This window comes from Pseudoflavonifractor phocaeensis (assembly GCF_021531375.1).
Lineage (GTDB): Bacteria > Bacillota > Clostridia > Oscillospirales > Oscillospiraceae > Lawsonibacter > Lawsonibacter phocaeensis_B.
In genome coordinates this window covers 57,289-110,420 of record NZ_JADYTU010000004.1, presented here as the reverse complement: position 1 = coordinate 110,420, position 53,132 = coordinate 57,289, and the positions used below count along the sequence as shown (strand labels likewise).

Genomic DNA, 53,132 nt, shown 5'->3' with positions numbered 1-53,132 from the left:
GCCAAAAGGGGGAGGGATAAGCCCCCGCCCTACCAAGCCCTCACCCTACATGAAACGATAAACTAAAATTTATGTTTAGACTATATGTTTCAAATGACGTACTTTCCCGCAGGTTTTCCAGTCGGCCCAACACCGCCGGAGGCACCCCCGCATAGGATGCCCTGGAGGTGTTGCTCTGTGGGTCTGATGGCGGATGTTTTGCTGACTGCGATATGTGTGCTGGGGCTGGCTTTTCTGGCCTGGTGGCTGCTGGGGCGGATGTTCCGGCCCATTGCCGAGCCCTGCTGCCGGGCGCTGATCCCGGGGCGGGGCGGGGGAGAGGAACTGGAGCAGGCGGTGCACTCTCTGATCTGGCTGCGGGGACTGGGACTGTTGAACTGTCCCATCGTCATCGCCGACGTGGACCTGACCCCTCAGGGCCGGGAGATCGCCCTGCGTTTGGCGGCCCGCTGGCCCGGCGTGGTGGTTTGGCCCGCGGACCATCTGACCGAATACATATCCCAACCTTAGAGAGAAGGAGGCGGCCCCATGGAAGAGACAATGGATTCCCAGCTGATCGAAGGGATCGTCTCCGCCATTATTTATCAAAACGAGGAAAACGGCTATACCATTCTCCGCATGGACGTGAAGGAAGAAGAGATGACGGTGGTGGGCGCTATGCCCGGCGTCTCCCCCGGGGAATACCTGTCTGTCCGGGGACGCTGGGTGCGCCATGCCACCTACGGGCCCCAGTTCAAGGCGGAGACGGTGGAGCGCCGCCTGCCCCAGGGCCTGAAGGAGATCTACCACTATCTGGCCTCGGGAGCGGTGAAGGGAGTGGGCAAGGCCACCGCCCGGCTGCTCATCGAGGAGTTTGGAGAGGAGACCCTCAGCGTCATTGAGGAAACCCCGGAAAAGCTGACTAGGATCAAAGGGATCTCACCCAAACGGGCCCGGCAGATCGGGGACGTGTTCCGCCGGCAGATGGGGATGCGCCGCCTGATGGAATTTCTGACGGAGTACGCACTGCCCCTGGAGCTGGCCATGCCCCTGTGGCGGGCCTATGGCGACGTGGCGCTGGAGGTGCTGCGCGCCAACCCCTACCTGCTGGTGGGGGAGGAGTTCGGGGTGGACTTCTCTCTGGCGGACGGACTGGCGCTCTCTCTGGGCGTGGGGGCGGAGGACCCCCAGCGGCTGGAGGCCGGGCTCCTGTTTGAACTGGCCCACAATCTGAACAACGGACATACCTTTTTGCCCCGCCGGAAGCTGGTGGAGGCCACGGGCGTTTTGCTGGAGGTGCCGGGGGAGCAGCTGGAGGAATGTCTGGAGGCGTTGGCCGTCCGGGGCGAGGTGGAATGCGAGGCGGTGGCCGGACAGGAGGCGGTGTATCTGCCCCCCCTGTACGAGGCGGAGACCTTCGTGGCCCAGCGGGTCAGCGAGATGAGCCGGGAGGAGCTGACGCCGCCCCAGGGGCTGGACAGCCTGATCCGGCACATCCAGCGGGAGCAGGGGATCACCTATGCCCCCCAGCAGCGGCAGGCGGTGGAACTGGCCGCCAGCCGGCAGGTCATGCTGCTCACCGGCGGGCCGGGTACCGGTAAAACCACCTGCCTGCGGGGGGTGCTCGCCTTGTTCGAGGCGATGGGCCTGGAGACCGCCCTGGCCGCCCCCACCGGCCGGGCGGCCAAGCGGCTGGGGGAGCTGTGCGGCACCGAGGCGTCCACTATCCATCGCCTTCTGGAGACCGGCTTCGATCCCCACAGCGGCAAGCTGGTCTTTACCCACGACGCCTATGACCCTCTGCCCGCCGACGCGGTCATCGTGGACGAGACCTCCATGGTGGACGTGGTTCTGATGGCCGCTCTGCTGGGCGCCATGCGGGGAGACTGCCGCCTGGTGCTGGTGGGGGACCCGGACCAGCTGCCCTCGGTGGGGCCGGGAAACCTGTTCGCCGACCTGATCCGCAGCAAGGTGGTGCCCACCGTCCGGCTGACCGAGATCTTCCGCCAGGCCGCCCAGAGCGCCATCGTCCGCAATGCCCACCTGGTCAACCACGGGGAGCTGCCCGATCTGCGGGAAAACGATAATGACTTCTTCTTCCTGGGCCGGCGGGACAGCCAGAGTACTCTGGATACCATCGTGGACCTGTGCCGCCGGCGGCTGCCTGAGCGCATGGGCATTCCCGCCGACCAAATTCAGGTCCTGTCTCCCACCCGGCGGAGGGGCACGGGGACCAGGGCCCTGAACCAGGCCCTCCAACAGGCCCTGAACCCGCCTCTGAAGGGGAAGGGGGAGCGGCGTTTCGGGGACTGGGTCTTTCGGGCCGGGGACCGGGTCATGCAGGTGAAGAATAACTACGACATCCTCTGGCGGGAGGAGGGAGGCGTCCGCTCCGGCATGGGGATGTTCAACGGGGACATCGGGGTGATCCGCTCTATCGACGGGGAGACCGTCACCGTGGATTTTGACGGCAAGGTGGTGGAGTATTCCCCGGACATGCTGGGAGAGCTGGAACCCGCCTTTGCCGTGACGGTACATAAGGCCCAGGGCAGCGAGTACCGTGCGGTGATCCTGGCCGCTCTGGAGGGTGCCCCTATGCTGATGACCCGGGGGGTGCTGTATACCGCGATCACCCGGGCCAAGGAGTTGTTTATCGTGGTGGGGGATCAGGGTGCGGTGGCCCGGATGGTGGCCAACGACCGCCAGGACAGGCGCTATTCCGGACTGCGCTCCCGGATGGCGGAGGGCCTGTGAGCCAAAGGAACAAAAAATGGAAAAGCAGCCGAAACAGGGGAAGATCCCCGGTTTCGGCTGCTTTGTTGCTGGAGGGGGAATGGCCGGTCAGGCGGCCGCGTGGGTCCGCTCCTTTTGAAGCTCTTTCTTCATGATGGGCCTCCACTCCCGGAAGGCGAAGTAGAGGGAGAACCCCAGTGTAAAGGGGACCATTCGAAGGCAGTTGTAAAACTCGCTTTTCGCTTCCTCATAGGCTTTGCTGTGCATCTGTAACTCCTCCTGGTTTAAAAGGTTTTGCACCATCATTATACGGGAGGAGGGGCGAAACAGGGCGCTAATAAAACAGCCCGTTTTGTTCCGGTTTTGTTAAGAAAACTTTCTGGAGTGGGAGAAAAGGAACGGGGAAAACAGGTGAAAAAATCAAAAGATATGAGAGATTTTGAAATAAATTGGCTCCGCTTTTTCAAAAAAGCGGAGCCGCAAAACTGTTAAGAACCTGTTGCTCAAGCCTGGGCCAAAAGTTGGGCGGCCAGAGCCGGATCCACGTTGCCGCCGGACAGGACGAAAGCCACCTTCTGCCCCTTCCGAACGGGCAGAGTGCCCGCCAGAGCGGCGGCCACGGGCAGGGCGCCGGAGGGCTCCACCGTCAGTTTGGCCTTGGTCATCAGCAGGATCATGGCCTGTTGAATAAAGGAATCCTCCACGGTGCACAGCCGGTCCACCCGGGCCTGGATCATCTCAAAGTTGTCGGGGTTGGCGTGGTCGGTGCGGGTGCCGTCGGCAATGGTGTCCACCTTGTCCAGGGCCACGGGACAGCCGGCGGCGCGGCTCTTCGAGTATCGGGGGGCACCCGCGGGTTCCACACCGATGGTCTGTACCGCTTCTTTCAGACCCTTGACCGCGGTAGCCACGCCGGAGATCAGACCTCCGCCGCCGATGGGGCAGGCCACCGCCTCCACCTGGGGCAGATCCTCCAGAATCTCCAGAGCGATGGTCCCCTGGCCGGCGGCTACATAGGGATCGGCGTAAGGGTGGACGTTGACCATCCCCGCCTCCTCCACCAACTGCTGGGCCCGGGCCTCCCGCTGGGAGGACAGGGTGCCGACCAGTTCCACCTGGCCGCCGAAGGATTTGACGCCTGCCAGCTTCACCGGGTTGGCGTTGGTGGGCATGACAATGACGGCCTTGGTATCCAGCAGCTGGGCGGCGCAGGCCACGCCCTGGGCGTGGTTGCCGGAGGAGGCGCAGACCAGCCCGCGACGGAGCTCCTCCTGCGTCAGGGACAGGGCTTTGTTCATGGCACCCCGGATCTTAAAGGCACCCATGACCTGGAAGCCTTCGAATTTCAAATAAACTTCACATCCCAGGGCCTCGTCCAGAGCCGGGACCCGCAGCAGCGGGGTGCGGACGATGTAAGGGGCGATGCGGGCCTGGGCCTGCTGGATATCCTGAAGTGAGAGCATGGTGATCCATCCTTTCCTGTTTGGAAGATTAGTTCCATTTAACCACGGATCAGGTGGCTTGGCAAGAGGGGATGGACAGAAAGACGGTCACCGGGGCAGAATGCGGAGATTCAGGTCGGCCTTGCCCTGGATGCCGGCCACCTGGCCCGCGTCGGTATACTGCCACATTTGAAAATCATAGTAGAAGTCGGGGGACTGGGTGTACTGGGCGAGCCAGAAAGGATATTGGGCCACCCCTTCCAGATTGTAGAGGAGATAGGCGATGTACTGGTTGAAGTAGATCATGGGCTGATACCCAGCCTCCTCCACCAAATTGCAGAAGGCGTTGGCCATGGCGGTGAGGGTGGCGCTGTCCACCCCGTCTGTGCGGGCGGGAGCGCTGGAGATGTTTTCCCAGTCGAAGACCACAGGTCCGGTAATGTCACAGCCCTCCAGTAGGTCCAGGACGAACCGGGCCTCCTCCTCCGCCTCCTCCGGGGAGACAGCCTGGGAGAAGAAATACACTCCCACCTCTAGGCCCACCCGGGAAGCACCCTGGACGTTGGCCCGGAATTGGGCGTCCTCAAAGATAGTGCCGCTGTCCAGCCCGTAATACCGGCCACCGGCCCGGATCATGGCAAAGTCGATGCCGTCAGCTGCCACCGCCTGCCAGTCGATCTCCCCCTGGTAAGAGGAGACATCCACGCCAAGGGAAGTCGCCACGCCGTCGGCGGTATAGGTCATCCGGTCATCCGCCAGCACGAATTTTTCTGAGCGGTAGGAGTTTACCGGAACTCCCTTCAAAATGTCCAGGGTGTGGGAGCCAAAGTGGATGTGACTGGCATACTCCTGAATCTGCCAGACCACGGCGCTCACCTCCGCCCGGGTCATGGAGTCCTCCGGGCGAAAGAACAGCTCTTCGCCTTCCCGGAAGCCGGCGATCAGCCCCTTCTCATACAAGGCGGTAACATAGCCGTCGTCCAGGTCCCGGAAGGGGGATCCCGCTTCCGAAGGGGCCAGGCCCAGGGCTTGGGCGGCCAGACGGGCAATGAACAGGCGGGCAACCGGCCCGGTCAGCTCAGGGAGCTGCTCCGGAGTGATCCAGCCGCGCTCCGAGGCATAAGCGGCATAGCCGCTGGCGTAATGTTCTCCAGGAACAGGCTCCTGATCGCCGCTGCCCGCCGCTTTCAGGATCATGATGATAGAGTCCCCTGCACGGGTGGTGTCGTTGGGGCCGAAGCGGCCGTCGGGGTAGCCGTTGACTACGCCCTGGCTGTTCAGGGAAGCTACGAAGGGATAGAACCAGTCCCCCTGGGCCGTGTCGGAGAAGGGACAGGTCCAGCCCTGGGGCACCGCGGGCTGGCCGGCGGCCAGAGCGGGCTGGAGCAGGAGCAGGGCCGACAGGGACAGCCCGGCAAGCCGCGGAAGGGTGCGTCGGATGGAAGTGTGCATGGAAAATTCCTCTCTTTCTGAATGGAATGGCTGAGGCAAGAAGGTAGTTTGACAAAGCATAGGGGATTTGTTATAGTGGATTTAAGGCGGTGTCGGCGAGAGCCGGAGAGAACGCCGGGAATGGAGGCTGAATCAGGATGTATTTTTATCTTCCGATCATTACCGTGGTCTGTTCCAGCGTTATCTATCATGTCTGCGCCAAATCCACATCGCCCAAGATCAACGCCTTCGCCTCCCTGGCCGTCACCTACCTCATCGGAGCGGTGGTGTCGGCCGCGCTCTACTACCTGACCAGCCCCACCAAGCGGTTGGCCGAGGAGCTGTCCCGGGTCAACTGGGCTACGTTGGTGCTGGGCCTGGCCATCGTGGGCCTGGAGGCGGGGAATATCTTTATGTACAAGGTGGGCTGGGACATCAGCCTGGGTCCCCTGGTGACCAGCAGCACGCTGGCCGTCACCCTGCTGGCGGTGGGCGTCCTGTTCTATCGGGAGGAGCTCTCTTTGACCAAGGTGGTGGGGATCGTCTTGTGTGTGGCGGGCCTGATCCTGGTCAATAAAAAGTAGGCCGGGACACAGAGCGATTATAGCAATAGGCTCAGAACGGAGTCAACGGCTAAAATGTGAATTTTTCGAGGTCACGCCCTCTGCGTCCGCCTGGGGCCGACCGGGAAGGAGAACCTGTCATGCATATCCCCGCCTGCGAGACCAGCCTGCTGGAGTTGGCGGATTTCGACCGCGCTCTGGAGGAGTCCGCCCGTCCAAATCCTGATTATGACATTACAAAATGGATTTATGTACCAAACCATTACTCTGAGTATCGTTATATCCTGGGGACCCGAGGGGAGAAGCCGCTGATCTGCGTGGGGATCAACCCCTCCACCGCCGCCCCCGACGATCTGGACAACACCTTGAAATCGGTGGAGCGGGTGGCCCTCCACAATGGCTATGACAGCTTTCTCATGTTCAATGTCTACGCCCAGCGGGCCACCGATCCGGACGACATGGAGCGCACCTATAACCGGCAGCTCCACGCCCAGAATATGAAGGCCTTTGACTATGCCCTGTCCCTGGACCGGGCGGGAGCCCCGGCGGTGTGGGCCGCCTGGGGGACCATCATCGAAAAGCGGGACTACCTGCCCGGCTGTGTCCGGGATATGATCGCCGTGGGCAAGGCCCGGGGGGCCCGGTGGTATTCGGCTGGAAAAAAGTCCAAGAAGGGACACCCCCATCACCCCCTGTACCTGCGGAAGGACAGCCTTCTGGAGGAATTCGACGTAGAGGGTTATCTCAACCACATTTTATAAATTGTAAGGAGGAGTTCCAATGATCTTGACCACTACGCCCAGCATTGAGGGTAAGAAGATCGTGGCTTACCACGGCGTCGTGTTCGGCGAGGTGATCGCCGGTGTGGATTTTGTGAAGGATATCGTGGCCGGATTCAGCAACTTTTTCGGCGGCCGCTCCGGGACCTATGAGGAAGAATTGATGAATGCCCGTGAGACCGCCCTCCGGGAGCTGGAGCAGCGGGCCCGGGATATGGGGGCCAACGCCGTGGTGGGCATCGACGTGGACTATGAGGTGCTGGGCTCTGACAACGGTATGCTGATGGTCACCGCCAGCGGAACCGCCGTGGTGGTGGAATAAGTGGTAAGTGGACAGAAAGGTCCGCCGGGAGGCGGGCCTTTTGTTTTGCCGGGGAATGTGGTACAATGATTTTACTTGTGAGCCGCCGTATTCCCTGGCGGCAGTGAAAAGGTGAGTCTATGATCCAAATTGGTAATCTGCCCCTGCCTGTCGGCGGGGATCTGGAACAACTGAGGAAGCGGGCGGCCCGCGCTCTGGGGGTCCGCCCCTCGGCGCTGGGAGAGCTGAACATCGTCCGCCAGTCCATCGACGCCCGGAACAAGCACGACGTCCACTATGTTTACACGGTGGAGGTGTCCATGCCTGAGGAGGAGCGGCTGGCGCGGAACGCTCCGGGGCGGAACGTGACGCTGACACAGCGCCGTCCCTATGTCTTCCCGGAGGTGAAGCGCCGGTCGGCGCTGGCTCCGGTGGTGGTGGGCATGGGACCTGCGGGCCTGTTTGCCGCCCTGTTCCTGGCCCGGAACGGCCTGCCCTGCGTGGTGCTGGAGCGGGGCCGGGATGTGGACGCCCGGACGGCGGATGTGGAGCGGTTCTGGAAAACGGGACTGCTGGACCCCTCCTCCAACGTCCAGTTCGGCGAAGGGGGCGCGGGCACCTTCTCCGATGGAAAGCTGACCACCGGGACCCACGACCTCCGGATCAGCGCGGTGCTGGACACGCTGGTGGCGGCGGGCGCCCCCGCCGACGTCCGGTATTCCCACAAGCCCCACATTGGCACCGACGTGCTGCGGCAGGTGGTGAAGACCATGCGGCAGGAGTTGATATCCCTGGGCTGCGACGTTCGGTTTGGGCACCGGCTGTCCGGTCTGCGGACGGAGAACGGCCAGATCACCGCTCTCAGGGTGGAGTGTCCCCAGGGGGACTATGAACTGCCCTGCGACGCTCTGGTGCTGGCGCCCGGCCACTCGGCCCGGGACACCTTTGCCATGCTCCGTGACGCGGGAGTGCCCATGGAAAAGAAGCAGTTTGCCATCGGGGTGCGCATCGAGCACAGCCAGCAGACCGTCAGCCAGCAGCAGTACGGTCCCGCCTGGGAGCAGCTGCCCCCTTCGGACTATAAGCTGGCCTGCCACCTGCCCAGCGGACGGTCGGCCTTCACCTTCTGCGTCTGCCCCGGCGGCCAGGTGGTGGCCGCCGCCTCGGAGCAGGGAGCCGTGGTGACCAACGGCATGAGCCTTCGGGCCCGGGACGGGAAGAACATCAACGGGGGACTGCTGGTGGGCGTGGGGCCCCAGGACTTCCCGGAGGAGGACGTCCTGGCCGGCGTCCGGTTCCAGGAGCGTTGGGAACTGGCCGCCTTCCAACTGGGGGGGGGAGACTTCATGGCCCCGGCCCAGCGGGTGGAAGACTTTTTGGCCCGCCGGCCTTCGGAGGGACCGGGAGCCATTTTGCCCACCTACCGGCCGGGGGTGACCTGGACGGAGATGGAAGCCTGTCTGCCCGGCTATGTCACCGAGACGCTGCGGCAGGCTATCCCTCTGCTGGATCGAAAGCTCCACGGCTTTGCCGGCCCCGACGGGGTGCTAACGGGGGTGGAGACCCGGTCCTCCTCCCCGGTGCGTATCCTCCGGGACGAGGGGCTCCAGTCCGCTCTGCGGGGCCTGTACCCCTGCGGCGAGGGGGCGGGATACGCCGGAGGGATCGTGTCCGCCGCCGTGGACGGCATCCGGGTGGCCGAGGCGGTGGCTGCTGGAAGATAAACTGGGCGGGGGAGCCGCCAGAGTAAAACAAGGCGCTGTCCCATCGGGACAGCGCCTTGTTGTTTCTGAGTCTTATTGGACGTGGGTGTGGTTGTTGATGTGGTTCATGCAGTAGCAGTAGTAGCCGATGCACTTGGAGCAGTAGCGGAATTCCATGTTGGGGTCGTCGGCGTCGGTAATACCGCAGACGGCGCATTTGTGGAGGTAGCCCTTCCGCTGCTGGACCTCTTTCTGGGCTTTTTTAAAATTGATGGTCTGGGGATCCACCTTGTGGGCGGCCCGGTCACGGCCCCGGCGGAGAATGGACATCAGGTCATCCCAGAAGAAAATAAAGTAGTTCAGGATGGCCACCAAAGGCATGAAAGCGGCCAGCACATAGCCCGAGGTCAGGTAGAAGGCGAAATCGTAGGCGAAGAAGAAAACATCCAGCCAGGCCATCCACTTGACTTTCAGGGGGATGATGCCGTATAGATAGACCCGCATGTCCGGATAGAGGGTGGCGAAGGAGAAGAACATGGACATGTTGATGTAGTACATATTCACCGACGTCCGGGTCACCAGGCCATAGACCGCGTTCAGCAGGATGCCCAGGAGATAGAATACGGTGAACCGGGTGGTACCCCAGTGCTGTTCCAGTGTGGTGCCGATCCAGTAGTAGAAGAAGGTGGTGAGCAGAAACATAAAGAAGAAGGAGAGCTGGAGGGGTCCTGCCGTCCCGGCGCCCCCGATGGCGGGGACCAGGACAAAGGTGAAGAGACGCCAGATCTGACCGGAAAGGATGTCGCTGAAGTTAAAGTACAGAAGCTGGGTCACAAGGCCGTTGGTAAACATGTCCAGGATATAGACCGCCAGATTACTGATGGCTACATACTTCATCAGCCCGGGAAGTCCAAAGTTGGGGTGGTTATAGCAAAAGCGGTCCAGCCAGCGGGAAACTGCCTTCATGGACAGCCCTCCTTCATTACAAATCATCAAGCAGAACACATTGTACCCGTTTTTCCGTGGATTGTCTACGTCCAAACTGTAAACAATTTTGTCGAGGGCCTGAAAGCGGCTTTTTTTCGGGCGAAAACTGTGATAAAATAACAAGTACAGGACCGGAGGGCAAGGAGAAGGTCTATGGGCAAGAAACGCTATGAATTTGACGCCGTGATCCAAAAGGTGCCCGACGTAGACGGGGCTTATGTGGAGTTCCCCTATGACGTCCGGACGGAGTTCGGAAAGGGCAGGGTGAAGGTCCATGCCCAATTCGACGGCGAGCCCTACGACGGCAGCCTGGTCCGGATGGGAACTCCGGGACACATCCTGGGTCTGCGAAAGGATATCCGCGCGAGGATCGGCAAACAGCCCGGAGACACCGTCCATGTGGTGCTGACGGAGCGGGAATAGCGGTCCGGCGCGCGAAAACAGAGATACAGCGGAGGAGAAGCGTATGAGCATTGTGAAGGATATGGCCCTGGCCCCCTCGGGCCGTCAGAAGATCCGGTGGGTGCGGGATTTTATGCCCGCCCTCAGCGGCATTGAGGAGCGGTTCCGGAGAGAGAAGCCCTTTGAAGGGCTGACCATCGCCGTCTCCGTCCATCTGGAGGCCAAGACAGCCAACCTGGGTCTGGTCCTCCGGGAAGGGGGCGCCGACGTCCATCTGACGGGCTGCAACCCCCTGTCAACCCAGGACGACGTGGCCGCCGCCATGGCCGAACTGGGGGTGGACACCTACGGAGTCCACGGAGTCACCCCCCAGGGGTACGAGGATCTGCTGGTGGAGACTTTGAAGTGCCGTCCCCACCTGATCGTGGACGACGGCGGTGATCTGATCGCGCTGCTGGGAGGCAAGTGCGCCCAGTACGGCGACCGCCTTTTCGGCGGCTGCGAGGAGACCACCACCGGCATCCACCGCCTTTACGCCCGGGAGCGGGCGGGCATCCTGCCCTGTCCCATGATGGCGGTGAACGACGCCAAGGCCAAGCACTACTACGACAACAAGTACGGCACCGGCCAGTCCTCCTGGGACGCCATCATGCACACCACCAACCTGATGGTGGCGGGCAAGACGGTGGTAGTGGCCGGTTACGGCTGGTGCGGTAAGGGCATCGCCATGCGGGCCAAGGGCATGGGGGCCAACGTCATTGTCACCGAGGTGGACCCCTTCAAAGCCCTGGAGGCCACCATGGAGAATTTCCGGGTCATGCCCATGGATGAGGCGGCCAAATACGGCGATATCTTTGTCACCGCCACCGGCTGCAAGGACGTCATCGTGGAGCGTCACTTCCGGGTGATGAAGGACAACGCCATCCTGTGCAACTCCGGCCACTTTGACTGCGAGGTGGATGTGGCCGCTCTGGCCGCCATGGCTGCGGAGCGGTTCCCCCGCCGGGCCAACATCGAGGGCTTCCGTCTGGCCGACGGCCGCACCCTCAATGTGCTGGCCGAGGGCCGTCTGGTCAACCTGGCCGCCGGCAACGGCCACCCGGCGGAGATCATGGACATGTCCTTCGCTGTCCAGGCCCTGTCCCTGGAATGGCTGGCCAGACACCGGGAGGGGCTGGAGAAAAAGGTCTACAACGTCCCCGACGAGATCGACGACCAGATCGGCCGGGTGAAGCTGGCGGCCATGGGGCTGGCCATCGACACCCTGACCGAGGAGCAGAAACAGTATCTGGCAGGCTGGGAGGCGTAAAGAGCCGGCACCCAGCGGACGCCCGGGCGCAGAATGGAGTTTGTGAGGACGCAATGCACAACGAATTGACGCAGATCGACATTCAAAAGATGAAAGAGGAGCTGGACTACCGCCGGATCACCCTCCGGCCCCAGCTGCTGGAGGAGGTGAAGGTGGCACGGTCCTTTGGGGACCTGAGCGAGAACTTCGAGTACAAGGCAGCCAAGCGGGAGAAGAACAAAAACGAGAGCCGCATCCGCTTCCTGGAGAACATGATAAAGACGGCCGTAGTCATTGAGGACCGGTCCGCGGCAGATACCGTGGGCCTGTATGACAAGGTGACGGTGTATCTGGAAGAGGATGACGAGGAGGAGACCTGGCAGATCGTCACCACCGTCCGGCAGGACGTGCTCCGGGGCCTCATCAGCAAGGAGGCACCCATGGGTTCCGCCCTGCTGGGCAAGAAGGTGGGGGACCGCTTTTATGTCCAGGTGAACAAGGACTACGGCTATTATGCCCAGGTCCGTGCCATTGAGAAGGGACAGGATGACGGGTCGGTAGCCCTGAACCGCTTTTGATTGGCCTCGGACGAGCCAAGGGAGTGTTAAGGTCAAGATAAGCCAATTTTAGGCCGATTTATGCTGAGACGTGCGCCGATTGCTGTGCTAAGATAGGCGGCGTAAGAAAACGGCCGTGTCCGTGGCCGGACAAGCGGAGGCTGAGCGACCAGTCAGAGGTCGAAGAAACTTAACTTTTGATGGAAAGAGGAACATTATGGCTATTGAGAAGATTTTTGTAGTAGGCGCCGGTCTGATGGGCAGCGGCATTGCCCAGACCGCTATTTGCAACGGTTATACCGTTACCCTGAACGATCAGCGTCAGGAGGCGCTGGAGCGCGGCAAGGCGGGCATCGTGAAGATGCTCAAGCGCGACGTGGAAAAGGGCCGCATGACTGAGGAAGAGTGCGAGGCGGCTCTGGCCCGCCTGAGCCTGGACAGCAGCATGAACGGCGCTCAGAATGCCGATCTGGTCATCGAGGCTATTTATGAGAATCTGGAAGCCAAGCAGGCGGTGTTTAAGAGACTGGAAGAGGTCTGCCCCGCTTCCACCATTTTCGCCTCCAACACTTCCTCCATTTCCTTGACTGCGCTGGCTGCCGCTACCAAGCGTCCTGACCGCGTGGTCGGCATGCACTTCTTCTCTCCCGTGCCCAAGATGCGGCTGTGCGAGGTCATCTTCGGCCTGCTCACCGCTCAGGATGTTCTGGAGCAGATCAAGGAAGTTGGCGAGAGAATGGGCAAGACCCTGATCCTGTCCGACGATAAGCCCGGCTTCATCGTCAACCGCGCCCTGCTGCCCATGCTGAACGAGGCCTGCGTCATCGTCGGTTCCAATATCGGTACCGTTGAGGATATCGACAACGGCATGAAGCTGGGCTGCAACCACCCCATGGGTCCCCTGGAGCTGGCTGACATGGTGGGTCTGGACATCCTGCTTAACGTGATGATGGTCCTGGACAAGGAATATGGCGCCAAGTATCATCCTTCCATGATCCTGCGCAAGATGGTCACCGCCGGTTTCCTGGGCCGCAAGAGCGGCGCCGGCTTCTATCTGTATGAGGACGGCAAGAAGATGGGCGTCAACCCCGTCCTGACCCAGGTCCACAGCCTGGAGGAGCAGCACTAAATCTCCCTGTACATCTGTCCGCGGCCGGAGCAACTTCCGGCCGCGGCTTTTTTAGGGGAAAATCAGTTGACAAACGGGAAAAAACTGATATACTTACTTAGTACAATTGAATCGCCTTATCAAGAGTGGTTGAGGGACCGGCCCTATGAAACCACGGCAACCTGCCCCGTGCAAGGTGCCAAATCCGGCGGTAGTGTATCGCAAGATGAGGGTGTAACAAGCTCCTGAACGCTCCGCCTACCGCGGAGCGTTTTTTACAGCCTCCCAGCCAAAGAAAGGAAGGAACGACTATGGCAAAACGACTTTTTACTTCTGAATCCGTCACCGAGGGGCATCCCGACAAGATCTGCGACCAGATCTCCGACGCGGTGCTGGACGCCATCATCGCCCGGGACCCCCAGGCCCGGGTGGCCTGTGAGACCACCGTCACCACCGGTCTGGTCCATGTGATGGGTGAGATCACCACCTCCTGCTATGTGGATATCCCCAAGATCGCCCGGGATGTGGTCCGGGACATCGGCTATGACCGGGCCAAGTTCGGCTTTGACTGCGACACCTGCGCCGTCATTACCTCCATCGACGAACAGTCTCCCGACATTGCCCTGGGCGTGGACAAGTGCCTGGAGGCAAAGGAGGGCGCGCAGGACGACGGGCTGGACAACGGTGCCGGCGACCAGGGCATGATGTTCGGCTACGCCTGTGATGAGACGCCGGAGCTGATGCCTCTGCCCATCTCCCTGGCCCACAAGCTGGCTTTGCAGCTGACCCGGGTCCGCAAGGAGGGCAAGGTGGACTATCTGCGGCCCGACGGCAAGACCCAGGTGACCATCGAGTACAACGAGGACAATACCCCCAAGCGTATTGACGCGGTGGTGGTGTCCACCCAGCATGGCCCCGAGGCGGAGCTGGACCAGATCCGGAAGGATATGATCGACCTGGTCATCAAGCCCATCCTGCCGGCGGAGCTGCTGGACGGAGACACCAAGATCTATGTCAACCCCACCGGCCGCTTTGTGGTGGGCGGGCCCCAGGGCGATTCCGGCCTCACCGGCCGCAAGATCATTGTGGACACATATGGCGGCAGCGCTCCCCACGGCGGCGGCGCCTTCTCCGGCAAGGACCCCACCAAGGTGGACCGTTCCGCTGCCTATGCCGCCCGCTGGGTTGCCAAAAATGTTGTAGCCGCCGGTCTGGCCAAGCGCTGCCAGGTCCAGCTGGCCTACGCCATCGGCGTGGCCCAGCCTGTTTCCGTGCGGGTGGATACCTTTGGTACCGGAACTGTGCCTGACGGAAAACTGGAGGAGGCGGTGGAGAAGACCTTTGATCTGCGCCCCGCCGCCATCATCCGGGACCTGGACCTGCGCCGCCCCATCTACCGCCAGCTGGCCGCCTATGGCCACTTCGGCCGGGACGACCTGGACCTGACCTGGGAGAAAACTGACCGGGTGGATCAACTGAAGGCCAACCTGTAACAGGCTAAACGAAATAAGCTGAACATGCGCGCGGAGAAGTTCCGCGCGCATTTTTTGTCTGTTTGGCCTGGCTTGACTGCCTTACGCAAAAAGTTTTTTCTGCCGATGGATTGGGGCTGGACAAAGCAGGGGAGGCGGGAGTAAAATGAGACGAAATTATTTCGATTCCGGCATCCCGGAATGATATATAAGGAGAGTTTGGAACGGATGAAGGAAAAGGAAATTTTAAACCGGGTAGACCATACTTTGCTGACCCCCACTGCCACCTGGGAACAGGTCAAGGCGGTCTGTGAGGAGGGGAAAGCGTTTTCCACTGCTTCTGTGTGTATCCCGCCCCGCTATGTAAAGAAGGCGGCGGACTATCTGGGAAACAGCCTGAAGATCTGCACTGTGATCGGCTTCCCCAACGGCTACTCCACGCCGGAGGTCAAGGTGTTCGAGACGGAGGACGCCGTTCGAAACGGCGCGGACGAGATCGATATGGTCATCAATCTGGGTATGGCCAAGGCCGGCGACTGGGAGGGCGTTCTCCAGGAGATCAAGGCGGTGAAGGAGTCCTGCGGCGGCCGGATCCTGAAGGTCATCGTGGAAGCCTGTCAGCTGACCCAGGAGGAGAAGATCGCCGCCTGCCGGGTGGTCTCCATGTCCGGGGCGGACTTTATCAAGACCTCCACCGGTTTTTCCGCCGGCGGAGCCACGGTGGAGGACGTGAAGCTGTTCCGGGAGCACATCAGCCCCGATCTGCGGATCAAGGCTGCGGGCGGCATCCGCACCTTTGAGCAGGCCAGAGCCTTGCTGGAGGCGGGCGCCGACCGCATCGGGGCCAGCGCCCTGGTCGCCTTGGCGAAGGAGCAGAATCTCTGAGCAGTCGAAAAAGGTCCCCGTTCCGAAAGGAACGGGGACCTTTTGTCATGTTGGTCGCGGGGATCAGCCCTGGACGAACTTCATACCGATGCTGGTGGTGGCCTCGTAACCAGCCTCGGCGGCTTCCAGCCAGGCGCTGTAGTCCTGGTTGCGGAGGCTGGTCTTGGCGGTCGACTTCCAAACGGGGTCGCCGGAGCCGGCGTAATACATGATGTGCCAGCCGTAGCTGCTCTCCACCAGACCGGTGTCGCCCACCTGACGGGCGGGGTCAACGGCCCAGTCACGGAAGGACTGCACATAGTTGGAGTCGGGGGTGATGTTGGAGATCAGACCGCCGTCAGCGGCGGAGCCGCTGTCGGCGCTGTTCTCCTGGGCCAGGGCGGCGAAGGAGTCCTCGGTAGCCGCGCCGGCCTTCCACTGGGCCAGCAGCTCCTCGGCCTGGGCCTTGGCGGCGGCGATCTGCTCCTCGGTGGCCTCGGTGGCGCCCTCATCCTTTTCGGGGGTAATCAGGATGTGGCGGACATTGTTGGTGGGAGTCTCGTCCAGAGCGCGGCCCTCAAAGCGGACCACATAGTAGTTATAAGCGGTGCCGGAGTCGTACTCGCTCAGAGTTACGTCGTTTTCGCGGCGGGCGCCGTCATAGATCCACTCGGTATAGGCGCTGTTGACACTGGAACCTACCTGGTTGTCAGAAATCTGGCTGGAATACAGCTGGTCGGCGTACTCCTCGGCCAGAGCGGCGGGGTCCTCGCCGGCCTCAAGCTTGCTCTGGATCTCCTCGGCCACCGCCTTGGTCTGGGCCTTGGCCTCCTCCAGCGCGGCGGTCTTCTCCTCCTCGCTCATCTCCGTGTCGGAAGTGCCGACCTTGGCCTGAAGCACGAACTGGGACAGGGTAAAGGTGTCCAGGGAGTCCTTGTTCTCCTGATAATAGCTCTGGAGATCGGCGGCACTGTAGTCCAGGGCGTCGAGATAGCTGTTGGCGTAATCGCTGGCCAGAGTCTGGCGCTCCAGCAGGGTCACCAGCTTCTCATAGGTCATGTAGGGGCCGTAATTGGTCTGGATGAAACCCTTCTGGTCATCCATGGCATCCAGAAGGGAGATCTGGCTGTCCAGGTAGGAGCGGGCCTCCTCGGACATGGTGTAGCCCTCAGCCTCAGCCTTGTCGGCCAGAGACAGGTCGGACTTCAGAGCCTCCACGGCAGGGGTCAGCAGATAATCCTTCATGGAGACGCTGCTCATGCCGTACTGGGTGTACTGGTTGACCAGGTTGTTATAGTAATACTGCACGTCGGCGGCGGTATACTTGACGCCGTGGATGGTGACGGCGGTAGCGCTGCGCTGGATCAGACCGGCGTTCCAAACCAGCAGGAAGGCGACCAGCACCACGCAGAGAACGCCGATCACCCGGTACAAAATGGTGCTGCGGCGGGCCTCGGCGGCCTCTTGCTGTCTTTTCTGTTCCCGGGCAGAGGGAGCCTGATCGGCCACGTCCTGACGGGTCTTCTTTTCTCTGGATGCACTCACAGTTTGTTCAGTCCTCTCATGTTGATCAACAGGCTCTGCCCCGGCGGAGCCTGGGTCCGGCGTGGCCGTTCCAATGGAAACGGTCCGCCGCAGGCCGCCGCGCATCAGGAGATGCGGGAAAACAGCCGTACTTGGGTATTATACTAAAAACTTGCCCGCCTTGCAAGGGGCGAGAAGAGAAGAAAAACCGTGTTTTACAGATTGTTCATGAAACCCGGAGAAAAAAAGACCGCGGCTGTTTCCAGCCGCGGTCCAGTTCCAGTGTTTTTTCTATGGTCAAGCAACTTCAAAACGAAAAATTTTGAAGCCTGCGGTGTGTTGCACCGCAGGAGGCCGCAAAGCCGCCCTTGCTCAGCCTGCATAGTCAAAGAACCGTGCTTTGCGTGACGGCAGATTTGACCTGCCGCCGGAAAGGAACGAATTCTCTTCCGGTCCTTCGACTATATAACCCCGCTCTGGCCGTGTGGGCCCGTTTAAAACCTGCACGTAATGGCAGGTGGGTTGCCTCCACGGCGCTTTTCTGCTTCCAACTTCCAGCCGACCTCAAAGGGGGCCGGGAGGCCTGCAGGCCACGCCGTGAGGGGGCGTCCCGTTTAAAAGATGTGGGTTTAAAAGAACCCATCACGCACCGAGCAGGAGAGAAGGCGAAGGAATCATTCCTCCTCGTCTTCAAAAAAACGTTCCATAAAGAGGTTGTAAATCTCGTCCAGCTCCTCATCGGTATCGGGAGTGGAGAGGAGCTCCTCGCCGTTCTCCTCGATGACCTTCATAATGACCAGGCCGTATTCCTCGTCGTCGGCGTCTACATCCACCGGCTCGCCGGTCTCCTCGTTCTCAGCCACGGCGGGGAACATGGCGTAATAGGTGATCCCGTTGTGCTCCAGGGTGTCCACCAGTTCCAACTCAAACTCGTTGCCGTCCTCATCGGTGACGGAGATAAAATCGGGGCCGAACTCTTCGCTCATGTTGGAAATACCTCCAAGCTTTTTGTGAGTCTATTTTACCCTGCATGCGGGAAAAATGCAAGGGGAACAAACTGTAAATTTTCACCGCCCAGAGGATGGGTTCAGCTTTGTGGTGGACAAATGGAAAGAATCTGATATAATAGCCATAGTATAGCCATGATCCGGCCCGATTTCGGTCCTTTTATTTTTTCACGGAGAAGAGGCGGCCGGCGGAGGGAAGGGGAGTGGCCCGGTGGGGTGGCCAGCGGAAGAAGCTGGCGGACCGCGCCCGTGAGACGGAAAATCGAGACCGTCGAAAGTCAGCCGAAGGGCTGCTTTTGACTGGAGGTAACAACGTGTCAGACCAAAATAATCACAACTCTCTGTACGAAAACAGCGAATACCCTTCCCGGCGTCAGGCGCCCCGGAGGTCGGAGCGCTCCGGCCGCTCCCGGAAAAAGCGCAGACGGGGCGGCGTGGCCGGCAGTATTTTCAAGGTGCTGGGCACCCTGCTGCTCATCGGCCTGTGTACCGGGGCGATTCTCTGCTGCTTTGCGGCGGTGTACATCAAAACAGTCATCGTTCCCATCGCGGACCTGAGCCTGGACGACTTTGAGCTGGGCGAGAACAGCGTCATGTACTACACGGACAAGACCACCGGGCAGGACAAAGAGCTGGTCACCCTGCTGAACACCACCAGCTCCATCTGGGTGGACTATGACGAGATCCCCAAGGATCTGATCAACGCCGCGGTGGCCATTGAGGACCAGCGGTTCTGGACCCACCCCGGCGTGGACTGGCGGCGGACGGGCCGTGCGGTACTGTCCATGTTCACCGGCGGCGAGATCTCAGGCGGTTCCACCATCACCCAGCAGCTCATCAAGAACCTGACCGATTACAACGAGACCACCGTGAAGCGCAAGGTCATCGAGATCGTCCGCGCCCTCCGGTTCACCCAGAACAACTCCAAGGAGGACACCATCACCTGGTACCTCAACGTCATCCCGCTGGGCAGCGGCTGCGAGGGGGTGGGCTCCGCCGCCTATGAATACTTCGGCAAGTCTGTGTCCGAGCTGTCTCTTGCCGAGTGTGCCAGCCTCATCGCCATCACCAACAACCCCTCCAAGTATGGCCCCTATTCCCCCGCCCGGGTGCCCACAAAGGAAACCGGCGAGCTGTGGACCGCCAAGCAGTGGAACAAGTGGCGGCAGGAGAACGTACTGGCCAAGATGCTGGAACTGGGGATGATCTCCCAGGAGGAGCATGACGCCGCCGTGGCCGAGGAGTTGGTCTTTGACCGGGGCGAGAATGAGGCGGCCACCCAGGAGATCTACTCCTGGTATGAGGAGACTGTCATCTCCGATGTGACCAGGGACCTTCAGGAGAAGTATCAGCTGTCCGACAGCCGCGTGAGCCAGCTGCTTCGCAGCGGCGGCCTGCGAATCTACACCTGTCTGGACCCGGATATCCAAGCCATTGTGGAGAAGATCTACACCAACCGGGAGAACCTGAACTATACCTCCAGCGACGGACAGCTGATGCAGTCCTCCATCACGATTATCGACAACGCAACCGGCGACGTGGTGGCCATCGCGGGCCAGTTCGGGGAGAAAACGGGCAACCTGTGGACCAACTACGCCAATACCGCCAAGCGGCAGCCGGGTTCTTCCCTCAAGCCCCTGTCGGTCTACTCCCCTGCCCTGGAGATGGGGCTGATCTCTCCCATTACCATCATCGACGACTACCCCTATAACGACAGCAACGGCACCGGCTGGCCCATCAACTCGGGCGCTGCCCGGTACAAGGGCCTGACCACCGTCCGCCAGGGTCTGACCCACTCGGTGAACACCATCGCCGTCCGCATCCTGGCCGACAAGGTGACTCCCCAGGCCAGCTTCAACTTTGTCCAGGACAAATACAAAATTGATCTGGTGGAAGCCAGACAGGTGGGCAACCAGGTCAAGAGCGATATCGACGTGGCGCCTCTGGCCATGGGCGGCCTTACAGACGGCGTCTGCACCCGGGACATGGCCGAGGCCTACGCCACCTTCCCCAACAACGGCGTCTACACCTATTCCCGCACCTATACCAAGGTGCTGGACAGCAACGGCAATGTGATCCTGGAGAACGAGAGCGTCAAGGAGCCCGTCATCAAGGACACCACCGCCTATTATATGAACTCCATGCTGACCAACGTGGTCACCAGCGGTACTGCCGCCGGCCACGGCCTGAGCGGTATGACCGCCGCCGGTAAGACCGGTACAACCAGCGAGAACTATGACCGCTGGTTCGTGGGCTATACCCCCTACTACACCGCCGCCGTCTGGACGGGCTATCCTGTCAACGCCAAGATGAGGACCAGCGGCAACCCGGCCCTGAACCTGTGGGAAAAGGTGATGGAGGAGGTCCATGCGGGGCTGGAGAACAAGAAGTTCCCCGTCTCCAGCGGACTGAGCAGCGTGCAGTACTGTCTGGACAGCGGACTGCGGGCCACGGAATACTGCGCCCTGGACCCCCGCGGCAGTAGGGTGAGCAGCGACAGCGTGTTCCAGGGCGACGCCTCCGGCGAGGTCTGCACCATCCACACCGCCCAGAGCGTGGTCAAGGTGTGCCTGGACTGCCCCATCCTCAAGGAGGACGGCAGCGAGACCGGCATGTACCACATTGCCGGTCCCTACTGCCCGGAGGAGAGCCAGAAGGAGATGTGCCTGCCCGACTATGTGCGGGAGCGGATCGGCACCGCCGTGGCCCAGGACGAGCTGTACCGAAAGAGTGTGGTGGAGAGCTACGGCCCTTGTACCATTCATACAGAGTCCGTCGTGGAGCCGCCTCCGACAGTGGAGCCCGGTGGCCCCGACTCCTCCGGCCATCCCACCGATCCGGAGGATCCGGACCATGGAGACCAGTCCGTGCCGGACGGCTCAGGAAATGGCTCCGGGAGCGCCGGTACGGGAACGGGAGAAGAGGCGCCCGGCTCCCAGGATATCTGGTAGAGCAGCCCATCGTATTCAGCGCCGCGGCTATGCGCCGCGGCGCTGTTTTGTCGCCATTACAGGGCACAAAAGGAGAAAACTGTGTAAAATGACGGCGGGATGCCGGTGGAGACAGACAAATTCCGACATTCTGCTAAAAGGATTTCCGTTGCAACCAGCGGGAAATTGTGCTAAAATAGGCCACATCGCAAGAACAAATGCCCGTACAACATGGACACGCAGCCATGTGGAGAGGAGGAGTTGCCGTGAGCGCACCGGCAAAATACTTTATTGTAGAGGCGGAGGCCATGCCGGAGATTTTTCGGAAGGTGGCGGAGGCCAAGCGTCTGCTGGAGACGGGAGAAGAGACTACCGTGAACAGCGCGGCCAGGGCGGTTGGGATCAGCCGCAGTGCCTTTTATAAATATAAGGACTCGGTGCGTCCTTTCAACGATATGCTCCATGGAAGGATCGTCACCTTCCAAATTCTGCTGAAGGATGAGCCGGGGATCCTGTCCTCCACCCTCAATGTATTCGCGGGAACGGGGGTCAATATCCTGACCATCAACCAGAGCATCCCAGTAAACGGCTGCGCGGTGGTCACCATGACGGCGGAAACCTCGGCTCTGCGGGGTTCTCTGGAGGAAGTGCTCCGGGATGTGACAGTCACTTCCGGCGTCCTTAAATGCGAAATCCTGGCCGGGTGATCAGAGATATGAGAGAACGGATGGGGAGCGGACTCCCCCGCCCCTCATACCTTTTGTCTTTTATTTGAAGCGAGAGGAGAAATAACATGGTAAACGTAGCAATTTTGGGATTTGGCACCGTGGGTTCCGGCGTGGCCGAGGTGCTGACCAAGAACGGCGGCCTCATCGACCAGCGGGTGGATGACCTGGTCCGTCTGAAGTATATTCTGGACGTGCGGGATTTCCCTGACAGCCCCTATCAGGAGCGCTTTGTCAAGGACTTTGCTGTGATTGAGAATGATCCCGAGGTGGACATTGTGGTTGAGACCATCGGCGGCGCCAAGATCGCCCTGGATTTCACCACCCGGGCCCTGAAGGCGGGCAAGAGTGTCGTTACCTCCAACAAGGAACTGGTGGCCACCCACGGCTATGACCTGCTCCAACTGGCCCATGAGCACGGCGTCAGCTACCTGTTCGAGGCCAGTGTGGGCGGCGGTATCCCCATTCTGCGGCCCCTGACCTCCTGCCTGGCGGCCAACGAGCTCAACCAGGTCACCGGCATCCTCAACGGCACCACCAACTATATCCTGACCCGGATGATCCGGGCCGGCCTCACCTTTGAGCAGGCTCTGAAGGAGGCCCAGGACAACGGCTACGCCGAGAAGGACCCCACCGCCGACGTGGACGGCCACGACGCCTGCCGGAAGATCTGTATTCTGGCCGCCCTGGCCTTCGGGGAGCATGTCTACCCCGACCAGGTGCCAACCGAGGGCATCCGCGGCGTCACCCTGGAGGACGTGGCCTACGCCGATTCCAGAGGCTATAAGATCAAGCTGCTGGGCCGGGCCATCCGTCAGCCCCAGGGTAAGGTCTGCGCGTTTGTCGCTCCCCATCTGGTGCCCGCCGACAATCCCCTGGCCGGAGTGGAGGACGTGTTCAACGCCATTGCCGTCAACGGCAACGCCATCGGCGACGTGATGTTCTATGGCCGGGGGGCCGGCAAGCTGCCTACCGCCTCCGCCGTGGTGGCCGACGTCATTGACATTGCCAAGGACCTGAAGAAGGACCGCCGCAACAGTTGGGGTCCCGGCTCCAAGGAACTGGTGGTCTCCTCCGACATCATCACCTCCCGGTGGTATGTCCGGGCCCAGGTCCCCATGGATCAGGCCCGTCTGGCCTGCGGCGAGATCCAGCCCCTGGCCCGCAGCGGCGCTCCCGCCGGCGAGGTGGCCTTCCTGACCGCCTCCATGACCGAGCCTCAGGTCCGGGATAAGCTGAAGGGAATGGAAGTGGACTCCCTGTTCCGGGTGCTGGACTGACCCGTTTGCCTCCCGGGAGGAGGCGGCATAGGATGGAGGGGGAGAAGACTCCCTTTCAAATCCGAACTTGATTTGACCTTTAGGGGGAAACACATACATGTCACTCATCGTACAAAAATTCGGCGGCACCTCCGTCGCCGACGCGGACCGCCTGCGCAATGTGGCCCGCATCATCACCGAGACCTATAAGAAGGGAAACAGCGTGGTCGCGGTGCTGTCCGCCCAGGGCGATACCACCGACGACCTGATCGAGAAGGCCAAGGAGATCAACCCCAGGGCCTCCAAGCGGGAAATGGATATGCTCCTGTCCACCGGCGAGCAGATCTCCATCTCTCTGTGCGCCATGTGCATCGAGAGCATGGGCTTCCAGGCCATCTCCCTCACCGGCTGGCAGGCCGGGATGCTGACCAACTCCTCTTACAGCTCCGCCCGGATCAAGCGCATCCGCACCGAGCGCATTCAGAAGGAGCTGGACAAGAACAAGATCGTGCTGGTAGCCGGCTTCCAGGGCATCAATAAGTATGACGACATCACCACCCTGGGCCGGGGCGGTTCCGACACCTCCGCGGTGGCGCTGGCCGCCGCCCTCCACGCCGACCTGTGCCAGATCTATACCGACGTGGACGGCGTCTACACCGCCGATCCCCGCTATGTCAAGGGTGCCCGCAAGCTGGAAGAGATCACCTTTGACGAGATGCTGGAGCTGGCCAGCCTGGGCGCCCAGGTGCTCCACAACCGTTCGGTGGAAATGGCAAAGCGTTACAATGTGAATATGGAGGTCCTTTCCAGCTTCAGTGGGAATCCCGGTACCAAAGTCAAGGAGGTTGTCAAAACCATGGAAAAAACTCATGTCAGCGGCGTAGCCAAGGATAAAAATGTGGCCCGCCTGGCCCTGGTGGGTCTGGCCGACCAGCCCGGCATCGCCTTTAAGATTTTCTCTCTGCTGGCCAAGTACAATATCAACGTGGATATCATCCTGCAGTCCATCGGCCGTGATGAGAGCAAGGATATCAGCTTCACCGTGGCACGGGGCGACGCCGAAGAGGCCAAGCGGATCATGGAGGAGAACAAGGAAGCCATCGGCTTCCAGCGTGTGGAGCTGAATGACCGCATCGCCAAGATCTCCATCGTGGGCGCCGGCATGGCCAATAACGCCGGCGTGGCCTGTAAGATGTTCGAAGCCCTGTTCTCTGCTGGGATCAACATCAACATGATCTCCACCAGCGAGATCAAAGTGTCCGTCCTGGTGGACGAGCGGGAGGCCGAGCGGGCTGTCCAGGCGGTCCACGACCGGTTCTTCAGCGAATTTGGCAGCAACGCCTGATCCGTTTTTGCGCACAGATATGAAACAGGCCGGGACCCTTTTGGGCCCCGGCCTTGATTTGTCTTGGAACGGTGTTCAGAAAGCGGGACGGGAAAAGATGGGAACTGTTCGGCCCGACGGAGGAAGAAACCGGATTCAACGTTTTGGGTGTTGCAAAAGTATCTGTAATCTGGTACAATGTAATCCTATACGGATCGCAGAATCGGAAGGTAATTCTGCCGGAGCTCCAAAGAAAACGGCAGCAAGGAGAATGACGCACATGGATAAAAACCAGAGAGAAGCACGCCGGCGCCAGGAAGATCAGGCCCTCAACCGGGGACTGATGTGGGTGGGAGGAGCCATCGTCCTGGAATTCCTGCTGCTGCTCGTCAATCGTTATTATATCACCTTTAAGATTTCAGAAGTGGGCACGGCCGAATTGATCTGGAACGGGTTGAAGCTCCTGCGGATCGCGGGGGTCGTCCTGGGCGTGGCCGCTTTGGTCTGGGCCGGATTCCGGTTCCGGAAGGGCGGAAAGAACGGACTGTGTGTAGTCCTGGCCCTGGTCTGCGGGGCGCTGGCCACTTGCGCCCATATTATTCTGGTGTTCCAGAAGCCCGGTGTTCAGATGCTGTTTCTGATGGTCCCGGCTTGGGCTGGGCTGGCACTGGTCTATTACCTCTACCAGCGGGAATTTTTCCTGGGCGCCGCGGCCAGCGGAATGTCTGTGCTGGGCCTGTGGTTCGTCCGCTACGGCGGCAGAGTGGGCCTGGAGACGGTGCTGACCCTGGTGGGGATCCTGCTGGTGGCCGCGGCCACCCTGTGGCTGAAGAAAAATAACGGTGTGATCCACCGGACCAATGGGGAGGAAGTCCGCTTCCTGTCTAAGAAAGCATCCTATCCCATGATCCTGGTCAGCTGCCTTGTGGGTCTGGTAGCCCTGCTGGCCGCCATGATCCTGGGAGCCAACATCGCCTATTACCTCATGTTTGCCATGGTGGCCTGGTTGTTTGCCCTGTTGGTATACTATACCGTGAAGCTGATGTAAAAGGCGGAATAAATGGATAATAAAAAAGCGGTCCCGCTATAGCCGGGTGGTCGTAAAACAGTAAAATCAAAAAAATGGTGAAAACCTTGTGTTTTCAAGGGGTGCGGCGTGACTTCGGTCACGCCGTTTCCTCTTTCATCAGCTCATTCAGCGGGATGAAGCCCAGCCCGTCGTACTTGATGTGGATGTGCTGCACACGCTTTCCGCTGGATTTGTCCGGTGCATCCACATAGATAGCGAACACCAGCTCCCGCAGAGCATAGCCGTCCAGCTCGTCGATGCCCACATACTTGTGCGCCGTCTGAATGAACTTCTCAATGTTTTCGTTCTGTCGTTCCTGTACTTCAATTTTCTGCCGCAAGGTGATACACTCGGCCTCCAACTGCTTCTGCTCCGTTTCATAGGTCAGGCTCAGCATATCGAAGCGCTCATCACTCAGCCGTCCGCTGGCGTTGTCCTCGTAAATCCGGATGAACAGCCGTTTCAGCTCGGCGATGCGGTTTTCGTTCCGTTCCAGCCGTTTCCTGCGGACGCGGATCTGCTCACTGCTTTCCAGCCGGAGCTGTTCTTCCATCACAGTACGGAAATGTGCCTCATGCCGCAGAATGTAGCCCGTCACAGCCTGGATGTGTTTCAGGACCAGGTGGCTGAGTACGGCTTCCCGGATGTAATGAGTGCCGCACTTATCCTTGTGCTTCCAATGGAGAGAACAGTCGAAGAACGCGCCCTCCGGTCGGTAATTGTTGGTCGCTCCGTAATACAGCTTCTCGCCGCAGTCTGCACAGTACACCAGCCCGGAAAAGATGCTGCTTCGGCCTGTGCGGGTCTTGCGGTGCCGCTGCTGGCGAACCTGCTGTACCTTCTCAAACACGGCTTCTTCAATGATGGCCTCATGTGTATTGGGGAAGATGGCTTGCTTCTCAAGGGGATTGTCCCGCTGCTTTTTGTCCCATATGGAGTTGGTATAGGTCTTGAAGTTCACCGTACAGCCCGTGTACTCCCGCCGTTCCAGAATCGCCACAACGGTACTGCTGTGCCAGCCGTAGGGGTCCTCCGGTTTCTTGTTCGGGGTCTTGATTCCCTGTAAGGCCCTGTATGCGCTGGGTGTCAGCACCTTGTCCGCTTTCAGTTGGTTGGCAATCTGCTTGGGACCCCTGCCCTCCATACACAGGTTGAAGATGCGCTTCACCACATTAGCGGCCACCGGGTCAACCACCCAACGGTGGGGATTCTCCGGGTCCTTTACATAGCCATAGGGCACATTGGTGGTAAGAGGTACGCCACGTTCACCTTTTGCTTTCTGGACAGCCCGGATCTTTCGGCTGGTGTCCCGGGCATAGAACTCGTTGAACCAGTTCTTGATACCTGCAAAATCGTTGTCCACCCGGTTGGGGTCGATGGTGTCGTAGTTATCGTTGATGGCGATGAAACGGACGCCGTTCTGCGGAAAGGTGAAGTTGGTGTAAAGCCCAGTCAGTGCGGAGTTGCGGCCCAATCTGGAAAGGTCCTTGGTGATCGCCACGGCCACCCGCCCGGCCTCGATTTCGGCCAGCATGGCCTGAAAGCCGGGACGGTCGTAGGTCACACCGCTAACACCGTCATCCACGAAAAAGGTTGGGTTGGGGAAGTGATGCTCCCTGGCATACTGCAAAAGCATGGCCTTCTGATTTTCAATGGAAAGGGACTCGCCAGCCCGGTCATCCTCCTGAGACAGTCGGCAATAAAGGGCGGTAATTTTATCTGTTGCTCCGCACATTTCTGTATCCTCCTTTGGTGGAGCAACTGTCAGTACAGGATTGGTTGGCTTTATTGTACCAAGATTCTGGGTGTTTGTCATTCTGAATCCTCCAGCTTTTCCGCAAACTTTTTGGATGTGATGCGTTCCAGCTTGCGGACAAAGTTCTCCGTCCCCTCATAGCTGCCTGTGACAACGTAGGTGGTGCCGTGGATGACCTCGGTGACGGTCAGTTCGGGAATCCAGAAAGCGGAGAGATTCTTCACATGGATGTGTCCGTCCTCACCCCAAAAGAATCTGCGCTCGGTTCTTTCAGACGGCAGAGACTCCGGCTCGGAGAAATAATATCCCTCCGGGTCGAGTTGATGTTCAAATTTCGATTTCTGTTCCATAAGTACCTCCTGATTTTCTGTAAGAATTAGTGTTCGATTTCCGGCTTTTTCTGCCGCACAGCGGCGTTCTGGCGCTCCTGCTCATGGATGACCTGCTCCACCTTGTATTTGATCTGCCAGAGCTTTTTCGCTTCCGCATAGATGGGTGAAAGTTCTGCCTGTTCAGTTTTGTATTCCTGTTCCAGACGATCACGCTCATTGCGCCATGCGGTGATGGGGAGCTTTCCATTTTTGAAATACGGCTTCAACTTGCGCTCCGCCATGTGATACAGGCGGAGTGTGTTTTTGTTTTCTGAGATGAATTGCTCCCGCTTGCCTTTCCATTTGATAGTTGCCAACTTGTCGGCAACGGGTTTGCTCTCGGTATAAAACTGCACCATGCGGAGAAGCTCGTCCAACTCTTTCACGCGGTCAGATTTGCCGCGCATGGAGTTTTTCAAAGTATCGATGCGCTCACTCAGTGCAGCCACACGCTCCTGCAATTCCACCGGCGTTGTCAACTTGTTCTGCATGAGATAATTGACGATCTCATTAAACTCTTTGAGATTTCCGATCTTCGCTTTCTGGCTCCATGCTCCTGCATTGCGGTTGGTGTAATACTCACTGAGCAGCTGCGCCAGATTGGGAGCTTGCGGCTTGCTCAGTTCCTCATGCGCTTCTTTCAGCCAGTCAAGCAGAACGGAGATTTTCTTTTTCAGACTGCGGCTCAGATCGTTGGTTTTCCTGATCCAGCGGTTGAGATCGCCCTTGTCGGTGCTAATGCCCTTGGCCTCCATGGCCCGGACAGTCGGTCCCTCATGCTGGGTGGGTATTTGCTCCACACCTTGACGCTCAAAGCTGCGGTGGTCGATACGGCAATCCAAACCTTTCTCGGCAAACTTGGCGTTGCAAAGTTCAGCCCATGTTTGCCGCCATGCTTCCAGCGTTTCCGGGCTGCCCCAGTCGGTGGTGGGGACGGCATTGAACACATAGTCGCCAGCCTCGTCCCGGATGCGGTTGCCATGCTCGTCCAGCACATATTCCCGCCGCTGTTTGTTGCCCCATTTTCCGTTTGGCAGGATAGGCCGGATGGGACACATGACATGAAAATGCGGGTTCTGGATGCCGCCTTCCTCCTTGTCGGGAGAGTGAACGGCGAAGTCCACCACCATGCCCCGGCTCACAAACTGCTCCAATAATAATCGCCTTGCAAGTTCGATGTTCTCCTCCGTAGAAAACTCGTTCTGCAAGGCAATATCAAAGCTGTATGCAAGCTGTGCGTTCTTTCCGCGCTCGGCTTTTTCAACGGCGTTCCATAGGGTTTCCCGGTCTGCGTACTCTGTTGGAGCGTGGGGCGGCAGCAGGATTTCCGAACAGATCACGCCGCCCTTGCGGGTGTAGTCGCTGTCCTCGCCGTAATACTCGCTGTGCAGCTTTTCGCCGGATCGATAGGCGGCAGCAGCCACGGCAGACTGTCCGGCGCTGCGCTTGATTTGTGTCACATGAAAATGGAATAATGCGATGGTCAGGACCTCCCTTCGTATTCAGCACGGTTGTGTTCGTTGACGGCCTCCATGAGCAGGCCCTTGACCTCCGGCAAGGCGAGGGCTTTTTCCACGAGGGAATAGAACTCGGTTTCGTTCAACACCTTTGCAAGCGGAGCCACACTCTCGATGGCAGCTCCACGGGTAATGAGCCTGTGCGCCCGTTTCCGGCGGTCACCTTTTTCGTAGTAGACGGCACGGTTTTCAAGCTGCTGCTGTTTGTGCCGGAGTTGGGCAAGCTGACGCTCATTGGCGGCGATCTCGGCTTTCAGTTCGGGGATGGTTTTCTGTTTGGGCATGGTACATGACCTCCTTTTAATGGGGTGGATGGGATAAAAAAAGACCGCCTACGTTTTCAGTAGACGGACTGGCTGACAGCATGGGATTTTCAAACTTTGCGGCGAGGACTGTCTGCGTCAGCAGATTGTTCCCGCCGCAAAGTGCGCTGGGATAGCCATGAGGGGTCCCCGCAAAATCACCTGATTTGGTGGGGAGAGGAGGAGCAAGGGAGTGAGCGCAGTTTTCGCCGCAAGGCGGAAACGGAGACGAACGGACTTTGCGACGACGATGGCGCAAGGGAGGCACTCCCTTGTACGGAACAAAGTGACGCAAAACAGCCCGGACATTCAGGTGTCCGGGCTGTTCGCTCCGCAGGACGCACAATACAGGGTTTACCCTGTATAGAAGTGCGCCCTTGTCAACAAGGGATTCTTTGTGCGCTCTTATTCGCCGCCCATGCTGCGGTACAGGAATGTAACGATCTGCGCCCAGGTGCAGTCGTTGTTGGGGCTGAAGGTGGTGGCAGTAGTGCCTCTGGTGATGCCGTTCTCAGCGGCCCACAGGACTGCGTTACCAAGTGAAGTTCATCTGGCTCTCATCCGCACCCATGGACAGGCTGATATCGGTCTGATAGACCATTTCCTCGTTGGAGAGGGTCAAGTCGGTAAGATGGAACCAGATGTCGGAGCTGCTATGACGGCCCTGGTGCAACTCCGCGGTTATGGTGTTCGTGCCGGTGTGAAGGATGCTCAGGTCCAGCAGCTCAAAAGAAACTGTCTTTAGCGTGCCCGCGTTGGAGCCACCGTGTTGCAGGTTTGCATCAAATGATTACTGCATTGCCCTGGAATGGTACCGGGCGCCGGAAAAGCGGTTCTATTTGCCGCGCCGTAGCGTTCTAAAGCCCTTGGTGGATGACCTGCAGGACCTATTCGACGGGAAATTAGACTTTTGGGGTGTGAGTCTTCCCCCGCGTGGGGAAATGCACCCTCTGTATTTTCTTTATGACCTTTGCTATGGGGCACCGATGGCGTCCTATACTGTGATGACTTGATCGAGGATCTGGAGGAGAGCCTTAACCCGGTCCATCTTCAAAAAAAGTACGACGCCTACCTGAACCAGTTGAAAGACCGTAAGAAGTTGGGGGCCGTGGAGCTCATGGTCGGTACTCGCTGGAATGTGGCGGATCCACTGGGGCGCATCGAGGAGCAATATCGGGATAATCCCCGGTACCGTTTCACCGTGATTCCGGCGTTGAACGAGGCAGGGGAGAATAATTTCGACTATAAATATGACCTGGGCTTCGACACGGAATACTATCAGGACATGAAGGAGAGTATTGATGACGCCACCTGGATGGCAAAATACATGGGGAATCCCTAAATTCGGGAAGGGCTGCTGTTCCCAGCTGATGAGCTGCGATACTACAACGGTGTGCTGCCGGATGGGGAACCGGACCGCATCATGGCAGTAGTCGATACTGCCTGGGGTGGGGGAGACAGTCTGAGTATGCCGGTGGCCTATATTTATGGGGAGGACGTGTACATCCAGGATGTGGTCTTCAATGCAGGGGATAAAACTGCCACACGTCCACTGGTGCTTGGAACCTTGAAGCAGCACCATCCCCACATGGTTCGGTGGGAGAGCAACAATGGCGAAGATGAGCATGGCGCATCGTAGATGAAAAGCTCCGCCAGGACGGGGTGAAGGTGAATATGAGCTATAAGAAGGCCCCAACGAATCAGAGCAAATTGAGCCGGTTCATCCAGTATGCACCGGATATCAAGACATTCTACTTCATAGATGGGAAGCACCGTAGCTCTGAGTATGAGAAATTCGTCCGGGAACTGACCCTGATCACCATCAGTGGAAAGAATCTTCATGATGATGCCCCGGATGCTTGCGCCATGCTGGTGGATTTTATCACCGGAGGCATTAAAACGGTGACGGTGGCGAAAAGACCGTTTTGAAAGAGAATGTGCCGGGCAGAAATCATCAGTCGGTACTATGTTGAATAATAGCTATTAAGCCTCTGACATGGTTTGAACTTCTAACAATAATTTGTAAGAATTAGCAGAAAAAAGTTACAAAAACCTGGGTGTAACTAAAGATTATATTGTGTATATATGAATATTTGTAACGGTTTTTCAGAGGAACGGAAAATACATCAAAAAAATTAACAAAATTTTTTAATGATGTTGATTTAGGCTGAGCAATAATATATACTTTAGACATGATGTTACATAACATTACACGATGATACATATCTGCGCGGTCTGAATAATAGAACGGGAGCTGTAGATAGCATAAGATGGTGTACTTAGGTATCATCAAACAAGGGGGTTGATCATCAATGAGTAGTATCAAACATCTGAAACGGGCACAAATTGCATGTTCCAATTATCACTACATAAAGTATAGCCTCCCGTATTTTTTGAATTCTATGGTAAATTTAGACCAACACTTGATTGAGTTTTATGCAGCTAGCCCTCACCTTAGTGTGGAAGACGCAACATATAATTCTGTTAAAGTGTTAAAACGAGAATTGGATGCACGTGAAATAAAAGTGTGCTGTTTGACTCAAGAACAGTGCGTTTATCCAATTAATATTGCCTGTGAAGATGATGCCATTCGTGAAAGAAGCACCCAAACTTTTATGAAAACCATTGAGTTTGCTGCTCAGCTTCAGGCTCCATATGCACAAATAGTGTGCGGGAGAGGATATTTCGACAATCCAGAGGAGGACGCATGGAAACGTAGTGCGGAGTCACTTTCAAGAATTGTGGACAAGGCGTCAAGATATGGAGTCACAATGGTTATTGAAGCTGCAAGTTATAATACCACAAATGTAGTTTACGATAGCCATCGCATGCGCCGTATGATAGATGAAATTGGAAGTCCCAACCTGAAAGGTATGTTGGATACCTGTGCGGTTGCAATGGCTGGTGAGGACATTCGTGAAGATTTAGCACTCTTAGGTCAAGATATGGTTCATTTACACTTTGCTGATGGGACGCCGTTGGGACATTTTATACCCGGTGAAGGGAAACTCCCCCTGATAGACTACTTAACCGCGCTCGACGAGGTAAGGTATACGGGTGCAATCCCATTTGAGATATATAACCGTCTGTACGATTTTGAACCAGAAGGAACGATGAAAAAGTGTCTTGAGTTCATGTACCAAGTAATCCCGGAATGATCGTGTGCAGGAAGATGAATGTGATGTAGGTACGTTTACTTGTACAGAAAGGAGCATCATGAAAGCAGGAATTCGAAAAATAGGGGCTATTCTTGACTGCTTTAACAATGCGCTGGAATTACTGGCAGGACTATCCGCATTTGTTATGATGGCAATGTTGTGCTTTCAAGTCATGATGAGGTATGTGTTCTCGAATCCTATTTATGGCATTGATGAGGCTGTTGTTGCTATCATGGTGTGGGTCTGCGCTGTGGGATGGGCTACGGTGTATTGGCAGAATGGGCATGCGATATTAGAGTTCATTGTTAAGCGGATGAGTCAAAATGCCCGCCGTGTGATTTTTCATTTAACGAACGCAATTGTATTGCTGATATCAGTATTGTTTGTCCCAGCTAGTTGTAAGCTTTTTAAAATGCAAGAGCATCTACGACCAATAGGAGGCCTCCCCTTCGGGAAAGCATATTATTATGCATTGCCAGTGGTAGTGATGAGTATCATTGTACTCATCTATTGTGTCTACAAGACGATTGCATATATCGTATTAGATGATGAGAGTATTGTCGTCCCTGACGCGCGAGAGGAGGGCAATACACTTGACTAGTTTTGACCCTATGATTCTTCTGTATTTTGGAACATTCGTTGTTTTAATCCTTCTGCAGATTCCGATTAGTTATGCGATGCTCTTTGCGAGTCTGGAGTACTTGGTTGTCAACCACGAAAGCTTTATCATTTTTGCCCAGAAAACAGCGAACTCATTTGCAGACTTTAATATGTTAGCGCTTCCATCGTTCCTGTTTGTCGGGTGCTTTATGAACGAGGTGGGGTTGACAGATCGCTTATTCTTAATGTTAGAGCGCTGGCTCGGTCATCTCCCGGGAGGCTTAGCTCACGCCAATGTTCTGGCGTCCATGCTGTTCGCTGGCATGTCAGGATCCGCTTTGGCTGATGCAGGTGGGTTAGGAACAATTGAAGTAAAGGCTATGTCTGAAGCAGGCTATGATAAGAACTTTTCTATAGCCGTAACAGCTGCTTCAGCGGGGATTGGCCCTATTATTCCTCCGTCCATTAACTTCGTTATTTGGGCTTTTTTGTCCCAAACTTCGACAATGGCGATGTTCGAGGCCGGATATCTCCCAGGTGCTATCATGGGAATTTGTATGATGGTCTGGATTGTTATTGCCATGAAAACTCAAAATATTAAGTGCCCAAAATCCAGAAGATATACTTGGCGAGAGCGGTTTTTTGCTACTTGGAAGTCCCTTCCGGCATTGGGAGGCCCAATTATTTTGATTGTTGGGATTACAACAGGTGTTTTTACGCCCGCTGAATGTGGGACTGTTGCAGCTATGTACTGTGTACTGCTTGCCATTGCTATTCGGAGATTTAACTGGGCTATGTTTTCCAGAGCATTGCGAGCGACTATTGCCAGTACCGGAATGGTGATGTGCCTATGCGCTTCTGGTATGGTGTTCAACTGGCTTATTGTTACAAGCGGCATAACGACCATGGTTACAAATACGCTGATGGCTCTGAATAACCGGATTCTTATCCTGTTACTGCTAAACTGCTTGTTGCTATTCATGGGTTGCTTTATTGGCGCAATGCAGATCGAGATTATGATGGCACCGATTTTGATGAACCTAGCTACTGCACTTGGAATGAGCTATATCCAGATGGGTGTCATGGTTGTTTTGAATATCACCATTGGTATAATAACTCCACCTTTTGCACCGGCATTGTTCGTCACATGTAAGGCGACAGGAGGTAATTTCGAATCTGCGCTAAAGTACACGGTTCAGTTTTTGATCCCCCTGTTTATTACACTGATGCTGGTTGCTTATGTACCGCAGGTTACAGAGTTTCTCCCCAGACTGCTTGGGGCGCTCAAATAAAAACGGAGGTAATTAATTATGAAAAGAACACTGGCAACGCTCTTGGCACTGACCCTAGTGTGCGGGATGTTTTCTGCATGCAGCAAGAATCCTTCAAGTTCAGCTTCAGGTACATCTTCTGGTGCTATTAGTTCTTCCTCTCAGCCGACTGGCATTTCCAGTAGCATTGTTGATGTATCCTCTCTTTCTGTAGAAGAAGCTTCCAAACAGGCAGCTAATGTTCAGTATGGGGCTGACACCAAAGTTGTTCGCTTTGGTAATGCCGGTGCGCTGGGTGAGACCGGCCCGACGGCTTGTCAATATTACTGTGATTTGGCCAACATTGCATTTAATGGAAAATACCGGTTTGATTTCTATCCCTCGGAACAACTGGGTAACGAGACCACTATGTTAGAAAATATGCAAATGGGCCTTCAGGAAGTTATGATGACTACTTTGAGTACCATGGCTACCTATTCCCCAGATCTTAATATTTTGGATATGGCATTTTGCTTTACCTCCTCTGAACAGGCACAGTACTATATTGCACAGAACGAGCAAATCTGGAAGGACTTAGATGACGCTGGCTATGTCTTTGTTGCTTACAATCTGCAGCGTAATCCTCGAATGTTGTTCTGCACATGGCCGCTGGAGAACGCTTCTGATATGAAAGGAATGAAGTATCGTATCCCCAATCTTCCTATTTTTGAAGCTAATGCCCGTGCAATGGGGGCTACACCAGTTGTGACTGCTTATTCTGAGTATACCTTTGCTTTGATGCAGGGGATTGTGGACGGTGGCGATTCTGCGAAAGACGCATATTATTCCGCTGGATTCTATGAGTCTGCTCCCTATGCCTCCGAAGTTGATTTTGCCTACCCGTTTGAGAGTATTTTCTTTGCCAAGTCTTTCTGGGATACGCTCCCCGCTGAGGATCAGGAAGTCTTTAAGAGCCTTGGTTCTCAGGTTGAGAAATATTATAATGATACCATCAAAGACGCATGGGCTGAAATGAAAACGGAACTGATTGATAAAGGCGTTACCTTTGTAGACTGTGACCGTCAGTCGTTCATTGATGCTACTTCCCAGTTGGGTTATGAACTGCAGGAGACAGATTTGTTCAAGACCGAGAAACTCTATGAAAAAGTTCTGGCATGGAATGCTGAATTTGAGAAAGCTAATCCAGCCTAATTCTACCTGATCAAGGGACTGGCCGGAGTAACATTTTAGTGAACCGGCCAGTCCTTCAAATTTCTCCTAGAAAGGATGTTCCGATGAAACTGTTGGGGTTAGGAGATAACGTCTGCGATCTATATTTGCATACTGGTATGATGTATCCAGGCGGGCAAGCACTGAATGTTGCAGTGAATGCAGCACGGTTAGGAGCGAAAGCTGATTTTTTGGGTGTATTTGGAACTGACTGCGTTGCAGAACATGTGCGACATGTCTTAGATGAGGAAGGAATCGGCTGTGAGCGATGTCGTATATATCCTGGGGAAAATGGATATGCCAAGGTTACATTGAATCATGGTGACCGAGTCTTCCTAGGCAGCAATCGAGGGGGAGTATTGCAGAGACACCCTATTTCTCTTGACGAAGAAGATCTTTCGTATTGCTCTGAATTTCAAATCATTCATACCAGTAACAATAGTTTCCTGGACGGAGAGCTACCAAAATTAAGTACACTCCCTGGATTAGTTAGTTATGACTTTTCAGGCCAATGGACAGACGAAGAACGATTGAACCGGGTGTGCCCTTATATTGATTTTGCCTTTTTATCTGGAAGCGGGCTGTCGGAAACAGAGGCTATTACCATTGCGAATAGGATGATGGCTCTAGGTAAAATGGTTGTATGCATTACGCGAGGGAATCAATCAGCACTGATTTATGATGGACCATTCCATATGAAGCAATCCCCATATATCGTGGAAGCACTGGATACTATGGGTGCGGGAGATAGCTTTGCCGCTGGATTGCTTACAAAATTAGGAAAGCAATTAGAACAAGACGGTAAGGAAAACTGGGGTAATCCCCTTTATCGAGCCGAACTTTTGCACGCTTCGTTAGTAGATGCGGCAAAATGGTCGGCACATACTTGTACGATTTCCGGAGCCATCGGCTATGGAACCGATATTCCGCTTGAGCTGATGGCTCGTGTTTCCACTTAATACATAACATTATATAATGTATTAATAAATAATAGTTTTTATCTGAGGTGATATTATGGGCTACATGATTGGTGTCGATGTAGGCGGTACATTTACGGATTTTTCTGTGTTTGACTTGGACACTGGTAGGTTGATTAACTATAAAGACAGTTCAACCCCTGAAGACCCTTCTAGGGCTATTGTAAAAGGTGTACAGGATATTTTGGCACAGGAGAAAGCAGATGCGGATCAGGTGTCTTATTTGGCACATGGGACAACTGTCGGTACTAATGCCCTGATTGAAAAAAAGGGTGCAAAGCTTGGCCTAATCACAACAGAAGGTTTTAAAGATACCATGGAAATCGGGAATCAAAAACGCCCGAGCCTATATGACTTGCAGGCACAAAAGCCGGTTTCGTTAATCCCATCTGGTTGTAATATGGGGGTTAAGGAACGTATTTTGTATAATGGGGGAATTGACACTCCGCTTGACGAAGAAGATGCCCGCCGTGTTATCCGTTTTCTGAAACACAAGGGTGTGCAGGCGATTGCGGTATGTACGCTGTTTTCGTTCATTAATCCTGCACATGAGCGGCGAATCAAAGAACTTATAGAGGAAGAATTTCCTGAAGCATACACAACAATTTCTAGTGATCTTGCGCCTGAATTCCGAGAATACAGCCGGATGAGCACAACTGTCCTAAACTGTTATCTAGGACCTGTAATGAAAAAGTATGTTCACAATTTCCAGCAGTCGCTGAAGGATATTGGCGTACAGGTAGAACCTTACATTACACAGTCGAATGGTTCAATCATATCTATCAAAGAAACAATCGATTGCCCTATCAAATGTGCTGTTTCTGGCCCCAGTGCTGGAGTAGTTGCTGCCACGTTTATTGGCCGACAGTGTGGAGCCTCTAAAGTAATCACATTTGATATGGGCGGAACCAGTGCGGATATAAGCTTGATTGAAAATTATTCGCCTAAAGTGTCAAACGAACGATTGGTAGAAGGTTATCCAGCACGGATTCCTATGATTAATATAATTACGATTGGAGCAGGTGGAGGCTCTATTGCCAGGATTGATGAGGGGAATGCATTGAAAGTAGGGCCTGAAAGTGCAGGAGCTGTTCCTGGGCCCGCTTGTTATGGCAGAGGTGGTACGCAGCCAGTTGTCACCGATGCTAATATAGTCTTAGGAAAACTGAATCAGAACCGAATTCTTGGTGGAAGAATGAAGGTTCATTTGGAAAAAGCATATCAAGCACTAGATGAATATATCTGTGCCAAGAGTTCACTTAACAGAGAAGAAGCGGCGAACGGTATTATTACCGTTGTCAATTCTAATATGGTGCGTGCGGTTCGCAGTGTATCGGTGGAAAAAGGCTATGATGTCCGGGAATTCAGTCTTATGGCTTTTGGAGGGGCAGGCCCCCTTCATGCATGTGAGGTCGCCCAGGAGTTGGGTATTCGGGAAGTAATTATTCCTCCGCATCCTGGAACGCTATGTTCTTTGGGGTTGCTGTTGGCTGATACTAAATTTGATTTGAGCAGAACAAATATCCTGGATGCAACAAAAGAGAACATTCTGCTCTTCAATAACGAATTCTCGGATATGTTGCTCCAGGGAGCAAAGGCGCTTGATCGAGAGGGAATTGTGCAGGAACGGCGAATTTTTGAATGTTCGATTGATATGCGTTATCAGAGGCAAAATTTCGAAATTAATATTCCTGTTGCCTCTGGTGTCTTGACTGAGGAAACTTTGGAGAAAGCACTATCGGATTTCCACGCTGAACACAAAAGAAGTTATGGTTATTGCAATGAAAACGCGCCAGTTCAATTTGTCAGTTACCGAGTCAGCGCAATTGGAATAATCGACAAGCCTGAAATGGAAGCGAAGCCGATGGAGCCGGAGGCACCGTTGCCGAAACCAATCGAGGTACGGCGTGTCCTTTACCAGAACTGCACGGAGTATCTGGAAAGCCCAGTGTACAGCAGAGATGATTTGCTTCCCGGGCAAAGCATTAGCGGCCCGTGTATCTGCGAACAGATGGACACCACCTTGGTAGTTCCTCCTAAGTGGGTACTCAAAGTGGACAGATATGGAAATATTGTAATTCACTATAACGAGGTGAGATGATATGGTTCACAACAGACCAGATACTGTTACAGTAGAGGTTATCCGAAATTTGCTGATGTCTGTGGCGGAGGAAACCTATGGGATTATTATCCGCAGTGCATACTCTACGAATATGAAGGAACGTCGGGATGTTTGTACTGCTGTAATTGATCCGGATGGGAATAGTGTGGCTCAGGTGGAAAGTTTGACTGCCTTGCTGGGCTCAATGCTTAGTGTTGTGCCTAACATTTACGAAAAATTTGGGCGCGAAAACATCCATCCGGGGGATATGTTTATTGTAAATGATCCATTCCATGGAGGCGGAAATCATCTGCCGGATATCGTTTTAGCTGCGCCGGCTTTCTGTGGTGATACACTTGTTGGATGGGTGGCAAACATTGCACATCATGCGGATATTGGGGGAAAAGTCCCTGGCTCATCCAGTGGTGATGCTGTCAGCCTGTTCCAGGAGGGAATTCGAATTCCGCTAGTGCGTATTCGTGAGGATGGCAAGTTGAATCAAAGTGTTATGGATATGTTGCTGGTCAACTCCAGAGTTCCACAGGAGAGATACGGTGATTTGACTGCACAGATGTCGGCAAATTTGATTGGAATTCAACGGTTACAGGATGCGTATGAGCGCTATGGGGATGTCCTAATTTCTTGCATGTCTGAATTGATTGAGTATTCGGAACGCCGGATTCGGGCGGCAGTCGCCAAGCTTCCAGACGGTGAATATAGCTATACAGATTATATGGATGGCTGCGGCGAAAAATACCCAGATCCATTGCCGATTAAGGTCAAGATTACAGTGCGTGGCAATCAGATGGAAGTTGATTTTACTGGCTCTGCCCAACAATTGGAGGCACCTATCAATGTTCCTTGGCCGTGTACTAAAGCAGATGTGTTTTATTCCGTTAAGGCTATGCTGGGGCCCGATATTCCAGCTAATGAAGGAATCAACCGAGCTATTAAGGTGATTGCACCTAAAGGGTGTATCTTGAATCCCACTGAGCCTTCGCCTATTGGCTGCCAGATTGACACGTCCCAACGCGTCCCTGATGCAATTTTTGGGGCACTAGCGCCGCTTTTACCTGAACAAATTGTTACAGCGGGAAATGGAGCCTGCACTACCACGCTGCTGTCTGGCAAGGTTCGGCAGGATTCTGATGAAGTATTTATTTTCCATGAGGTTATTGCGGGTGGTGGAGGTGCTTGTTGGCAATATGATGGGTTGTCCGGAATCCAAGTAAACATGACCAATACTTCCAATATGCCTATCGAGGCTACAGAGATTGAGTTCCCCCATCTGTTAGCAAGAAGGAATGAACTGAAAGAGGATTCTGGTGGCCCGGGATATTTCCGAGGCGGACTTGGTATCCAACGTGAGTTAGAGATTCTGGAAGATAATGTGCTTTATACTGGTTTGGGCGACCGACATAAAATTCACCCGTGGGGATTGAAAGGTGGGAAGGAAGGTGCCGGTGGCGGTTTCTATCGTGTGGCCGCAGACGGGGCAGTAACCCATCTTAGCAATAAAGTGACGAGCCTTCCCATGATGGAGCACGATATTGTTCGTGTTATTACCCCGGGTGCTGGTGGATACGGAGACCCGCTGAACCGTGATATACAGAAGGTACTTCAGGATGTAATAGAATGCAAGGTATCGGTTGAGGGGGCTAGGCGAGATTATGGTGTCGTTATTATTGGAAACGAATATGACGGCTATCAGATCGATGAAGGGGCTACAGAGGCCATGCGTCAGGAATTAAGGAGATAAAACTATGAATGTAAAGGGTATGCAGGAAATCATTGAAGTGGTAGATCAGGTTAAAAATGATCTTGATGCAGCCGGGGGGCTGAAACATATCTATTTTGTCGCTTGTGGCGGTTCGCTAGCTTCTTCTTTCCCAGCACGGTATTTACTGCAACAGGAGAGCACTTCCATGCATGTTTCTGGGATGAATAGTAGTGAGTTTGTTCATGCTACACCCAAAGCGGTCGGACCAAGTTCTCTTGTAATTTGCACTTCGACTAAAGCTACTGCTGAGACGGTAGATGCACTCAAAAAGGCGAATGCTGCGGGAGCTGTTACTATCGGCCTGACTGGCTATTCAGATTCGCTTACAGCACAGACTGCAAAGTATTCGCTCGTCTACTTCCATGCGGACGAATGGTACCAGGATCCTTCTCTGGTGCATTGTAACAGTCAGGGGACTGCGTTGAAGTTAGCTTTCCGCCTGCTTTTTGCGATGGAAGGGTATGCCGGCTATGAAAAAGCAATGGATGCGTTCTGTAAGTTCCCCGATATTTATGCTGCAGCATATCAGGCTGTTAAGCCAGAAGCAGCTCGCTTCGCTATGCAGTACCGAAATGATACTATATTTAATGTACTGGCTAGTGGTGCCGCTTGGGAGGTAGCATATTCCGATGCCTTTTGTTTCTTCCAGGAAATGCAAACAGTTCATTGTGTTCCTTGCCATTCTGGAGAATACTTCCATGGGCCTTTTGAAACCACCGACAATCAGCTGGCGGTACTCTTATTCAAGAGTATAGGAAAAACGCGGCCTATAGACGAACGTGCCGAGCGGTTCTTGGAACGTTTCGGGGGCCATCACTATATATTCGATGCTAAAGAAATGGGATTGAGTGCATTAGATCCAGATGTGGCGGAGTACTTTAATGCGTTGCTACTTCATCCTATTTCAAAGCAGTTTATCTCTGCCATGGGTGATGTAAGGATGCACCCTATGAGCTATCGGCGTTACATGTGGAAGTTTGAATATTAAAAGAAACAATTTAGTTATAAAACAGATATAAAGTGACCGTCAAATCTCCCGGCGGATGGACACCCATGGGATAATAGTGGTGGAACGTTTCGCGACGTTCCACCACTATTAACATCAGGGAGAGACACCATGACATCAACAGAGCTAAAGCACCAGGCACGACAACAGAAGTGTAACCGTCAAATCTCACGGCGCATGGATACCCATGGGATAATAGTGGTGGAACGTTTCGCGACGTTCCACCACTATTAACATCAGGGAGAGACACCATGACATCAACAGGGCTAAAGCACCAGGCACGACAACAGAAGTGGGTGGCAGCGATCCAGGATTGCAGAAGCAGCGGCCTTCCGGTCCGGCAGTGGTGCAAGCAAAGAGGAATCACACCATCTACATACTATCGTTGGGAGCGAGAAGTGCTGTCCATCGCAGATGCAGCACCGGAATTACCCGGGGAACCTGCGTTTGCAGAGTTACCAGCACCGAAACAGCAGGATCGGAACGTTTCGGAATGTTCCGCCGCGTTGCGGATCGGCAATAGCAGCATTGAGTTCTATCAAGAACTGAGTCCAGAGCTGCTGAAAACCCTGGTTGAGGCTCTGGGGGCATGCTAAACGATTTTTCTGGAGCTGATAAGGTCTACATTGCCTGTGGCTATACAGATTTGCGGAAAGGCATTGACGGTCTGGCCAGAATGGTGCAGCAGCAGTTTGAATTGGATCCCTTCACCAACACGCTGTTCCCGTTCTGCGGGCGGCGCAGAGACCGGATCAAGGGACTATACTGGGAGGGAGACGGATTTATTCTGCTCTACAAACGGCTGGAACAGGGCGCATACCAGTGGCCGAGAAGTGAATCCGAAGTGCGGTCACTGACGCCGCAGCAGTACCGCTGGCTGATGGAAGGCTTAAAGATCGAGTAGCCAAAAGCCCACCGCCCGGTGTCTGGGCTGAGCATGATATGAGGCAGACTAAATCCCCGAAAAGCATTGAAAACACTGGCTTTTTGACTCGCTTTGTGGTATAATTTTTACATGGAAATCGAGAAGAAAATTGCCATAAGTAACGCTGAAATGGTGACCATTTCACGCGCGGAATATGAATGCCAGCAGACTCAGCTCACAGAACTAAAACTCCAGAACCAATGGCTTCTGGAGCAGTTGGGTCTTGCGAAAAAGCGGCAATTCGGCTCCTCTTCCGAGAAGATGCAGGAGGGCCTGATGGATCAGCTTTCGTTAAGCTTCAATGAGCTTGAAGCCTACGCCTATGGCACCAAATCCGCTACGCCGGAACAAGTTGCCGTGAAAGCCCATGCGCGCAAGAAGCAGTCCGGCAGCGTGACCGAGATCGTTCCGGAGGGCACACCCACTGAAGTGGTGGAGCACTGTCTGAGCGAAGAAGAGCTGATCTGCTCCGCCTGCGGCAGCAAAATGGAGGAGATCGGCAAAGAGGTCCGCCGCAGCCTGCAAATGGAGCCGCCCCGGTTCTGGATCCGGAAAGATGTCTACTATACCTACGCCTGCAAAAACTGCGAACAGGAGAGCGGCGAAGCCAACATCCTGAAAACACCGAGGAGCCTGCGCTGCTGCCCGGCAGCTATGCTTCCGCGGAGGCGGTAGCGCATATTGCGGTACAGAAGTTTGTGATGTATTCCCCACTGTACCGGCTGGAGCAGGAGTTTAACCGCCAGGGATTGAAGCTCTCCCGGCAGACCATGTCCAACTGGCTGCTGAATGTCTCTGATACCTGGCTGCGGCCCATCTATGAGGTGCTGCACCGGCAGCTCTGCAGGGAGAAAGTTCTCCATGGCGATGAGACGACGCTGCAGGTACTGAAGGAACCCGGGAAGGCGGCGACCAGCAAGTCTTACATGTGGCTGTACCGGACCAGCGGCTGCGCGGAGCATCCGATTGTCCTGTATGAATACCAGCCGAACCGGAAGGCAGAGCACGCGGAGGAGTTCTTAAAGGGCTTCTCCGGCTGGCTCCACGCAGATGGATATCAGGGTTACCATAAGCTGCCGGAGAATATCCGGGTGGTTGGCTGCTGGGCCCACGCGCGGCGAAAATTTGACGAAGCGCTGCAAACGCTGCCGCAGGAGAAGCGTAAAGATTCTCTGGCAGCAGCCGGCGAGTGCTACTGCTCAAGACTATTCCAGTTGGAGAAGTCTTTTGCGGAGCTGACGCCGGAGGAGCGATATGAAAAGCGGCTGGAACTGGAAAAACCGGTTCTGGACGCTCTGTTGGCGTGGGCAAATGAGGCCAGCGGCAAGACGGCACCGAAGTCCGCTTTGGGTAGGGCCCTGCACTATCTGCTGGAGCAGTGGCCGTACCTGATCCGCTATCTGGAGGATGGGCAGCTGGAACTGAGCAACAACCGTGCGGAACGCAGTATAAAGCCTTTTGTCATGGGCCGCAAGAATTGGCTGTTCGCGAATACGCCGGGCGGCGCACAGTCCAGCAGTGTGATCTATAGCCTGATTGAAACGGCGAAAGAAAACGGATTGGATCCGTACCGTTACTTGCTCTGGGTTCTGCGGAATGCTCCCGCTATGAGCCAGACGGATGAGTCTTGGGCCGAACAACTCTTGCCTGCCAGTGGCACCCCAGGAATGCAGAATACCAAAAGGATGAACATCTCTGGCTCAGCTAAGCCAGAGATGCTTTTTTATACGCTGGGAGATTTGACGGTTACTGTTCCGATAAAAAAATTACAAATATTATTGTTTTGGTGATTGTATTTCATATGATGAAATAGTAATATATAATCATAGAACGTTATATACTGGCACATATTATTACGAAGGAAAAGAGAGGCGGCATTATATGATAGACTTTAACAGTATGGTGCCTTTATATCAGCAGGTCATCGAACAGATTATGATAGACATAGAACATAATAAATTCGATAAAACGAGACGGTTGCCCACAGAAGACGAAATGTCTCGAAATTATGGTGTAAGCCGGATAACAATTCGTAAAGCAGTATCCGAATTAGCAAATAGGGGAATTGTTGTCAAAAAGCAGGGAAAAGGTACCTTCTTAAAAACGCCTCCTATGAAAAAAGTACTGAATAACTCTGCTATGAGTTTTACGAATCTGTGTCATGCAAATGGTAAGGTTGCAGGCAGTAAAGTGTTAGAGGCATCTATTTGCATACCGGAAGATACCGATGTGATAGAAACATTAGGGCTTCAGGAAGGAGAAAAGGCGGTTCGAATTCGCCGATTGCGATATGCAGACGGTAAACCATTAGTTATTGAAGACAACTATTTCCCTTTAAAGTACTCATATTTAATCGGTATTGATTTAGAAAATAAGTCCCTATATAGTTATTTGGAAACAGAACAAGGAATTAATATTATATCTGGTCATTTGACCATGCGGCTTATTAGGGCGAATAATAACACGGCACACCTATTAAATGTTCAGCGAAACACCCCGATGCTTCAACTTTGGAGCACAAATCTTTGTGAAAACGGAGAAATCTTACATACTTGTCGTCAGGTAGGTTATGGCGAAGATTTTGATTTTATAATTCGATAAACGAAATTCTTAGAACTGATTCAATCTGTGCCACAACCAGTAGCTATGCAAAACCATATAGAAGACCTGATACAAAATGTAAAGGCGTCTGAAAAGAGAGATGATTGTGACTTTTAACTTAGAAGTCATGGCAATGATTTTCCTTCTATAAATAGGGGCTAAGAGCTTCTCCGCCCTTTTCTGGGTGACGGAGCTCTTTTTTTCTAATAATGAATCGAAAATGTAAGATAAGTTGCGCAAATGAAAATAGGATAAAACGAGACATGGTTTCCAGAACTCTGGTAGAATGAAGTCGCGACACACCACTCTGAAAAGAGTCTGTAAACCATGTCCGAAAAAATTGTACAGCTAAACGAAGAAGTTATCAAGGGCCAGTTTAAGGAATTGGTCCGTGGCAGCGTGGAAGAAATGCTGAATGAACTGCTGGAGCAGGAAGCTTCGATGTTGACCCAGTCTGCCCGCTACGAGCGAAATAAGGTCCGTCAGAGCTACCGCAGCGGCCACTTCACAAGCCAATTTAGGCATGTACTCTTACATAAAAAGAGTACAGTTGTAATGTAAAATGCATTCTGCTGCTGGCTACTGCCGTATGTAGTAAAATCCACAACCTATTCAAGACCGCAGAAAATTCTGTGTAATCGACGAACCTCGACAGTATGAAAATCTTCGACAGAGTCAAGAATGAAATCAAACATTCAGGACGAGGAGACGAAGATTATGCAGCCAGTACCACAGGATTTGTTGAAGGAATACGTTCAGAGCCAGCACTTCACCAGCACGACGGAGATCATGGAGGCCATGAAGGAAATGTTCCGGGACGTCATCCAGACCGTCATGGAAGTGGAGATGGATGAGGAGCTTGGTCGAGAGCGCTGTGAGCGTTCAGGCGAGCCGGAGGGTACCCCCAGAAACTACCGCAATGGCTACACGAAGAAGACCGTCAAAACCCAGCTGGGCGAGGTAGACATCAAGGTTCCTCGGGACCGGAACGGTTCTTTTGAGCCCAAGATTATCGGCAAGTATGACCGGAATGCGGACGGGATGGAAGATAAAATCCTGGCGCTGTACGCCTGCGGCATGAGCCAGCGGGATATCGCTGAGCAGATCAAGGAACTGTACGGCGTGGAGATCTCTCCGGAGCTGGTAACGAAGATCAGCGAAAAGATCATGCCGGAAGTCACAGCCTGGCAGAATCGTCCTCTGGAGCCGGTGTATCCGTTTGTGTTCATGGACGCCATTCACTACAAGGTTCGGGAAGACCGGCGGTATGTGACCAAGGCCGCCTATGTGGTCCTGGGCGTCACCATGGATGGTCGGAAGGACATTCTGGGCGTCTGGATCGGGGAGCATGAAAACAGCAAATTCTGGCTGAATGTGCTGAATGACCTCAAAAGCAGGGGTGTTTTGGATGTATATCTGTTCTGCACGGACGGCCTGTGTGGGATGATACAAGCCATTGAGGCCGTCTTCCCGAAAAGCCGGCTGCAGCGCTGCATCGTCCACCAAGTGCGCAGTTCCACCAGATATGTCAGCTACAAGGACATCAAGAGAGTGGTTGCAGATCTGAAGAAGATCTACGGTGCCGTCACACTGGAGGAAGCCGGGAAAAATCTGCAGACCTTCGCGGAGACCTGGCACAAGCAGTATCCCTCCTGCGTGAAAAGCTGGGAGGAAAACTGGCCGGTTTTAAGCACGTTCTTCGAATACCCTGTTGAGATTCGGAAAATCATATACACGACGAACATCATCGAGGGCCTGAACCGCCAGTTCCGGCAGATCACGAAGAACAAGCCCTCCTTCACAAACGACGACTCCCTGCGCCGGATGCTGTATCTGGCCTCTCAGCGTATCGTGAAGCACTGGCACGCCAGATACCAGAACTGGGATTTGGTGCTCAGCCAGCTGGAGATCATGTTCGCAGACCGAGCCGTTGGCTGACTCACTTGTCCTAGTATGCCACGACGGCCAGACCGGCATTCACGCCGTGCCGGCGCGCATACCGCTCTGACCGCCATGGCTTTCGGTAAACAAGGGATTCAGGCCAGAATTCGCCCTGTTTTCCAGCGCCATTCTTGACTTTGTCGAAAAACGCTTACACAAAATTTTACGCCGGGCCACCTGTTTTCCGTGTAATGTCTTCACAACTCGTTTTCTACGTTCTCATTATATTACCTACTGGCGCTTGACCCATACAAGATCATAGCCCAACACATCGGCCAGCTCCACGGCCTCGGTGTACCTGAGTGACCCACGCCGCAGCTTGCCGGACAGGTTAGGGACGCTGCTGCTCCAGCCGTGTTCGTCGGCCAGCAGCTCCACCACCTCTGTCATGGCCATGCCCTCCCGGGTAATATAGGATTTCACTTCGTTGCGGCAGTTTACCGCCTTGCTTCTGCTCATATTTACAATTCCTTTCCCTTTTCGGATTCGCTCTGTGCTATAATGGATGTGCTGAATGGCAATCCCCATTTGCCGCAGAGCGTTGTTTGATCATGGACGGCCATCCTCTGGAATTGCCGCCCGTGTATCCCTGTTCACAAGGGATACCTATCGTTTTTGCTGTTCCGCGTGACTTTTCGTGGTTCGGTGACAGCTCACGCGGAACGGCGTACTGTGTTCACTGTCCAGCGCATCGCAGTTTGATATGGACAGTGGTACAAGAACAGCGGTTTCTTCGCTGTTCTCACATGGTTTGAAAATAGCTGTGGTTTTTTGCCGCTTTTCCCGAATGTCGTTCCTGCCCGGAGGATCGCTCCCGGCGTTTCCGTCCCCGTTGGTATGCTCACGCTTTTGTGGTCATGGCAAATACTTCGCCGGGGGACATATCTCATTCGGACGGTCATTCGATTTTCAAGGTTCAGGTGTTGCTACAGGTACAGTTTAACGAAAAAATGCGCTCTTTCCCGTATATCTAAGAGGTAGGAAAAGAGCGCAAAACAGGGTGGATTTCCACGCTTAGAGACAGAAAGAAGGAGGGGTACGCCATGCAGATAAAACTCACCATACAGGAGCGATTGAAGGATCTGCGAGTGGAACGGGGTCTGACGCTGGAACAGCTTGCGGAGCAGATCGGGCTTTCCAAGTCCGCTCTCGGCAAATATGAGGCAGATGATTTCAAGGATATCAGCCCATTCAGCATTGTCACGTTGGCGAAGTTTTACGGCGTGTCCACGGACTATCTGCTGGGCATGACAGAAACAAAAAATCACCCGGACACAGAGCTGGACGCTCTGTATCTGAGTGATGATGCCATAGAAGTATTACAGGCGGGAAAGTTCAATCACCGTCTGCTTTCTGAAATGCTTTGCCACAAAGCTTTCCAGCGTATGATGCTGGATGCGGAAATCTATGTGGACAGGATCGCAGATATGCGGATCAACGATATGAACGCCATGCTGGAAGCAGTACGGAAGATGGCCTTGATGAAGCAGGACGGACAGGATGATCTTTCCACCCGGACGTTGGAGCTGGCCCAGGTACGGGAGGATGACTATTTCGGTCATGTGCTTGCCGATGATTTGAAAGTTATCCTCCGTGACATTCGGGAGGAACACAGCAGCGATGCCTCAACGGCAGACACACCCTCCATTGCGGAGGAAGTTCAGGGTCATTTGAAGGATGCCATGAACTTTGAGGGCAGCGACGCTGAGAAACAGGCAAGGATATTCCTTACGACATTCGGCATTGACTACGATGCCATTACCAAAGAGCAATTTATCAATCTCATCGAAGTGTTAAAGTTGTCCAAACACATGAAAAGCTCAACCAACCAGCGTGGCAAGGCGAGGCCATACCAGCCGCATGGAAAAGGAAAACGGAAACGCAAATAAACAGAAAAACACGCCATACCCAGCTGTTGAAGCTGAATATGGCGTGTATTTTCGTTGGCCAATCCCGTCTGACAGATACTCATCTCGTGTTATTTGTCTAACGCTGTTTTAAGAACACCTGCCAATGTGGGACCGCTTTTTTATTATGTTTTTAACGGCAAGATCTTTTCATGGTAGACCCTTCGGTAGAGGATCAAGGAGACCAGACAGGTGGCGGACTCGGCGAACAGGAAGGACAGAAAGGTCCAAGCCGGGTGGAGGTACACCAGAAGCAGGGCGGCGGGGAGCAGAAGGATGATCTGCCGCAGCAAGGCGACGACCAGGGAATCGACGCTGCGGCCCAGGGATTGGAAGGCGGAGGAACAGATGATGCTGGCTGCGGCCAAAGGAAAGGCCAGGGCAGTCATCCGCAGAGCAGGGATGCCGAGGCTCAGTGCCTCCGCCCCGGCGTTGAAGCAGACGGACAGGAGCGGGGAGGCGCACAGCCATAGCAGGGTAGTGCCGAGAAGGGCGGTGGCCAGCGCGGCCAGCATCCCGAAACGGACGGAGGAAGAAATCCTCGTTCCGTCCCGGGCACCGTAGTTGTAGCTGACGATGGAGATCAGCCCGTTGTTGATACTGAACACCGGCATAAAGACAAAGGATTGCAGCTTGAAATAGACGCCCAGGACCCATACAGCGGTCTCTGACCAAAGGTTCAGAATGCCGTTGAGGCCCAGTGACATAAGGCTGCACAGCGACTGCATCAGAATGGCCGGAGCGGCGATGCGGCACATCTCCCGGGTAAGAGAGGACTGGAAGCGGAAGCTGCGCAGGGAGATGGGCAGCTGGTGACGGACCCGGTGGACCAGAAAGAAGCCGATCACACCGCCGGTGATCTGGCCCGTGACAGTGGCCGCGGCAGCCCCGCGGACGCCCATGCCAAAGCCGAAAATAAGGATGGGGTCCAGTATGATGTTGATGAGGGCGCCGGCGCCCTGAACGATCATAAAGCCTGCGGGGTGTCCCGTGGACTGGAGGATACGCTCACAGGGGAACTGGATACACATGCCGATGGAAAGACAGCAGCAGATCCGCAGGTAGGCGGCGCCCTGTTCCACCACTGCCGCCGTGTTGGAGCAGGCGGCCAGATAGGGCCGGCAGGCGAACAGCCCGAAGGAAAGAAATAGCAGCCAGCAAAGGAAATAGAGCAGGAAGCCGTGGAGTACCACGCTGTTGGCTTCCTCCAGCTTCTTTTCACCCAGACGGCGGGCCAGGGTGGCGCTGAAGCCCACCCCGGTGCCTACACAGAAGGCGACCATCAGGGTTTGAATGGGATAGGCGTAAGAGAGCGCGAGGAAAGCCGTGTCGTTGATTCGGGCCACATAGATGCTGTCCACCAAGTTGTAGACCGCCTGCATCAGCATGGAAAGCATAATGGGCCAGGACATGCTGATGACCAGCCGGCCTGTGGGCATCGTGCCCAGGATGTTGTTTTCAGCTTGCGTACCGTCCACCGCCTTTGCAAAGGAATACGGGTCCCAAAGGACCCGCATCGCTGCTTTTTAAGTAGAGAAAATGTGTTTTTAAGTATATCAGGGCGAAATGGGAAAGTCAAGAAGGCGGAACGGACAGGAACCGGCGTCATAACAGGTGCGCCGCTCAATTCCGGCGCATCGTCCGCTTTACTGCCCGGATTACACCGACCAAACGCAAGTGTGTCAAGGTTGTGCAAGTATGCCGCTGTTTACTGAATCGATATATTACACGAAACTCAGCCCATCCATTGTGATCGCTCCGGATTCAGTCAGAACACCACCGCCGCCATCGCAACGGTTGGTACCTGCGGCCAAGAAATATCCGTGTTCACGCTGTACGCCGTTGGGAAGGACCTTCAGACAGCCAAAAGGCGATATTTGCGTAATCTTATGTCCTTTTTTGCGCAGCAGGGCAATGGTATCGGGCGAAAACTCGTATTCCAGCTCCAGCCCCTGGGCTTGGGTAAGGCAGCAAATATGCGCTGCCCGGGTGGCAGGCTCGATGGGCATGCCGTAATCAAGCACATTTACGATCAGCTGGAGCGTACTGGTGATAATTCTGGGACCACCAGCGGCGCCCACAGCGAGTACGGGTTCTCCATCTTTCAGGATAATGGTGGGAGACATGCTGGACAGCGGTGTTTTCCCGGGGCACACAGCATTTGCCATACCATATGCCAACCCCTGTGTGGTGCGCACTCCTACTTTGGGGCTAAAGTCCGCCATGGTATTGTTCAGAATAAACCCGCGCCCAGGAACGACGATACCGCATCCCCACCAGTTTCGGATCGTCTGCGTTTGAACTACAACGTTTCCGGCGCCATCCATGACGGAAAAATGGGACGTACATCCGGGATAGGATTTGGCCTCGATTCCCTCTGTGGGGGCAAATTCCTGGGCCCGACCCATGTCGATCTTGGCAGCCAGCTCCTTTGAGTATTGCTTGGAAATAATTTTATCTGTCTGCACGTGGACAAAGTCCGGGTCACCCATGGCCACAGAGCGGTCAGCGAACATCAGCTTCATGGTCTCGGCGAGCACATGGGTACTGTCGGCCGAATGAAAGCCCATTTTCTTCAGGTCAAATTGCTCCAGAATATTGAGCATCTGAATCATGTGCGTACCGCCAGATGAGGGCAGCGGCATGGAGACAATATCGTAGCCCCGGTAATTGCCGCGCACAGGGGTGCGTTCCTTCACCTTGCAGCCAGCCAGATCTTCTTTCACCATGACCCCTTTGTTCTATTGAATTACCGCCACGATTTCGTCGGCGATGGGACCATTGTAAAACCAATCTACGCCATTCTTGTCAACGGCCTCCATGGTGTTGGCCAGATCGGGGTTCTGGATCAGTTCTCCGACTTCGCGGGGACGGCCATGATTTAAGTATAATTCGCGGAACCCCTCATAACTGTCACGGTTGTGCTCGGCACTCGGGGAATTTGTCGTTCTGGAGTAATAGAATCCGCAGTGAAATCCCTCCCGGCACAGCCGGACCGCAGGGGCAGAAACCTGTTCCCAAGTCATTGTGCCAAATTTCTTTAAAAGTTGATCCATGGCGCGGTACAGGGCAGGGACTACAGTGGAGCGCCCGGAAAATTCTGTCAAAGACAGGTCAACATTTCCATCCTGATCCAAAAACATGTCCTGAGTGGCATGGATCGGAGCCACGCCGCGGGCATCCACCGCGTAAAACTGATCGGTCTCTTTGTGGTAGACCACATGGAAGCAACCGCCGCCAATGCCGGAGTGATAGGGCTCGACAGCGCCCAGCACAAGAGAAATTGCAACGGCTGCATCAATTGCGTTTCCGCCTTGTTTCAAAATTTCAAGACCTGCCTTTGTGGCATAAGGGCTATTGGAGCTAACAGCGCCCCGCTTTCCAACGGTGTGATTGCGGAAAATAGCCATCTCCGGGAGTTGTCGGCCAAGATACGGATTCATCTTTTCCATAATTGGTTTTCCTCCTTTACTGTCATACCGTTATTTTGTTTTGCGGGTGTAGAGTTGTAATGGTGGAGATAAAATAGCTGTTGAGGGCCACAGGATGGTACTCATATTTATATTTATTTGGATGACCGTAAAGGTCATTTCAATAGCTGAAACATATCTTCCGATACCAAATTTGAGACAAGCGGTAGTTTTTGTTGTTGCTGGCATAATAAAGGGCTGTATGACTTGGCGATGCCAAAAGGTATGTTAAAACATCGTAACATGATAAGTAGTACTTGTCAAAATCGTTATAAAGGTGACCGACTGCTGGCATGGCAGAGTATCAGCGTCAGGGAAAAATTAGAAAAAACAGGAAAGGGCTCGAAAGGTATAGAAATAATGTCTGGGGCAATGATAGGAGTGGATGTTCCATCCAAGAAAGAGAAACAAACCGATTGAGTTGAAAAAGGAGAGAAAGAATTATGTCTAACAGCAACGGCAGCAATAAGATCATGGTCCCTAATGCCCGTGAGGCGATGAACAAGTTTAAGATGGAGGCCGCCAACGAGGTCGGCGTCAACCTGAAGCAGGGCTACAACGGCGATCTGACCAGCAAGCAGGCCGGCTCTGTGGGCGGCCAGATGGTCAAGAAGATGGAACCCATACGAACGATGCGCGTTTCACGGACAGACAGAACGGCGATAGGGCATCAATTCCTGGCTACATATCAGGCGGCGCTGTGTTTGTGAAAATAAATTAACGAGCCTCCCGTGGCGACGGGAGGCTCGTTCTCTATGCTTGGGGCTGTGCGGTGGCCGATGGCTGCTTGGGG

General features: G+C 54.9%; 49 protein-coding genes, 1 other RNA gene, 2 pseudogenes and 1 riboswitch. Of the genes and pseudogenes, 36 read left to right on the top strand and 16 right to left on the bottom strand.

The annotated features are described in order from the left end of the window. Positions 1-177: 177 nt before the first annotated feature. Both I6E39_RS03215 and recD2 read left to right on the top strand, forming a co-directional pair. Positions 178-510: a hypothetical protein gene (locus I6E39_RS03215; RefSeq protein ID WP_235379974.1), complete on the top strand. Its 333-nt coding sequence runs from the start codon at positions 178-180 to the stop codon at positions 508-510. 18 nt (positions 511-528) lie between these two features. Next, positions 529-2,733: an SF1B family DNA helicase RecD2 gene (gene recD2, locus I6E39_RS03210; RefSeq protein WP_235379973.1), complete on the top strand. Its 2,205-nt coding sequence runs from the start codon at positions 529-531 to the stop codon at positions 2,731-2,733. A gap of 87 nt (positions 2,734-2,820) precedes the next feature. Here recD2 and I6E39_RS03205 read toward each other — a convergent pair whose 3' ends face one another. The 3 genes from I6E39_RS03205 to I6E39_RS03195 form a co-directional block, all read right to left on the bottom strand. Continuing rightward, entirely contained in the window at positions 2,821-2,979 is a 159-nt protein-coding gene (locus tag I6E39_RS03205) for a hypothetical protein (RefSeq protein ID WP_235379972.1), read from the bottom strand. 236 nt (positions 2,980-3,215) lie between these two features. Further along, complete coding sequence (locus tag I6E39_RS03200; RefSeq protein WP_235379971.1) at positions 3,216-4,175, bottom strand: threonine ammonia-lyase; 960 nt, start codon at positions 4,173-4,175, stop codon at positions 3,216-3,218. An 87-nt stretch (positions 4,176-4,262) separates the two neighbouring features. Further along, entirely contained in the window at positions 4,263-5,606 is a 1,344-nt protein-coding gene (locus I6E39_RS03195) for a GH25 family lysozyme (RefSeq protein ID WP_235379970.1), read from the bottom strand. Positions 5,607-5,743: 137 nt separating this feature from the next. Here I6E39_RS03195 and I6E39_RS03190 point away from each other — a divergent pair, with 137 nt between their 5' ends. The 4 genes from I6E39_RS03190 (at position 5,744) to I6E39_RS03175 (ending at position 8,952) form a co-directional block, all read left to right on the top strand. Further along, positions 5,744-6,169, top strand: a complete 426-nt coding sequence (locus I6E39_RS03190) for an EamA family transporter (RefSeq protein WP_235379969.1) — start codon at positions 5,744-5,746, stop codon at positions 6,167-6,169. Between the two features lie 119 nt (positions 6,170-6,288). Then, positions 6,289-6,909 (top strand): DUF1643 domain-containing protein, encoded by a 621-nt coding sequence (locus tag I6E39_RS03185; RefSeq protein WP_235379967.1) that lies wholly within the window; start codon positions 6,289-6,291, stop codon positions 6,907-6,909. 19 nt (positions 6,910-6,928) lie between these two features. Next, on the top strand, positions 6,929-7,249 hold the full coding sequence (locus tag I6E39_RS03180) for a putative heavy metal-binding protein (protein WP_235379966.1): 321 nt from the start codon (positions 6,929-6,931) through the stop codon (positions 7,247-7,249). Positions 7,250-7,368: 119 nt separating this feature from the next. Next, a complete protein-coding gene (locus I6E39_RS03175; protein WP_235379964.1) occupies positions 7,369-8,952 on the top strand; it encodes an NAD(P)/FAD-dependent oxidoreductase in 1,584 nt (527 codons plus the stop codon). A 72-nt stretch (positions 8,953-9,024) separates the two neighbouring features. Here I6E39_RS03175 and I6E39_RS03170 read toward each other — a convergent pair whose 3' ends face one another. Continuing rightward, positions 9,025-9,897 (bottom strand): hypothetical protein, encoded by an 873-nt coding sequence (locus I6E39_RS03170; protein ID WP_235379962.1) that lies wholly within the window; start codon positions 9,895-9,897, stop codon positions 9,025-9,027. Between the two features lie 174 nt (positions 9,898-10,071). Here I6E39_RS03170 and I6E39_RS03165 point away from each other — a divergent pair, with 174 nt between their 5' ends. The 6 genes from I6E39_RS03165 to deoC all read left to right on the top strand — a co-directional run bounded on the left by I6E39_RS03165 (position 10,072) and on the right by deoC (position 15,630). Next, positions 10,072-10,341 carry a DUF1905 domain-containing protein gene (locus I6E39_RS03165; RefSeq protein ID WP_235379960.1) on the top strand — a complete coding sequence of 90 codons (270 nt, stop codon included), beginning with the start codon at positions 10,072-10,074 and terminating at the stop codon, positions 10,339-10,341. 43 nt (positions 10,342-10,384) lie between these two features. Then, a complete protein-coding gene (locus tag I6E39_RS03160; RefSeq protein WP_235379959.1) occupies positions 10,385-11,629 on the top strand; it encodes an adenosylhomocysteinase in 1,245 nt (414 codons plus the stop codon). 53 nt (positions 11,630-11,682) lie between these two features. Beyond that, positions 11,683-12,186: a GreA/GreB family elongation factor gene (locus I6E39_RS03155; protein WP_235379958.1), complete on the top strand. Its 504-nt coding sequence runs from the start codon at positions 11,683-11,685 to the stop codon at positions 12,184-12,186. Between the two features lie 196 nt (positions 12,187-12,382). Then, positions 12,383-13,294: a 3-hydroxyacyl-CoA dehydrogenase family protein gene (locus tag I6E39_RS03150; RefSeq protein WP_235379957.1), complete on the top strand. Its 912-nt coding sequence runs from the start codon at positions 12,383-12,385 to the stop codon at positions 13,292-13,294. A gap of 113 nt (positions 13,295-13,407) precedes the next feature. Then, a riboswitch (SAM riboswitch) is annotated at positions 13,408-13,506 on the top strand. Positions 13,507-13,584: 78 nt separating this feature from the next. After that, positions 13,585-14,766: a methionine adenosyltransferase gene (gene metK, locus I6E39_RS03145; RefSeq protein WP_235379956.1), complete on the top strand. Its 1,182-nt coding sequence runs from the start codon at positions 13,585-13,587 to the stop codon at positions 14,764-14,766. A 207-nt stretch (positions 14,767-14,973) separates the two neighbouring features. Continuing rightward, positions 14,974-15,630: a deoxyribose-phosphate aldolase gene (gene deoC / locus I6E39_RS03140; RefSeq protein WP_235379955.1), complete on the top strand. Its 657-nt coding sequence runs from the start codon at positions 14,974-14,976 to the stop codon at positions 15,628-15,630. A 63-nt stretch (positions 15,631-15,693) separates the two neighbouring features. Here deoC and I6E39_RS11120 read toward each other — a convergent pair whose 3' ends face one another. From I6E39_RS11120 to I6E39_RS03125, 3 genes are all read right to left on the bottom strand, one after another. Further along, positions 15,694-17,154, bottom strand: coding sequence for a peptidylprolyl isomerase (locus I6E39_RS11120; protein WP_235379954.1), 1,461 nt, complete (start codon positions 17,152-17,154; stop codon positions 15,694-15,696). 443 nt (positions 17,155-17,597) lie between these two features. Continuing rightward, positions 17,598-17,796, bottom strand: a non-coding RNA gene (gene ssrS, locus I6E39_RS03130) — 6S RNA. An 11-nt stretch (positions 17,797-17,807) separates the two neighbouring features. Continuing rightward, a complete protein-coding gene (locus I6E39_RS03125; RefSeq protein ID WP_235379953.1) occupies positions 17,808-18,119 on the bottom strand; it encodes a DUF1292 domain-containing protein in 312 nt (103 codons plus the stop codon). Between the two features lie 335 nt (positions 18,120-18,454). Between I6E39_RS03125 and I6E39_RS03120 the strand changes: the two genes are divergently transcribed. The 5 genes from I6E39_RS03120 (at position 18,455) to I6E39_RS03100 (ending at position 25,426) form a co-directional block, all read left to right on the top strand. Beyond that, the gene (locus tag I6E39_RS03120) at positions 18,455-21,091 is read left to right on the top strand and encodes a transglycosylase domain-containing protein (protein WP_235379951.1); all 2,637 of its coding nucleotides are present in this window, start codon (positions 18,455-18,457) and stop codon (positions 21,089-21,091) included. A gap of 245 nt (positions 21,092-21,336) precedes the next feature. Continuing rightward, the gene (locus I6E39_RS03115) at positions 21,337-21,777 is read left to right on the top strand and encodes an ACT domain-containing protein (protein WP_235379948.1); all 441 of its coding nucleotides are present in this window, start codon (positions 21,337-21,339) and stop codon (positions 21,775-21,777) included. 86 nt (positions 21,778-21,863) lie between these two features. Continuing rightward, a complete protein-coding gene (locus tag I6E39_RS03110) occupies positions 21,864-23,075 on the top strand; it encodes a homoserine dehydrogenase (protein WP_235379946.1) in 1,212 nt (403 codons plus the stop codon). A gap of 97 nt (positions 23,076-23,172) precedes the next feature. Then, positions 23,173-24,399 (top strand): aspartate kinase, encoded by a 1,227-nt coding sequence (locus I6E39_RS03105; RefSeq protein ID WP_235379944.1) that lies wholly within the window; start codon positions 23,173-23,175, stop codon positions 24,397-24,399. 259 nt (positions 24,400-24,658) lie between these two features. Further along, positions 24,659-25,426, top strand: coding sequence for a hypothetical protein (locus I6E39_RS03100; protein ID WP_235379943.1), 768 nt, complete (start codon positions 24,659-24,661; stop codon positions 25,424-25,426). Positions 25,427-25,544: 118 nt separating this feature from the next. Here I6E39_RS03100 and I6E39_RS03095 read toward each other — a convergent pair whose 3' ends face one another. The 6 genes from I6E39_RS03095 to I6E39_RS03075 all read right to left on the bottom strand — a co-directional run bounded on the left by I6E39_RS03095 (position 25,545) and on the right by I6E39_RS03075 (position 30,066). After that, positions 25,545-27,182 (bottom strand): recombinase family protein, encoded by a 1,638-nt coding sequence (locus tag I6E39_RS03095; RefSeq protein WP_235379941.1) that lies wholly within the window; start codon positions 27,180-27,182, stop codon positions 25,545-25,547. A gap of 77 nt (positions 27,183-27,259) precedes the next feature. After that, positions 27,260-27,553, bottom strand: coding sequence for a hypothetical protein (locus tag I6E39_RS03090; RefSeq protein WP_235379939.1), 294 nt, complete (start codon positions 27,551-27,553; stop codon positions 27,260-27,262). A gap of 26 nt (positions 27,554-27,579) precedes the next feature. Further along, positions 27,580-29,055 (bottom strand): MobQ family relaxase, encoded by a 1,476-nt coding sequence (gene mobQ, locus I6E39_RS03085; RefSeq protein ID WP_235379979.1) that lies wholly within the window; start codon positions 29,053-29,055, stop codon positions 27,580-27,582. Positions 29,056-29,057: 2 nt separating this feature from the next. Next, on the bottom strand, positions 29,058-29,375 hold the full coding sequence (locus tag I6E39_RS03080; RefSeq protein ID WP_235379937.1) for a DUF3847 domain-containing protein: 318 nt from the start codon (positions 29,373-29,375) through the stop codon (positions 29,058-29,060). A gap of 423 nt (positions 29,376-29,798) precedes the next feature. Continuing rightward, positions 29,799-29,918, bottom strand: a complete 120-nt coding sequence (locus I6E39_RS11190) for an S-layer homology domain-containing protein (RefSeq protein WP_420908174.1) — start codon at positions 29,916-29,918, stop codon at positions 29,799-29,801. 7 nt (positions 29,919-29,925) lie between these two features. Continuing rightward, on the bottom strand, positions 29,926-30,066 hold the full coding sequence (locus I6E39_RS03075; RefSeq protein ID WP_235379935.1) for a hypothetical protein: 141 nt from the start codon (positions 30,064-30,066) through the stop codon (positions 29,926-29,928). A 336-nt stretch (positions 30,067-30,402) separates the two neighbouring features. Here I6E39_RS03075 and I6E39_RS03070 point away from each other — a divergent pair, with 336 nt between their 5' ends. From I6E39_RS03070 to I6E39_RS02995, 17 genes and pseudogenes are all read left to right on the top strand, one after another. Next, positions 30,403-30,735, top strand: a complete 333-nt coding sequence (locus I6E39_RS03070) for a hypothetical protein (RefSeq protein WP_235379934.1) — start codon at positions 30,403-30,405, stop codon at positions 30,733-30,735. A gap of 332 nt (positions 30,736-31,067) precedes the next feature. After that, a complete protein-coding gene (locus I6E39_RS03065; RefSeq protein WP_235379932.1) occupies positions 31,068-31,322 on the top strand; it encodes a hypothetical protein in 255 nt (84 codons plus the stop codon). A gap of 383 nt (positions 31,323-31,705) precedes the next feature. Beyond that, positions 31,706-32,551: a sugar phosphate isomerase/epimerase family protein gene (locus I6E39_RS03060; protein WP_235379931.1), complete on the top strand. Its 846-nt coding sequence runs from the start codon at positions 31,706-31,708 to the stop codon at positions 32,549-32,551. Between the two features lie 58 nt (positions 32,552-32,609). Then, the gene (locus I6E39_RS03055) at positions 32,610-33,152 is read left to right on the top strand and encodes a TRAP transporter small permease (RefSeq protein ID WP_235379930.1); all 543 of its coding nucleotides are present in this window, start codon (positions 32,610-32,612) and stop codon (positions 33,150-33,152) included. Continuing rightward, positions 33,145-34,443 (top strand): TRAP transporter large permease, encoded by a 1,299-nt coding sequence (locus I6E39_RS03050; protein WP_235379929.1) that lies wholly within the window; start codon positions 33,145-33,147, stop codon positions 34,441-34,443. The genes I6E39_RS03055 and I6E39_RS03050 overlap by 8 nt, the downstream gene beginning before the upstream one ends. Positions 34,444-34,461: 18 nt before the next feature. Beyond that, positions 34,462-35,613 carry a TRAP transporter substrate-binding protein gene (locus tag I6E39_RS03045; protein ID WP_235379928.1) on the top strand — a complete coding sequence of 384 codons (1,152 nt, stop codon included), beginning with the start codon at positions 34,462-34,464 and terminating at the stop codon, positions 35,611-35,613. Positions 35,614-35,696: 83 nt separating this feature from the next. Then, positions 35,697-36,590: a PfkB family carbohydrate kinase gene (locus I6E39_RS03040; protein ID WP_147561246.1), complete on the top strand. Its 894-nt coding sequence runs from the start codon at positions 35,697-35,699 to the stop codon at positions 36,588-36,590. Positions 36,591-36,645: 55 nt separating this feature from the next. Next, positions 36,646-38,709 (top strand): hydantoinase/oxoprolinase family protein, encoded by a 2,064-nt coding sequence (locus I6E39_RS03035; RefSeq protein ID WP_235379927.1) that lies wholly within the window; start codon positions 36,646-36,648, stop codon positions 38,707-38,709. 1 nt (position 38,710) lies between these two features. Continuing rightward, positions 38,711-40,468, top strand: coding sequence for a hydantoinase B/oxoprolinase family protein (locus I6E39_RS03030; protein ID WP_235379926.1), 1,758 nt, complete (start codon positions 38,711-38,713; stop codon positions 40,466-40,468). A gap of 4 nt (positions 40,469-40,472) precedes the next feature. Next, complete coding sequence (locus tag I6E39_RS03025; protein WP_235379924.1) at positions 40,473-41,477, top strand: SIS domain-containing protein; 1,005 nt, start codon at positions 40,473-40,475, stop codon at positions 41,475-41,477. A gap of 269 nt (positions 41,478-41,746) precedes the next feature. Next, positions 41,747-42,091, top strand: coding sequence for an IS66 family insertion sequence element accessory protein TnpA (gene tnpA / locus I6E39_RS11185; RefSeq protein ID WP_420908172.1), 345 nt, complete (start codon positions 41,747-41,749; stop codon positions 42,089-42,091). Continuing rightward, positions 42,085-42,399 (top strand): IS66 family insertion sequence element accessory protein TnpB, encoded by a 315-nt coding sequence (gene tnpB / locus I6E39_RS03020; RefSeq protein ID WP_235379922.1) that lies wholly within the window; start codon positions 42,085-42,087, stop codon positions 42,397-42,399. Before tnpA ends, tnpB begins: the two co-directional genes overlap by 7 nt. Before the next feature lie 111 nt (positions 42,400-42,510). Then, positions 42,511-43,095 (top strand): IS66 family transposase zinc-finger binding domain-containing protein, encoded by a 585-nt coding sequence (locus I6E39_RS03015; RefSeq protein ID WP_235379921.1) that lies wholly within the window; start codon positions 42,511-42,513, stop codon positions 43,093-43,095. Next, on the top strand, positions 42,996-44,210 hold the full coding sequence (gene tnpC, locus I6E39_RS03010; RefSeq protein WP_338127109.1) for an IS66 family transposase: 1,215 nt from the start codon (positions 42,996-42,998) through the stop codon (positions 44,208-44,210). Before I6E39_RS03015 ends, tnpC begins: the two co-directional genes overlap by 100 nt. 91 nt (positions 44,211-44,301) lie before the next feature. Beyond that, entirely contained in the window at positions 44,302-45,021 is a 720-nt protein-coding gene (locus tag I6E39_RS03005) for a GntR family transcriptional regulator (protein WP_235379919.1), read from the top strand. Between the two features lie 327 nt (positions 45,022-45,348). Further along, a pseudogene (locus I6E39_RS03000) lies at positions 45,349-45,531 on the top strand (transposase); the annotation flags it as partial. 207 nt (positions 45,532-45,738) lie between these two features. Continuing rightward, entirely contained in the window at positions 45,739-46,959 is a 1,221-nt protein-coding gene (locus I6E39_RS02995; protein ID WP_235379917.1) for an IS256 family transposase, read from the top strand. Between the two features lie 234 nt (positions 46,960-47,193). Here I6E39_RS02995 and I6E39_RS02990 read toward each other — a convergent pair whose 3' ends face one another. Continuing rightward, a complete protein-coding gene (locus tag I6E39_RS02990) occupies positions 47,194-47,421 on the bottom strand; it encodes an LLM class flavin-dependent oxidoreductase (protein WP_235379915.1) in 228 nt (75 codons plus the stop codon). A 584-nt stretch (positions 47,422-48,005) separates the two neighbouring features. Between I6E39_RS02990 and I6E39_RS02985 the strand changes: the two genes are divergently transcribed. Continuing rightward, positions 48,006-48,851: a helix-turn-helix domain-containing protein gene (locus I6E39_RS02985; protein ID WP_235379914.1), complete on the top strand. Its 846-nt coding sequence runs from the start codon at positions 48,006-48,008 to the stop codon at positions 48,849-48,851. A gap of 143 nt (positions 48,852-48,994) precedes the next feature. Here I6E39_RS02985 and I6E39_RS02980 read toward each other — a convergent pair whose 3' ends face one another. Continuing rightward, positions 48,995-50,386, bottom strand: a complete 1,392-nt coding sequence (locus I6E39_RS02980) for an MATE family efflux transporter (RefSeq protein ID WP_235379912.1) — start codon at positions 50,384-50,386, stop codon at positions 48,995-48,997. A gap of 207 nt (positions 50,387-50,593) precedes the next feature. Further along, positions 50,594-52,279 (bottom strand): annotated as a pseudogene (ggt, locus tag I6E39_RS02975) (gamma-glutamyltransferase). Positions 52,280-52,782: 503 nt separating this feature from the next. Here ggt and I6E39_RS02970 point away from each other — a divergent pair. Beyond that, positions 52,783-53,049, top strand: a complete 267-nt coding sequence (locus I6E39_RS02970; protein ID WP_235379911.1) for an alpha/beta-type small acid-soluble spore protein — start codon at positions 52,783-52,785, stop codon at positions 53,047-53,049. Positions 53,050-53,132 lie beyond the last annotated feature (83 nt).

Excerpts from the sequence above, each read along its gene's own strand:
- I6E39_RS03170 (WP_235379962.1), bottom strand. The coding sequence starts at position 9,897 with ATGAAGGCAGTTTCCCGCTGGCTGGACCGCTTTTGCTATAACCACCCC.
- I6E39_RS03180 (WP_235379966.1), top strand. The coding sequence starts at position 6,929 with ATGATCTTGACCACTACGCCCAGCATTGAGGGTAAGAAGATCGTGGCT.
- I6E39_RS03100 (WP_235379943.1), top strand. The coding sequence starts at position 24,659 with ATGGATAAAAACCAGAGAGAAGCACGCCGGCGCCAGGAAGATCAGGCC.
- I6E39_RS02970 (WP_235379911.1), top strand. The coding sequence starts at position 52,783 with ATGTCTAACAGCAACGGCAGCAATAAGATCATGGTCCCTAATGCCCGT.
- recD2 (WP_235379973.1), top strand. The coding sequence starts at position 529 with ATGGAAGAGACAATGGATTCCCAGCTGATCGAAGGGATCGTCTCCGCC.
- I6E39_RS03080 (WP_235379937.1), bottom strand. The coding sequence starts at position 29,375 with ATGCCCAAACAGAAAACCATCCCCGAACTGAAAGCCGAGATCGCCGCC.
- I6E39_RS03030 (WP_235379926.1), top strand. The coding sequence starts at position 38,711 with ATGGTTCACAACAGACCAGATACTGTTACAGTAGAGGTTATCCGAAAT.
- deoC (WP_235379955.1), top strand. The coding sequence starts at position 14,974 with ATGAAGGAAAAGGAAATTTTAAACCGGGTAGACCATACTTTGCTGACC.
- I6E39_RS03055 (WP_235379930.1), top strand. The coding sequence starts at position 32,610 with ATGAAAGCAGGAATTCGAAAAATAGGGGCTATTCTTGACTGCTTTAAC.
- I6E39_RS03005 (WP_235379919.1), top strand. The coding sequence starts at position 44,302 with ATGATAGACTTTAACAGTATGGTGCCTTTATATCAGCAGGTCATCGAA.
- I6E39_RS03045 (WP_235379928.1), top strand. The coding sequence starts at position 34,462 with ATGAAAAGAACACTGGCAACGCTCTTGGCACTGACCCTAGTGTGCGGG.
- I6E39_RS03200 (WP_235379971.1), bottom strand. The coding sequence starts at position 4,175 with ATGCTCTCACTTCAGGATATCCAGCAGGCCCAGGCCCGCATCGCCCCT.
- I6E39_RS02980 (WP_235379912.1), bottom strand. The coding sequence starts at position 50,386 with ATGCGGGTCCTTTGGGACCCGTATTCCTTTGCAAAGGCGGTGGACGGT.
- I6E39_RS03110 (WP_235379946.1), top strand. The coding sequence starts at position 21,864 with ATGGTAAACGTAGCAATTTTGGGATTTGGCACCGTGGGTTCCGGCGTG.
- I6E39_RS03165 (WP_235379960.1), top strand. The coding sequence starts at position 10,072 with ATGGGCAAGAAACGCTATGAATTTGACGCCGTGATCCAAAAGGTGCCC.
- I6E39_RS03060 (WP_235379931.1), top strand. The coding sequence starts at position 31,706 with ATGAGTAGTATCAAACATCTGAAACGGGCACAAATTGCATGTTCCAAT.
- I6E39_RS03025 (WP_235379924.1), top strand. The coding sequence starts at position 40,473 with ATGAATGTAAAGGGTATGCAGGAAATCATTGAAGTGGTAGATCAGGTT.
- I6E39_RS03095 (WP_235379941.1), bottom strand. The coding sequence starts at position 27,182 with ATGTGCGGAGCAACAGATAAAATTACCGCCCTTTATTGCCGACTGTCT.
- I6E39_RS02985 (WP_235379914.1), top strand. The coding sequence starts at position 48,006 with ATGCAGATAAAACTCACCATACAGGAGCGATTGAAGGATCTGCGAGTG.
- I6E39_RS03155 (WP_235379958.1), top strand. The coding sequence starts at position 11,683 with ATGCACAACGAATTGACGCAGATCGACATTCAAAAGATGAAAGAGGAG.
- I6E39_RS03205 (WP_235379972.1), bottom strand. The coding sequence starts at position 2,979 with ATGCACAGCAAAGCCTATGAGGAAGCGAAAAGCGAGTTTTACAACTGC.
- I6E39_RS02995 (WP_235379917.1), top strand. The coding sequence starts at position 45,739 with ATGCAGCCAGTACCACAGGATTTGTTGAAGGAATACGTTCAGAGCCAG.
- I6E39_RS02990 (WP_235379915.1), bottom strand. The coding sequence starts at position 47,421 with ATGAGCAGAAGCAAGGCGGTAAACTGCCGCAACGAAGTGAAATCCTAT.
- I6E39_RS03195 (WP_235379970.1), bottom strand. The coding sequence starts at position 5,606 with ATGCACACTTCCATCCGACGCACCCTTCCGCGGCTTGCCGGGCTGTCC.
- I6E39_RS03090 (WP_235379939.1), bottom strand. The coding sequence starts at position 27,553 with ATGGAACAGAAATCGAAATTTGAACATCAACTCGACCCGGAGGGATAT.
- I6E39_RS03190 (WP_235379969.1), top strand. The coding sequence starts at position 5,744 with ATGTATTTTTATCTTCCGATCATTACCGTGGTCTGTTCCAGCGTTATC.
- I6E39_RS03185 (WP_235379967.1), top strand. The coding sequence starts at position 6,289 with ATGCATATCCCCGCCTGCGAGACCAGCCTGCTGGAGTTGGCGGATTTC.
- I6E39_RS03035 (WP_235379927.1), top strand. The coding sequence starts at position 36,646 with ATGGGCTACATGATTGGTGTCGATGTAGGCGGTACATTTACGGATTTT.
- I6E39_RS03150 (WP_235379957.1), top strand. The coding sequence starts at position 12,383 with ATGGCTATTGAGAAGATTTTTGTAGTAGGCGCCGGTCTGATGGGCAGC.
- I6E39_RS03125 (WP_235379953.1), bottom strand. The coding sequence starts at position 18,119 with ATGAGCGAAGAGTTCGGCCCCGATTTTATCTCCGTCACCGATGAGGAC.
- I6E39_RS03175 (WP_235379964.1), top strand. The coding sequence starts at position 7,369 with ATGATCCAAATTGGTAATCTGCCCCTGCCTGTCGGCGGGGATCTGGAA.
- tnpB (WP_235379922.1), top strand. The coding sequence starts at position 42,085 with ATGCTAAACGATTTTTCTGGAGCTGATAAGGTCTACATTGCCTGTGGC.
- tnpA (WP_420908172.1), top strand. The coding sequence starts at position 41,747 with ATGACATCAACAGGGCTAAAGCACCAGGCACGACAACAGAAGTGGGTG.
- I6E39_RS03065 (WP_235379932.1), top strand. The coding sequence starts at position 31,068 with ATGAGCTATAAGAAGGCCCCAACGAATCAGAGCAAATTGAGCCGGTTC.
- metK (WP_235379956.1), top strand. The coding sequence starts at position 13,585 with ATGGCAAAACGACTTTTTACTTCTGAATCCGTCACCGAGGGGCATCCC.
- I6E39_RS03105 (WP_235379944.1), top strand. The coding sequence starts at position 23,173 with ATGTCACTCATCGTACAAAAATTCGGCGGCACCTCCGTCGCCGACGCG.
- I6E39_RS03160 (WP_235379959.1), top strand. The coding sequence starts at position 10,385 with ATGAGCATTGTGAAGGATATGGCCCTGGCCCCCTCGGGCCGTCAGAAG.
- I6E39_RS03040 (WP_147561246.1), top strand. The coding sequence starts at position 35,697 with ATGAAACTGTTGGGGTTAGGAGATAACGTCTGCGATCTATATTTGCAT.
- I6E39_RS03015 (WP_235379921.1), top strand. The coding sequence starts at position 42,511 with ATGGAAATCGAGAAGAAAATTGCCATAAGTAACGCTGAAATGGTGACC.